General features: G+C 64.9%; 39 protein-coding genes, 3 pseudogenes and 1 riboswitch. Of the genes and pseudogenes, 16 read left to right on the forward strand and 26 right to left on the reverse strand.

Annotation, left to right across the window (positions count from 1 at the left end):
• The first annotated feature begins 344 nt into the window (after positions 1-344).
• Entirely contained in the window at positions 345-1,847 is a 1,503-nt protein-coding gene (locus tag F6X61_RS13440) for a diguanylate cyclase (protein WP_153787031.1), read from the forward strand.
• On the opposite strand, the gene F6X61_RS13445 is transcribed toward F6X61_RS13440, so the two are convergent.
• Positions 1,844-2,320: a PA2169 family four-helix-bundle protein gene (locus F6X61_RS13445; protein ID WP_153787032.1), complete on the reverse strand. Its 477-nt coding sequence runs from the start codon at positions 2,318-2,320 to the stop codon at positions 1,844-1,846. The two genes, F6X61_RS13440 and F6X61_RS13445, sit on opposite strands and share 4 nt — an antisense overlap.
• Before the next feature lie 204 nt (positions 2,321-2,524).
• Between F6X61_RS13445 and F6X61_RS13450 the strand changes: the two genes are divergently transcribed.
• Together F6X61_RS13450 and lepB are read left to right on the forward strand one after the other, a co-directional pair.
• On the forward strand, positions 2,525-2,749 hold the full coding sequence (locus F6X61_RS13450) for a DUF3820 family protein (protein ID WP_153787033.1): 225 nt from the start codon (positions 2,525-2,527) through the stop codon (positions 2,747-2,749).
• A gap of 66 nt (positions 2,750-2,815) precedes the next feature.
• Positions 2,816-3,589, forward strand: coding sequence for a signal peptidase I (lepB, locus tag F6X61_RS13455; RefSeq protein WP_153787034.1), 774 nt, complete (start codon positions 2,816-2,818; stop codon positions 3,587-3,589).
• 85 nt (positions 3,590-3,674) lie between these two features.
• Here lepB and F6X61_RS13460 read toward each other — a convergent pair whose 3' ends face one another.
• The 3 genes from F6X61_RS13460 to ptsP are packed head-to-tail and all read right to left on the reverse strand — an operon-like array spanning position 3,675 to position 9,200.
• Positions 3,675-5,402 carry a PTS fructose-like transporter subunit IIB gene (locus F6X61_RS13460; RefSeq protein WP_153787035.1) on the reverse strand — a complete coding sequence of 576 codons (1,728 nt, stop codon included), beginning with the start codon at positions 5,400-5,402 and terminating at the stop codon, positions 3,675-3,677.
• The gene (gene pfkB / locus F6X61_RS13465; protein WP_153787036.1) at positions 5,402-6,346 is read right to left on the reverse strand and encodes a 1-phosphofructokinase; all 945 of its coding nucleotides are present in this window, start codon (positions 6,344-6,346) and stop codon (positions 5,402-5,404) included. Before pfkB ends, F6X61_RS13460 begins: the two co-directional genes overlap by 1 nt.
• 1 nt (position 6,347) lies before the next feature.
• Positions 6,348-9,200 (reverse strand): phosphoenolpyruvate--protein phosphotransferase, encoded by a 2,853-nt coding sequence (gene ptsP / locus F6X61_RS13470; protein ID WP_153787037.1) that lies wholly within the window; start codon positions 9,198-9,200, stop codon positions 6,348-6,350.
• A gap of 296 nt (positions 9,201-9,496) precedes the next feature.
• Between ptsP and cra the strand changes: the two genes are divergently transcribed.
• Both cra and F6X61_RS13480 read left to right on the forward strand, forming a co-directional pair.
• Positions 9,497-10,492, forward strand: a complete 996-nt coding sequence (gene cra, locus F6X61_RS13475; RefSeq protein WP_153787038.1) for a catabolite repressor/activator — start codon at positions 9,497-9,499, stop codon at positions 10,490-10,492.
• A 1-nt stretch (position 10,493) separates the two neighbouring features.
• The gene (locus F6X61_RS13480) at positions 10,494-11,270 is read left to right on the forward strand and encodes a TatD family hydrolase (protein ID WP_153787039.1); all 777 of its coding nucleotides are present in this window, start codon (positions 10,494-10,496) and stop codon (positions 11,268-11,270) included.
• A 101-nt stretch (positions 11,271-11,371) separates the two neighbouring features.
• Here the strand turns inward: F6X61_RS13480 and F6X61_RS27605 are convergent, their stop codons facing one another.
• The 5 genes and pseudogenes from F6X61_RS27605 to F6X61_RS13500 all read right to left on the reverse strand — a co-directional run bounded on the left by F6X61_RS27605 (position 11,372) and on the right by F6X61_RS13500 (position 17,095).
• Positions 11,372-12,085 carry a methyl-accepting chemotaxis protein gene (locus tag F6X61_RS27605; RefSeq protein ID WP_371923702.1) on the reverse strand — a complete coding sequence of 238 codons (714 nt, stop codon included), beginning with the start codon at positions 12,083-12,085 and terminating at the stop codon, positions 11,372-11,374.
• Between the two features lie 144 nt (positions 12,086-12,229).
• Positions 12,230-13,351 (reverse strand): annotated as a pseudogene (locus F6X61_RS27610) (HAMP domain-containing protein); the annotation flags it as partial.
• Positions 13,352-13,515: 164 nt separating this feature from the next.
• Positions 13,516-14,346, reverse strand: coding sequence for a regulatory signaling modulator protein AmpE (gene ampE / locus F6X61_RS13490; protein ID WP_153787041.1), 831 nt, complete (start codon positions 14,344-14,346; stop codon positions 13,516-13,518).
• A complete protein-coding gene (gene ampD, locus F6X61_RS13495) occupies positions 14,343-14,909 on the reverse strand; it encodes a 1,6-anhydro-N-acetylmuramyl-L-alanine amidase AmpD (RefSeq protein WP_153787042.1) in 567 nt (188 codons plus the stop codon). The genes ampE and ampD overlap by 4 nt, the downstream gene beginning before the upstream one ends.
• Positions 14,910-14,986: 77 nt before the next feature.
• The gene (locus tag F6X61_RS13500) at positions 14,987-17,095 is read right to left on the reverse strand and encodes a DUF1631 domain-containing protein (protein ID WP_153787043.1); all 2,109 of its coding nucleotides are present in this window, start codon (positions 17,093-17,095) and stop codon (positions 14,987-14,989) included.
• Between the two features lie 243 nt (positions 17,096-17,338).
• Here F6X61_RS13500 and nadC point away from each other — a divergent pair, with 243 nt between their 5' ends.
• On the forward strand, positions 17,339-18,187 hold the full coding sequence (gene nadC / locus F6X61_RS13505; protein ID WP_153787044.1) for a carboxylating nicotinate-nucleotide diphosphorylase: 849 nt from the start codon (positions 17,339-17,341) through the stop codon (positions 18,185-18,187).
• Between the two features lie 113 nt (positions 18,188-18,300).
• On the opposite strand, the gene trxB is transcribed toward nadC, so the two are convergent.
• Positions 18,301-19,257, reverse strand: a complete 957-nt coding sequence (gene trxB, locus F6X61_RS13510; protein WP_125465494.1) for a thioredoxin-disulfide reductase — start codon at positions 19,255-19,257, stop codon at positions 18,301-18,303.
• A 327-nt stretch (positions 19,258-19,584) separates the two neighbouring features.
• Between trxB and cysZ the strand changes: the two genes are divergently transcribed.
• On the forward strand, positions 19,585-20,313 hold the full coding sequence (gene cysZ, locus F6X61_RS13515; protein WP_153787045.1) for a sulfate transporter CysZ: 729 nt from the start codon (positions 19,585-19,587) through the stop codon (positions 20,311-20,313).
• Between the two features lie 84 nt (positions 20,314-20,397).
• Here the strand turns inward: cysZ and F6X61_RS27615 are convergent, their stop codons facing one another.
• Positions 20,398-20,829, reverse strand: a complete 432-nt coding sequence (locus F6X61_RS27615; protein WP_371923703.1) for a methyl-accepting chemotaxis protein — start codon at positions 20,827-20,829, stop codon at positions 20,398-20,400.
• A gap of 114 nt (positions 20,830-20,943) precedes the next feature.
• Positions 20,944-21,834: pseudogene (locus F6X61_RS27620) on the reverse strand (PAS domain-containing protein); the annotation flags it as partial.
• Positions 21,835-21,890: 56 nt separating this feature from the next.
• Here F6X61_RS27620 and F6X61_RS13525 point away from each other — a divergent pair.
• Positions 21,891-23,108 carry a glycosyltransferase family 1 protein gene (locus F6X61_RS13525; protein ID WP_153787047.1) on the forward strand — a complete coding sequence of 406 codons (1,218 nt, stop codon included), beginning with the start codon at positions 21,891-21,893 and terminating at the stop codon, positions 23,106-23,108.
• Here the strand turns inward: F6X61_RS13525 and F6X61_RS13530 are convergent.
• The 3 genes from F6X61_RS13530 to F6X61_RS13540 form a co-directional block, all read right to left on the reverse strand.
• Positions 23,077-24,180, reverse strand: a complete 1,104-nt coding sequence (locus F6X61_RS13530) for an NADH:flavin oxidoreductase (protein ID WP_153787048.1) — start codon at positions 24,178-24,180, stop codon at positions 23,077-23,079. The two genes, F6X61_RS13525 and F6X61_RS13530, sit on opposite strands and share 32 nt — an antisense overlap.
• A 253-nt stretch (positions 24,181-24,433) precedes the next feature.
• Positions 24,434-24,916, reverse strand: coding sequence for a glutathione peroxidase (locus F6X61_RS13535; RefSeq protein WP_110994814.1), 483 nt, complete (start codon positions 24,914-24,916; stop codon positions 24,434-24,436).
• Positions 24,917-25,054: 138 nt separating this feature from the next.
• The gene (locus tag F6X61_RS13540) at positions 25,055-25,540 is read right to left on the reverse strand and encodes a peptidylprolyl isomerase (protein ID WP_125465500.1); all 486 of its coding nucleotides are present in this window, start codon (positions 25,538-25,540) and stop codon (positions 25,055-25,057) included.
• Here F6X61_RS13540 and F6X61_RS13545 point away from each other — a divergent pair.
• On the forward strand, positions 25,539-25,841 hold the full coding sequence (locus F6X61_RS13545) for a DUF3565 domain-containing protein (protein ID WP_153787049.1): 303 nt from the start codon (positions 25,539-25,541) through the stop codon (positions 25,839-25,841). The genes F6X61_RS13540 and F6X61_RS13545 overlap by 2 nt on opposite strands.
• A 32-nt stretch (positions 25,842-25,873) precedes the next feature.
• Positions 25,874-27,964 (forward strand): phosphate acetyltransferase, encoded by a 2,091-nt coding sequence (gene pta / locus F6X61_RS13550; RefSeq protein WP_153787050.1) that lies wholly within the window; start codon positions 25,874-25,876, stop codon positions 27,962-27,964.
• 83 nt (positions 27,965-28,047) lie between these two features.
• Here pta and F6X61_RS13555 read toward each other — a convergent pair whose 3' ends face one another.
• From F6X61_RS13555 to F6X61_RS13585, 7 genes are all read right to left on the reverse strand, one after another.
• Entirely contained in the window at positions 28,048-28,767 is a 720-nt protein-coding gene (locus F6X61_RS13555) for an OmpA family protein (RefSeq protein WP_153787051.1), read from the reverse strand.
• 95 nt (positions 28,768-28,862) lie between these two features.
• Positions 28,863-29,507, reverse strand: coding sequence for an MBL fold metallo-hydrolase (locus F6X61_RS13560; RefSeq protein ID WP_110994809.1), 645 nt, complete (start codon positions 29,505-29,507; stop codon positions 28,863-28,865).
• Positions 29,508-29,526: 19 nt separating this feature from the next.
• Entirely contained in the window at positions 29,527-29,874 is a 348-nt protein-coding gene (locus F6X61_RS13565) for a type II toxin-antitoxin system ChpB family toxin (protein WP_153787052.1), read from the reverse strand.
• A complete protein-coding gene (locus F6X61_RS13570; protein WP_153787053.1) occupies positions 29,871-30,149 on the reverse strand; it encodes an AbrB/MazE/SpoVT family DNA-binding domain-containing protein in 279 nt (92 codons plus the stop codon). Before F6X61_RS13570 ends, F6X61_RS13565 begins: the two co-directional genes overlap by 4 nt.
• A 146-nt stretch (positions 30,150-30,295) precedes the next feature.
• Complete coding sequence (locus F6X61_RS13575) at positions 30,296-30,988, reverse strand: sensor histidine kinase KdpD (protein WP_153787054.1); 693 nt, start codon at positions 30,986-30,988, stop codon at positions 30,296-30,298.
• Positions 30,985-32,592, reverse strand: a complete 1,608-nt coding sequence (locus tag F6X61_RS13580) for a tetratricopeptide repeat-containing response regulator (protein ID WP_125465506.1) — start codon at positions 32,590-32,592, stop codon at positions 30,985-30,987. The genes F6X61_RS13575 and F6X61_RS13580 overlap by 4 nt, the downstream gene beginning before the upstream one ends.
• Positions 32,593-32,753: 161 nt before the next feature.
• On the reverse strand, positions 32,754-35,471 hold the full coding sequence (locus F6X61_RS13585) for a LuxR C-terminal-related transcriptional regulator (protein WP_153787055.1): 2,718 nt from the start codon (positions 35,469-35,471) through the stop codon (positions 32,754-32,756).
• A 15-nt stretch (positions 35,472-35,486) separates the two neighbouring features.
• Here F6X61_RS13585 and F6X61_RS13590 point away from each other — a divergent pair, with 15 nt between their 5' ends.
• Positions 35,487-35,756: a hypothetical protein gene (locus tag F6X61_RS13590; RefSeq protein WP_153787056.1), complete on the forward strand. Its 270-nt coding sequence runs from the start codon at positions 35,487-35,489 to the stop codon at positions 35,754-35,756.
• Here the strand turns inward: F6X61_RS13590 and F6X61_RS13595 are convergent.
• From F6X61_RS13595 to F6X61_RS13605, 3 genes are all read right to left on the reverse strand, one after another.
• The gene (locus F6X61_RS13595; protein ID WP_110994805.1) at positions 35,738-37,102 is read right to left on the reverse strand and encodes a DUF1329 domain-containing protein; all 1,365 of its coding nucleotides are present in this window, start codon (positions 37,100-37,102) and stop codon (positions 35,738-35,740) included. The genes F6X61_RS13590 and F6X61_RS13595 overlap by 19 nt on opposite strands.
• A 26-nt stretch (positions 37,103-37,128) precedes the next feature.
• Complete coding sequence (locus tag F6X61_RS13600) at positions 37,129-39,054, reverse strand: DUF1302 domain-containing protein (protein ID WP_153787057.1); 1,926 nt, start codon at positions 39,052-39,054, stop codon at positions 37,129-37,131.
• A 335-nt stretch (positions 39,055-39,389) separates the two neighbouring features.
• Positions 39,390-41,072, reverse strand: a complete 1,683-nt coding sequence (locus F6X61_RS13605) for a fatty acid--CoA ligase (protein WP_153787058.1) — start codon at positions 41,070-41,072, stop codon at positions 39,390-39,392.
• 236 nt (positions 41,073-41,308) lie between these two features.
• Here F6X61_RS13605 and F6X61_RS13610 point away from each other — a divergent pair, with 236 nt between their 5' ends.
• The 3 genes from F6X61_RS13610 (at position 41,309) to F6X61_RS13620 (ending at position 44,159) form a co-directional block, all read left to right on the forward strand.
• Positions 41,309-42,274 carry a 2-hydroxyacid dehydrogenase gene (locus F6X61_RS13610; protein WP_153787059.1) on the forward strand — a complete coding sequence of 322 codons (966 nt, stop codon included), beginning with the start codon at positions 41,309-41,311 and terminating at the stop codon, positions 42,272-42,274.
• Positions 42,275-42,325: 51 nt separating this feature from the next.
• Complete coding sequence (locus F6X61_RS13615; protein WP_153787060.1) at positions 42,326-43,324, forward strand: class I SAM-dependent methyltransferase; 999 nt, start codon at positions 42,326-42,328, stop codon at positions 43,322-43,324.
• Between the two features lie 39 nt (positions 43,325-43,363).
• Positions 43,364-43,483, forward strand: a riboswitch (yybP-ykoY riboswitch).
• A 91-nt stretch (positions 43,484-43,574) separates the two neighbouring features.
• On the forward strand, positions 43,575-44,159 hold the full coding sequence (locus F6X61_RS13620) for a TMEM165/GDT1 family protein (RefSeq protein ID WP_178125815.1): 585 nt from the start codon (positions 43,575-43,577) through the stop codon (positions 44,157-44,159).
• Between the two features lie 160 nt (positions 44,160-44,319).
• On the opposite strand, the gene F6X61_RS13625 is transcribed toward F6X61_RS13620, so the two are convergent.
• Positions 44,320-45,135, reverse strand: a complete 816-nt coding sequence (locus F6X61_RS13625; RefSeq protein ID WP_153787061.1) for a M48 family metallopeptidase — start codon at positions 45,133-45,135, stop codon at positions 44,320-44,322.
• 1,232 nt (positions 45,136-46,367) lie between these two features.
• Here F6X61_RS13625 and F6X61_RS27625 point away from each other — a divergent pair.
• Both F6X61_RS27625 and F6X61_RS27630 read left to right on the forward strand, forming a co-directional pair.
• A pseudogene (locus F6X61_RS27625) lies at positions 46,368-46,568 on the forward strand (HAMP domain-containing protein); the annotation flags it as partial.
• Between the two features lie 114 nt (positions 46,569-46,682).
• Entirely contained in the window at positions 46,683-47,426 is a 744-nt protein-coding gene (locus tag F6X61_RS27630; protein WP_371923704.1) for a methyl-accepting chemotaxis protein, read from the forward strand.
• The last annotated feature ends 116 nt before the right edge of the window (positions 47,427-47,542 follow it).

Here is a 47,542-nt window from a genome sequence, read left to right on the forward strand (position 1 = left end):
TTACGCACTGATTTTGCCTCCAATTGGGCGCCATCATAGCGCCCGATGAAGGTGTCCAAAATCATTAGGCCAGTTCAGTTTACCCGCGAAGCGCCGCGCGGGCGGCGCTCGATCTCATAGGCGCTGCAAGGGTTGTGGCATGCACCTGTATGCCCTGATGCCATCAACAGCCAGACACCCGATAACCCTCATGCGATCGCAAGCCCGCCACAAAAGCCCCCACCCCCACAATTTCGTCGGACAAAACACCATAATTCTTGTCCGACAATCCTCCCTTCCTTAGAATACCGCCGCCGCGTAATGGCCCATCCCCCATGGATCAAGGGGCTTATGCAGTAGCGAGCATGACGTCAGTAACCCGATCACCACGTTCAGCCCTGTACAAGTCACACCCCGAACTGATCCTCAACCTGGGCAGTTGCCTTGCCGTGCTCGCCATAGTGGGCATCGTCAGCTACCTGCTGGCACGCGAGCGCGACAGCGTCGAGCAGTCGGCGATCCGCTCCTCCGGCAACATCGTGCAACTGATCGAAAGCGACATCCTGCGCAACGTCGAGCTCTACGACCAATCGCTCAAAGGCCTGATCTGGGCCGTCAAACACCCCGAATTACTCAATGTCCAGCCCAGCCTGCGCCAGCAGATCCTGTTCAGCCAGGCGATCTCGGCACCGGTGCGCGGCGACATTCTCTGGCTCGACGCCAGGGGCGATGTGGTCGGCGACTCCACCAGCGTGGTGCCTCGCCAGGCCAACTTCGCCGACACCATCCCCTTCCAGCGCCACCGCGACCACCCCGGCCTGGGCCTGCTGATCAGCCCGCCGTTCAAGGCCCGGCTGGGCGACCTGGACTGGTGCATCAGCTTCAGCCGGCGGATCTCCGGCAGCAACGGTGAGTTCATCGGCCTGGCCGCCGGGGCCCTGCGCCTGTCGTATTTCAGCCGGCTGTTCGAACGCCTGGACATCGGCGACGACAGCAGCATCAACCTGCTCAACACCGACGGCCAGTTGCTGGCGCGCCAGCCTTCTCGGCCCCAGGACCCGCTGATCGGCACCAGCTTCAGCGAGCGGCCCAACTTCAAACGCATCCTCAGCGAGCGCAGCGGCAGCTTCACGGCCAGGTCGAGCCTGCGGGAAGCCCAGCGCATGTACACCTTCGCCCGGGTCGCCGACCTGCCGCTGATCGTGCTGGTGGTGCACTCCACCGACGAGGTGTTCCAGTCCTGGCGGCGCACGGCGATCGTGGTCAGTGTGGCCACCGGCGTGCTGTGCATCGGCATCCTCTGGCTCACCTTGCTGCTGGGCCGCGAATTACGCCGGCGCCACGATGCCGAGCAGGGCCTGGCGACCCTGGCCGCCACCGACAGCCTCACCGGGCTGGCCAACCGCCGCCGGCTCGACCAGGTGCTGCGCCTGGAATGGGCACGCGCCCAGCGCAACCGCAAGTCGCTGGCGGTGCTGATGGTGGATGTGGATCATTTCAAGGCATTCAACCAGCGCCATGGCCATGCCGGCGGCGACCATGTGCTGCGCGAGGTCGCCAAGACCATCGAGCGTTGCATACGCCGCCCGGCGGACCTGGCAGCGCGTTATGGCGGGGAAGAGTTCCAGGTGGTGCTGCCCGAGACCGAACTGGCCGGCGCACTGCTGCTGGCCGAGCGCATACGCGCCAGCGTCGAGTCGATGCCGCCGTTCGGCGCGGACGAACGCTCGGTAACGGTGAGCGTCGGCATCGGCCTGCACATCCCCGGCACCCAGCACGACCTGACCCGGCTGCTGGGTGACGCGGACGAGGCGCTCTACCGGGCCAAGGCGAATGGCCGCAACCGGGTAGAGGGCCCTCAGGCTTAAGAAGCGGCGCGGGCTGCGTTGCGCAGTGCCTTCACCTGGTCGTGGTTGCGCTGTACACCCTGCAACTGGTTTTCCACCAGCATGTAGGTCTGGTCACTGGTGGTACGGCCCAGCTTGACCAGTTTCTCGCGGGCGTCCTTGTAGGCTTTGAGGGCGTGATCCTCGCCCCGCTCAACTTCATTGAGCACCGCCGTTTCATCCTTGCCGGTGACCAGCGACTTGAGGTTGACCCAGCCACGGTGCAGGTCGCCGCTTATGCTGGTACTGGTTTCCGGGTCGCCACCCAGACGGCGGACTTCGCTTTGCAGCTGGGCCGCGGCATTGGCGCACTCACCGGCACGCTGGACGAAGAACGCCTTGAGTTGTGGATTCTTCACATCCTCGGCGGAGGTCTTGAAGCCCTTCTCGCCGTCCTTGCTGTACTCGATCAGGTCGTTGAGCACATCGATGACGTCTTTGTTGGGATTACTCATGGCAACAACTCCTTGGCAGGTGATAGTCACCTTTACCGGAGCAGGCTTCATGCCAGGCTTATTGGCTAAAAATAATCTATAAAAATCAGTTGCTTATAATTATTCAGAAATCGCCGCGCCGGTGCGTTCTGCATGATCGCCGCTTGGGTCGTCGTGCAGATTGCAGTATCGTCCGCGCTTCACCCGCCACAGGCCGCCGCCCCGATGAAACCTGAAGCCCTGCAACTGCTGGTCACCCGCACCATGCCTTTTGGCAAGTACCAGGGGCGGCTCATCGCCGACCTGCCGGGCGACTACCTGGCGTGGTTTGCGCGCAAGGGTTTCCCCCATGGCGAGCTGGGCGCGTTGCTGGCCTTGATGCATGAGATCGACCACAACGGCCTGGCCGACCTGCTGGTGCCGCTGCGGGCAAAAACCTGGCAGGGCTGAACGCTCAAGACCTCGCTGTACCTGCCGAAAACCCAAAGAGCTCTTTTCAAGGACGACTGACCTTCCATGCCTTCGCGTCAATCCGCTTCATCGGCGTTTGTCATCTCCCTGCTGGTCGCAGGTTCGGGGCTCTACTACGTAGGCCGCCTGCGTTGGGCGCTGATACTGCTGGCGCTGTTCTTCATCGACTTCTTCCTGATCGGCCTGTTTGCCACACCTATGGCGGTGATCGTCGGCCTGTGGGTCGCATTGGCCCTGAAGCTCGGCTCGGCCTGCCTGGCCGCCTGGATCGCCTGGCGCGGTCACCCGGGCAGCGAACCACCCGGGGCACGCCTGGTGGGATACGCCGCTGCGGTGGTGGTGCTGGCCGGCGTGCTGGTGCTGCTGCGCGGCCCGTTGTTCGGTTACCGGCTCGACCAGATTCCTTCGGGCTCGATGGAGCCGGCGCTGCAGATCGGCGATCACATCGTCAGCGACTCGCGCTTGCTGGGCGACCTCAAGGTGGGGGATGTGGTGCTGTACCGCCAGGGCAATATTGAAGGGTTCAAGCGTGTGGCGGGGGTGGCCGGCGACCGGCTGGAAATCGTTGCGGGCGAACTGTTGGTCAATGGCCGCAACCTGGGCTTGTTCCATGCACCCGCCGAGATGGTGCGCAGCCCTTATTCACTGAGCCTGGCGCCCCTGGTGGTGGAGCCCGGCCATGTCTACCTGCTCGGCGACCGGCGCGACAACAGCACCGACAGCCGTTACTTCGGCCAGGTCGCAGTGGCGGATGTAACGGCGAAGATTACCGGGGTCTGGTACGCGAAGAATCGCCAACGGATCGGCACCACCTTCTAATAGCCATCGCGGGGCAAGCCCGCTCCCACGCTGTAGCCGGCGTGGGAGCGGCGGTGCGCCGATGCGACTTGCCCCGCGATGGGCGTCAGCCCTTGGCCGGCGCCACCACCATCTCCACCTGCTCGCCCTTCTTGATCACCGCATACACCACCGCCGTCACCAGGCTCCCTGCCAGGATCGCCAGCAGGTACAGCAGCGCATGGTTGATCGCATTGGGGATCAGCAGCACGAACAGCCCGCCGTGCGGGGCCATCAGCTTGCAGCCGAAGTACATCGACAGCGCCCCGGTCAAGGCGCCGCCGGCGATGCTCGCGGGGATCACCCGCAGCGGGTCCTTGGCGGCGAACGGGATGGCGCCTTCGGAGATGAAGCACAGCCCCAGCGCCAACGCCGCCTTGCCGGCCTCGCGCTCGCTCTGGGCGAACTTGCGCCGGGCGAGGAAGGTGGCGATGCCCAGGCCGATCGGCGGCACCATGCCAGCCGCCATGGTCGCCGCCATCGGTGCGTAGCTGGATGACGCCAGCAAGCCCACCGAAAACGCATAGGCAGCCTTGTTGATCGGCCCACCGAGGTCGACGCACATCATGCCGCCGAGCAGCAGCCCGAGCAGGATGGCGTTGGTGGTGCCCATGCTGTCGAGAAAGTGCGTGAGCCCTGCGAGCATGGCCGCCACCGGCTGGCCGACCACGTAGATCATCACAAGCCCAGTGAACAGGCTGGCCAGCAGCGGGATGATCAGGATCGGCTTGAGCGCTTCGAGGCTGCTGGGCAGACTCACCCAGCGGGCGATGGCCTTGGCGCTGTAACCGGCGAGAAAACCGGCGACGATGCCGCCGATGAAGCCTGCGCCGAGGGTGCCGGCCAGCAGGCCGCCGATCATCCCTGGCGCCAGGCCCGGGCGGTCGGCGATGGACCAGGCGATGTAACCGGCCAGCAACGGCACCATCAGTTTGAACGCCGCTTCGCCGCCGATCTGCATCAAGGCCGCCGGCAGCGTGCCGGGCTGCTTGTAGGCCTCGATGCCGAACACGAACGACAGGGCGATCAACAAACCGCCGGCCACCACCATCGGCAGCATGAACGACACGCCGGTGAGCAGGTGTTTGTAAACGCCGGTCTTCTCGGTTTTTTGCGGCGCGCTGGCGGCATCAGCGGCGCTTTCCACCTTGCCTTCGGCCAGTGCCTTGTCCAGGGTGGCGCGGGCCTGCTTGAGGGCGATGCCGGTGCCGCAGCGGTAGATGCGCTTGCCGGCGAAGCGTGCGGTGGGCACTTCGATGTCGGCGGCCAGCAGCACCACGTCGGCGGCGGCGATGGCCTCGGCCGGCAAGGGATTGCGGGCACCTACCGAGCCTTGGGTTTCCACGGTCAGCGTGTAGCCCAGGGCCTGGGCGGCCTGCTGCAGCGCCTCGGCGGCCATGAAGGTATGGGCGACACCTGTGGGGCAAGCCGTTACCGCAACGATCTTCGGCGTGCTGGCGGTCGCGCTGGGGCCGATTTGCTGCGCGTGCACCTGGGCCTTGGCGGCGGCTTCGTCAAGAAATCCCTCGCGGTCGGCCAGGGCCTGGGCCGGGGTGCTCTGGTACAGGCGCTTGCCGGCGAAACGCGCCAGATCGACCGGCCCGGTGTTGACCACCAGCACCCAGTCGGCCTCGGCGATCTGCGCGGGCGACAGGCGCCGCTCGGGGTGTTCGGCCTCCTGCACTTCGACGCTGGTGCTCCAGCCTCGACGCTGGGCAGCGGCGGCCAGCAGGCGCGCACTGAGCACGCTGGACACCTGGCCGTTGGGGCAGGCGGTGACAATGGCAATGTTCATCAGCAGCCCTCTTGTTGTTCTGTCAGGTGCACGGCGGCTTCAAGGTGCGCCAGCTGCTCGCGGTCGTGGATGCCGAAACCGACCTGGGTGACCGCCTGGGCGGCGATCGCGGTGGCGCGGCGCAGGGTCGCTGCTGGCGCCTCGCCCTGCAGCAGGCCATGGACCATGCCCGCCACCAGCGAATCACCGGCGCCCACGGTGCTGGCGATGCGCACCTGGGGTGGCTGGGCATGCAGCGCCAGCCCTGCGGCAAACCAGGTGACGCCGTGTTCGCCCTGGGACACCACCACATGCTCGACGCCACTGGCCAGCAACTGGTCGGCGGCGGCGTGTTGCCGTGCCGCGTCATCCACCGGCAGCCCAAGTACTTCACCCAGTTCGTCAGTGTTCGGCTTGACCAGCCAGGGCGCGGCCTGCAGGCCGGCGCGCAGGGCTTCGCCGCTGCTGTCGAGGGCCACTTTCAGGCCTTGAGCCTTGAGCATCTGCAGCAACTCGCGCAACCAGCCTGGGCTGATCCCCCGTGGCAGGCTGCCGGCCACCACCGCCGCATCATGCCCCGGCGCTACCTGCGCCAGGCGGTGCAGCAGGTCGTTCCTGGCGGCCTCATCGACTTGCGGGCCCTGGCCATTGATGTCGGTGACCCGGCCGTCGGCCTCGACCAGCTTGATGTTGCTACGGGTCTCGCCGGGGACACGCACGAAGCAATCGGCAAAGCCGCGCTGGGCGATCAGCGCCTCGAAAGGTTGCAGGTTGTCCTGGCCGAGAAAACCACCGACGGTGACGCTGTGGCCCAGGTCGGCCAGGACCTGGGCGACGTTCAGGCCCTTGCCGGCGGCATGGCTGTGCTGGGCCTGGCTGCGGTTGACTGCGCCGGCTTGCAGGCGGTCGAGGCTGACGGTGATGTCCAGCGCCGGGTTGAGGGTAAGGGTGAGGATCTTGGCCATTTCAGTAACGCTCCACCAGCGCCCGGACCGCTTCGGCGCTGTCTTGTTGCAGGGCCTCGCGCGCCAGGGCGCGGGCCGTCGATAGGGTGGCCTGGCGCACCAGTGCCTTGACTTCGGGGATGCTGCGGGCGGCGACACTCAACTCATCCACCTCCAGCCCCAGCAGCACCGCGACCGCCTGCGGGTCGGCCGCCAGCTCACCGCAAATGCCCACCCACTTGCCTTCGGCGTGGGCGGCGCGCACGGTCATGTCGATCAATTGGAGCACTGCCGGGTGCAGGCCGTCGGCCTGGGCCGAAAGGCTCGGGTGGCCGCGGTCGATGGCCAGGGTGTACTGGGTAAGGTCGTTGGTGCCGATGCTGAAGAAGTCCACTTCGCGCGCCAACTGCGGGGCCAGCAGCGCGGCGGACGGCACCTCGACCATGATCCCGACCTGCAGGTCGCTGACCGGGATTTCCAGGCGCAAGCGCTCGACCATGGCCTTGGCGGCACGCCACTCGTGCACCTGCCCGACCATCGGGAACATGATGCGCAGGGGGCGGTTGTCAGCCGCGCGCAGCAGGGCGCGCAGCTGCTCTTCCATCACCTGCGGGCGCTGCAGGGTCAGGCGTACGCCGCGCACGCCAAGGAAGGGGTTTTCTTCCGCCGCAATCGGCCAGTAGGGCAAGGGTTTGTCGCCACCCACGTCGAGGGTGCGCACCACCAGTGGCCGCCCGGCCAGGCCGTCGAGCACGCGGCGGTATTCGGCTTCCTGGGTGGCCACGTCGGGGGCCTGTGGGTGGGCCATGAAGATCAGCTCGGTGCGCAGCAGGCCGACGCCTTCGGCGCCCTGCTCCACCACCTTGTCGATGCCGCTGCTTTCACCGATGTTGGCGCACACTTCGAGGCGATGGCCGTCGCGGGTCTCCGCCGGTTCATGGCGGTTGGCCCAGGCAATCTGCAAGCGCCGCTCGCGGGCGTCGCGTTCGGCCAGGGCGCGTTGCAGTTCATCGGCGGGCGGGGCGATGGCGACACGCCCGCGCTGGCCGTCGAGCAGCAGCGGCGTGCCGCTGTCGAGCAGCAGGATCGCCGCGCCGGCGCCGACCACCGCCGGGATGCCCAGGGCGCGGGCAACGATGGCACTGTGGGCGGTGGCACCGCCTTGGGCGGTGACGATGCCGGCGACCCGAGCCGGGTCCAGGCGCGCCACGTCCGAGGGGCCTACTTCGGCCATCACCAGCACGTAGGGTTGTGCGGGCTCGGCAGCCTGCTGCACGCCACACAGCTGTGCCAGCACCCGCCGGCCAATGTCGCGCAGGTCGGCAGCGCGCTCGGCCAGCAGGGTGTCGTGCAGGGCCTCCTGCTGGCGCGCGGCGGCGTCGATCACGGCCATCCAGGCGGCGGCGGCGCTTTCGCCCTGGGCCAGGCGCAGCTCGACCTCGTCCATCAGGGCCGGGTCGCTGAGCATCTCTTGATGGGTGACGAAGATTTCGCCGATGGCCTTGTCGCTGCGCTGCACCAGGGCCTGCAGGTCGGCGTGCACCGCCGCCACGGCGCTGCGCAATTTCAGGCGTTCCTGGGCAGGGGATTCGCCGCGCAGGGGGTAGTCGATGTCGCGCTCGACCCGCACAAAGGCCGGGCCGCTGGCGATGCCGGGGGCTGCCGCGACGCCCTGGATGGTGGTGCCGGGCAGCGGTGCCTCAAGCACCGGCGCGGCTGCCTCGGCAGCAGGCTGGGTAACGGCTGGCAGTGGCTCCACGTCCTCGCCGAGGCCTTGCTCGATGGCAGCCAGCAACACCGGCAGCGCGTCATTGGCGATGCCCGGCTCGGCGATCAGCTCCAGTACCTGGCCACGCCGGGCGCCCAGGCTGAGCAGCTTGCTCAGGCTCTTGACCGATACCGCAGGCTGGGCGCTGTCGAGTACGCGCACGCGGATCTCGCCTTCGAAACCTTTGGCCAGTTGCGCCAGTTCCTTGGCCGGGCGGGCATGCAAACCATGGGGGTTGGCCAGCACCACCCGGGCGCTGGGCCAGTCGGCAGGTGCTTCGCCGCCGAGCACTTCGAGCACGGCGCGGCTGCTGGTGGCCTGGTAGAGCATCTGCCCACGGCCTTCGATCAGCACTTCGCACAGGCGTTCGAGCAGGGCCTGGTGCGCGGCACCGAGGCTGGCCAGGCAGAACAGGCCATTGAGCGGCTGGTCGCGGTAACGCAGGGGTTGTTGCGGGGTGATGAAGGCCAGGCCCGGCTGGCGCACCTGGCGCTCACTGTGCAGCCACCACAGGCCTTCGCCCAGGGGCAGCGGCTCGGCCTGTTGCAGCACCGCAGCGAAACCGCTGTCGACACAACCGGCGCGCTGCAGCAGGCGTGCACCGCGCCAGGCCAGTTCGTCGAAGTCTTCGGCGGCCAGGTTGAGGCCGACCAGCTGCGCATCCAAGGCCAGTTCCTGGGGCGCGCCTTGCAGCAGCTTGAGCAGGGCTTCGGCACTGCTGGCACGGCGCAAGGCCTCGGCCAGGTCGGTCTCGCCGAGGGCACGGGTAAGCAGTTGCAGCAGGCGCAGGTGTTCGTCGGAACGGGCGGCGATGCCGATGGCCAGGTACACCATCTGCCCGTCGCCCCAGTCCACCCCTTCGGGGAACTGCAGCAGGCGCACGCCGGTGGCGAACACCAGGTCGCGGGTCTGCGGCGTGCCATGGGGAATGGCGATGCCCTGGCCGAGGAAGGTCGAGCCCTGCGCCTCGCGGGCGCGCAAGCCGTCGACATAGCCCTCGGCAACCAGCCCGTCGGCCACCAGCCGCGCGGCCAGCAAGGCCAACGCCTCGCCTTTGTCGGCGGCCTTCTGGCCCATGGCAATCTGCTCCACGGCAAGCTCGAGCATGACCTTCTCCTTTCCGGCGCCCAGGTGGGGTACCGAGGTATTGTTGTGGATTTTTCCGGCAAAAGCCGTTCAATTGATCAGTGCAAGTGGCCAGGCTGGATGTGGCAAGCAGGAAAAATCAGCCAAGCTGAAACGTTTAATCTGACCAAGCGGCCACGTTACTCGATAATCTGCCGACGAAAAAGCCCCATCCTGTCGGACAATTGCGACAATGGTCGTCTGCGCGCGGGCCTGCGCTTGGGTGAAACTACCCGGTCAGGCAAGCAGTCAGCCCCGGAAATAACAAGGAAAATTCGGTGAAACTCAGCGATATCGCCCGTCTGGCCGGTGTGTCCGTGACCACGGCCAGCTACGTCATCAATGGCAAGGCCGAGCAGCAGCGCATCAGCAACAGTACCGTCGAGCGCGTGCGCGCGGTGGTCGAGGCCCATGGCTTCACCCCCAACCCGCAGGCCGCCGGCCTGCGCAGCCGGCACACCCGCACCCTGGGCTTCATTCTCCCCGACCTCGAGAACCCCAGCTACGCCCGCATCGCCAAGCAGCTGGAACAGGGCGCCCGCGCCCGTGGCTACCAGTTGCTGATCGCCAGCAGCGACGACCAGCCCGACAGCGAGCACCAGTTGCAGCAACTGTTCCGCGCCCGCCGTTGCGATGCACTGTTCGTCGCCAGTTGCCTGCCGCCCGAGGACGACAGCTACCGTGAGCTGCAGGACAAGGGCCTGCCGGTGATCGCCATCGACCGGCGCCTGGACCCGGCGCACTTCTGCTCGGTCATCAGCGACGACCGCGACGCCAGCCGCCAGCTCGCCGAGAGCCTGTTGAAGACCCGCCCACAAAGCATCGCACTGATCGGCGCCCGCCCCGAGCTGTCGGTGAGCCAGGCCCGTGCCGGTGGCTTCGACGAGGCCATGCAGGCCTATGCCGGTGAAGTGCGTCGCTACCAGGGCGATGCGTTCAGCCGCGAGTGCGGCCAACGCCTGATGCAGCAACTGATCGCCGAACACGGCGGCCTGCCGGATGCCCTGGTGACCACCTCCTATGTGCTGCTGCAAGGGGTGTTCGACATCCTGCAGGCGCGTTCGGCCGATTCGCGCCAGTTGCAACTGGGCACCTTCGGTGACAACCAGTTGCTCGATTTCCTGCCACTGCCGGTCAACGCCATGGCCCAGCAGCACGGCCTGATTGCCGCCACCGCGCTGGAGCTGGCGCTGGCCGCCATCGAAGAGAAGCGCTACGAGCCCGGCGTGCATGCCATCGGTCGCACCTTCAAGCAACGTATTCCAGGCGCCTGACATGCGCCTGATCGACACCCACACCCACCTCGACTTCCCCGACTTCGACGCCGACCGCCCGCAGCTGCTGGCCAACGCGGCGGCGCGTGGGGTGGAACGGATGGTGGTGCTGGGGGTGTACCAGGACAACTTCCAGCGCGTGTGGGACCTGGCCTGCAGTGACTCGCGCCTGTACGCCGCACTCGGCCTGCACCCGGTCTACCTGGACCAGCATCGCCCGGAGCACCTGGTGCAACTGCGCGACTGGCTGGAGCGCCTGCGAGGCGACCCGCGCCTGTGTGCGGTGGGCGAGTTCGGCCTGGATTACTACCTGCCGGAACTTGACCCGCAGCGCCAGCAAGCGCTGTTCGAAGCCCAGCTGCAACTGGCCTGCGACTTCGAACTGCCGGCCCTGCTGCATGTGCGCCGCAGTCATGCCCAGGTGATCGCCACGCTCAAGCGCTACAAACCGAAGCGGGCGGGGATCGTCCACGCCTTTGCCGGCAGTTATGAAGAGGCGCGGGAGTACATCAAGCTGGGGTTCAAGTTGGGCCTGGGCGGCGCGGCGACCTGGCCGCAGGCCCTGCGGCTGCGCAAGACCCTGGCGCGGCTGCCGCTGGAATGCGTGGTGCTGGAGACGGATTCACCGGACATGGCGCCGGTGATGTACCCGGGGGTGCGCAACAGCCCGGAGCACCTGCCGGAGATCGCCGGGGCGCTGGCCGAGGTGATGGGGGTTGAGGTCGGGGTGCTGGCCGAGGCCAGTAGCTGCAATGCCGACGAGCTGTTTGGCTGGTAGTTGTGTGGTGCTCCTACCGGCCTCATCGCCGGCAAGCCGGCCCCCACATGTTCGGCCTGCGGGAGCCGGCTTGCCGGCGATGAGGCCGGTACAGGCAGAAACTAAACCCTGAACGCCCCGATCAGTCGCTTCAACTCCACCACCTGCACCGACAACGCCCGGCTGGCATCCTCGGTCTGGCAGGCGCCTTCGGTGGTGTCCTGGGCCGCCCGATTTATCGCCACGATGTTCTGGTCGATGTCGTGGGCCACGGCGGTCTGCTGCTCCACCGCTGCAGCAATCTGCTGGTTCTGCTCGACGATGCCACTCACCGCGCCAAGGATGTTGCCCAGCGCCTGCTGCACCTGGCGCGCCTCGTCCACCGTACCGGCGGCCATCTGGTGGCTGCTGCCCATCACCCGCACCGCGGCACCGACACCTTCGCGCAAGCGCTCGATCATCTGAGCGATCTCCTCGGTGGAGTCCTGGGTACGCCGGGCCAATGTACGTACTTCATCGGCCACTACCGCAAAGCCACGACCCTGCTCGCCGGCCCGGGCCGCTTCGATGGCGGCGTTGAGGGCCAGCAGGTTGGTCTGCTCGGCAATGCTGCGGATCACCTCCAGTACCCGGCCGATGGCCTGGCTGTCGGCGGCCAGCTGGTTGACCGCCACCACGCTCTGGTCGATCTCCCCCGCCAGGCGGGCGATGCTGCCCTGCTGGCTTTCGACCAGGTCGCGGCCCGAGGCGCTTTCGTGGTTGACCCGCTGGGCGCCCTCGGCCGCCAGCGCCGCGCTGCGCGCCACTTCCAGCGCAGTGGCGGTCATCTGGTTCATGGCCGTGGCCACCTGCTCGATCTGCTCGCGCTGGCCGCCCACCGCCTGGTTGCTGCGCGCCGACACCGACAACACCTGGCCAGCCTGCTCCTCGACCGTGGCCACCGTATGGCCGACCTGCTCGATCAACCCGCGGATGCGCCGCACGGTCTCACTGAAACCACGGCCCAGCTCGCCCAGTTCGTCCTGGCTGCTGGCCTGGAAACTGACCGTCATGTCGCCGGCGGCCACTTTGTCCATGGCGCTGCCGAGCTTGCCCAGGGTTTCGCGGGTAGACACGTAGAAGCCGCTGTAGAGGTAGATGATCAGCACGAATACCGTGGCCAGCGCGGCAACCATGGCGATCATGCGCAGGCGGTGCTGGGCGAGGCGGTCTTCCAGTTGCCCGTTCAATTGCGCCAGCACGGCGTCGTTGAGACGGTAGGTCTGGGCCATCAGCTCGGTGGTCTGCTGGTAGAAGCCGGCCCAGGGCGCGTCCAGGGTCTCGGCTACCACCACCTGGTCCTCGAACAGGCTGGCGGCCTGCTTGACCGTGGCCTGGCTGGCCTGGGCACTGGCTGCCAGCGCCGCCTTGGCCTGATTGTCAGCAGCCAGGGCGTCATCAAGGCGAATGGCGTAGTCGGCGGACAGCCGCTCCAGGCGCTGCAGCAGGTCTTCGAAACGGGCGCTGCCGGCGGAGTCCATGAACCCGCGGCCCAGGGCCACCGAGCCCATCGCCCGCCCCTCGCCGATAGCCTGGGTAACCTGCGCCGTGGCGCTGCCGATCAGCTCGCCGAGCTGGCGTACCGAGGCCTGGCTGTCCTGATTGAGGCCCGACTGGCTGGCCACCAGCTTGCCCAGCACCTGGGCCTGGGCCAGCAGTTTTTCAAACAACGCGGCCTTGTTCTGCAACGAGGTTTCGCCACGGGCACGGGTGAAGGCGTCGGCCAGCTCGGCGCGCTTGGCTTCGAGGGCCGGGTCGCTGCCCTTGAGCGCGTCGAGCCGGGCCTGGACCTTGTCCTGCAAGCTGGCGATACGGCCTTCCACATCCCCGGCCTGGCCCGACTGGCCGAGCACGGCGTTGATCTGCAGCAGGTTGCCGAGGGTTTCCAGATCGCCCCGCAACGCCAGGCTCTCGCCCAACGGGGCCAGGCCCTGCAGCTCGACGCGGGTGGCGTGGAACTGGTTATAGGCGTCGCGTACCAGATAGAAGCTGGTGACCAGCATGGGCAGGAAGAACAGGACGCTGATCAGGCTGAACTTCATGCCGAAGCTCAGCCGATTCATCAGCGCGATGGCCGGATAGAGCAGACGCTTCACAGGTCACCTCCTTGAATTCTTGTTGTTCTGCGGGGTAGCACTCGGCCATCAAGGGCCAAACACTTTGTATAACGCAGAATGAATTCAAGGTTTGTAACTTAAGGTTAAGCGACCTGCGCTCAACTGCTGCGTCAGACCAGCACCGTCCACAAAGCGAAACAGGCATACCACAGCACCGCGCTGCGCAGCAGCAGTTCCCACAGGCTGTCCAGCCGCTCCAGCCCGCGCTGGCGGTCTTCTTCCTCGGGGATGTCGTCGGCCACCCGGCCCACCTTGGCCACCAGATGGCCGGCGCTGATATGCCAGTCGAGCAGCTCATGCAGTATCACCCGGGTGACCGCGACGAAGTTGCCGACCAGGGCAAAGCTCACCGCCAGTACCCGTACCGGCAACCAGTCCAGTGCATGGCGCAGTTGCTCGGCGAGGGTCTTGAGCGCCGGCTGCCGGCTGTTTTCGCCGGTCAAGGCCAGCAAGCGGTAGGCCAGCGCCGCCGCCGGGCCGAGCAGGAAGTACCAGAAGATCACCGCGAAGAAACTCTGGTAGGCCTGCCACAGCAAGTGGCCCTGGGCCCGCTTGATCAGGCTCATGGCATCGTCGGCGGCCAGCCCCAGGTCGCGCTCGGCCACGTGTAGCGCGGCCTGGTCGTCGCCGCGGCGCCAGGCGTCGCGGAACGGCCCAAAAGCGGCTTTGACGTCACCGCGGCCCAGGCTGTAGATCAGCACCATCAGATGCACCGGCAGCGCCAGCAGGCCATAGGCTACCGGCTCCAGTACATGCAGCAGCAAAACCAGCAGCGCCACCGGGGCGAGGATCAGGATGGCCAGGGTCCACCAGGGGTGCACCTTGCCGCTGCGCTCGAGGCGCACCAGTTCGCCGAGGTAGAAGCCGTCGCGCTGCAACCGTTGGCGCAGCGACGAAAACTTCTCGAACCACAGCGCCAGCACCAACACCAGAAAGCTCATGCCTTGTCCTCAATGCGTTGCACAGCGTCGCGGTAGCGCGGCCAGTCGAAGGCCGGGCCTGGGTCGGTCTTGCGTTGCGGGGCGATATCGCTATGGCCGCAAATTCGCTGCAGGTCGATCACCGGCCAGGCTGCGCGGATCGCTTGGGTCAGCTGTTGCAGGGCGCTGTACTGGGCATCGGTGTAGGGCAAGTCGTCGGTGCCTTCCAGCTCGATACCGATGGAAAAGTCGTTGCAGCCTTCACGGTCCTCGAAGCGCGACACACCGGCGTGCCAGGCGCGGTCGAGCAGCGAGACGAACTGGGTCACCGCACCGTCGCGCTCGACGAACAGGTGCGCCGATACGGTCAAGTGGCTGATGCTGGCGAAATAGGGGTGCTCGTTCGGGTCGAGGCGGTTCTGGAAGAACTGCTGGACCTTGCCGGTGCCGAAGCAGGCCGGTGGCAGGCTGATGTTGTGGATCACCAGCAGCGAGATCGCCTCGCCGTCAGGGCGGGCATTGCAGTTCGGTGAAGGGCAGTGGCTTACGCCGGTGAACCAGCCGGTCGCATGGTCCAATTGCATGGGGCAAATCCTGAATGACGCCGGGGGCAGGCGCTCAGTATGCCGCGCACGTGCGGCGCTTGCATGTAAATGATTGTTCAGCCAATGCCCTGCTCGGCACGCAGTTGCGCCAGCACGGCCTCCAGTGCGCGCTCGAACAACTGCCCGTCATCGAGCGTGCGCACCTGGCCCAGGCACAGCGCCTGGGCCAGGCCCGCGTGGCTCCATTCGCGCACCTTCATGCCGGTACGGTTGGCGAACACCAGCCGGTCGCTGCCGTCGATACGGGCCACCAGCTTGCAGCGCAGGGGTTCTTCGTCGTCCAGCACCTCGACCCAGGCGCCGATGCGCAAGTGTTCCACCAGGCGCTGCGCGGGCGCCTGTTCATCGACGTCCAGGCAAGGGCCACGGGGCGTTTCGTCGGCAGTGGCGAGGACGATACCGGCCTGTACGCACACCTCCTGCAACGCCTCGTCAGGCACCCATGGGCCGCCACAGGCGCGCTGGTGCAACTGCTCCAGGTGCTGGAAGAAATCACGGGTGGCGGCTGCGTCCAGCGCCACGCCAGCCAGCCCTTCGCGCAACGCTTTGAGCAAGCCGGGCAGCTGCTCCAGCAACTGCCCAGGTTCGCGCTGCGGGGCAATGCTGGCCAGCAATTGGTCGACCGTCGCCAAGCCATCGCGCCAGGCCGCAGACGCCTCGCCCTGCTTAAGCCAGGCCAGCAGCAGCACCTGGCTCCAGGCCTGCTCCAGCATCTGCACCACCACCTGCGGCAACACCCGGCCGCGCAGGCGCAGGTTGAGTACCTGCTGTACCCGCAGGTTGGCCTGCAACGCCCGTACGCGCCCTTCCTCGGCGTCGCGGGTGCGTTGCTCGAGCAGTTCGTTGCGCCGCCGTTCGTCCTGGCTAAAGGCAAGAAACTCGTCGAGCAGCTCGTCGAACAGCTGACAGTCTTCGGCGAAATCCTTGAGCAGCCGCTGGACGATGCGCTCAACGCGCCGCTGCAGACCCTCGCCGTCGGCCTCCCAGCCGATTGCCACGGCGGCGATCTCGTTGAGCAAGCGGCGTGCCGGGTGGCTGGCGCGGCTGAACAGGCCTTTGTCGATCAGGGCAACCTTGAGCAGCGGGATATGCAGGCGGCCGACCAGCGCGCGCACATTCGCTGGCAGGTTATGGTCGGCATCGATGAAGCTGAACAGCAGGCCGAACAAGTTGATCATGTCTACGTCGCTGGTAGCGATACAGCGGCGTGTGCCGCTGCGCACGCTGACCCGCAGCACCAGCTGTTCGAGCTGCTGGCCCAGGTCGAAGTCGTCGGCCTCGCCGGGGCCCGGTACATAGTGCTGCAGGTGGGTCAGCAGGCGCAGCAGGTCGCCGGTGCCGATCGGCTGTGCGTCGCTGGCCGCCTGCAGGCGCGGCGCGAAACGCCCGCGAACAGGGGCCAGCAGGGCTTGCACAGAGGCGAAGAACGCCTGGCCGGCAAGGTCGACCCCGGCGTCCCTCACCTGCGCGGGGCCTGCCGCCACCCGGCGGGGAATACTGCGCCGATCGTCGGCGCGACGGCGTGGCGCGGGCGCCAGGTCAGGCAGCACGCCCGCGGCGACGAGCAACTGGTTGGCCTCGCCATAGAGCAGGTCGAGGTCGCGCAACACATAGCGCTCGAACAGTTTGAGCAGGACCTGCTTGACCTCAGGCCCCACGCCCAGGTTGCGCCCCGCCGTGAGGAAGTAGCCACATAGGCTGCCAGGCCCCAGCGGGTTGCATGCCGGCTCCAGGTCCTGTTCGAGCAAGGCTGCGCAGCGCAGGTTCAGTTGCCGCAGGTCGAAACCGTCGCGCGACAGCACACGGTCGACCATCGCCTGTACCACGGCGGAATGCGCCGGTGCGGCCATGGCATCGGCCTGACCGATCAGGGCGAAGGCCTGGTAGAAGGTGTCGAGGAAGCCGCGCTCGATGCTCTTGCGCTTGAGGCGCAAGTCACGCATGGCCTCGAAGTGCAGATTCTGATCCAGGCGGTCGCAGGCTTTGTCGGCCATCTCGAACAGGGTGTCGTCGGCGTTGTCGAACAAGGCCTGAAGGCCTTGGCGCAGCTGTAGCGCAGCCTTGTCGCGCACTTGCAGGAGCAACGACGGAAGGCTGGGCGAGGGCGTTTGCGCACCTCGATCGATGGCGGCCGCCAGGGGCACCACCTTGCCTTCTTCTTGCATCCCGGACTCCTTGATGGATGTTGCGTACTCGACTGCGCAAAAATCGTCAAAGCTATGACGCCAAATACAAGGCGCCATTATCTGTGAAAATCATTACAGCTGCCAGCGTGCCTTTCGCACGACTCAACAGACCGTGCCTTACAGCGATTACTCACAGAGCCCGACCAACGGTCATAGTCGGCGCTGCTGTACACACCGCCCCCCTGCCCTATAATCGCCGCCATCTAGCTTGTGGAGCCGACCATGCCGAACCTACGCCTCGCCGACCTGACCGCCGAAATCGAAGCCAACGTGCGCCGCGCGCTGCTCGAAGACATCGGCAGCGGCGACATCACCGCCCAGCTGATCCCGGCCGAGCGCCTGGCCAAGGCGACCATCATCACCCGCGAAGAGTGCGTGGTGGCCGGCACGGCCTGGGTGGATGCGGTGTTCCGCCAGCTCGACCCACGGGTGGCGGTGCATTGGCAGGTGGCGGACGGCGAGCGGGCCGGCGCCAACCAGGTGCTGTTCCACCTCGAAGGCCCGGCCCGCTCGCTGCTCAGTGGTGAGCGCTCGGCGCTGAATTTTTTGCAGATGCTTTCGGGCGTGGCCACCCGCGCACGCTCGCTCGCCGACCTGGTCGAGGGTACCCAGGTGCGCCTGCTCGACACCCGCAAGACCCTGCCGGGCCTGCGCCTGGCGCAGAAGTACGCGGTTACCTGTGGTGGCTGCCACAACCACCGCATCGGCCTGTACGACGCCTTCCTGATCAAGGAAAACCATATCGCTGCCAGTGGTGGCGTGGCCCAGGCAGTGGCTGCGGCGCACCGCATCGCCCCGGGCAAGCCGGTGGAAATCGAAGTGGAAAGCCTGGACGAGCTGCGCCAGGCACTGGCTGCCGGGGCCGATATCGTCATGCTCGACGAACTGACCCTCGATGAAATGCGCGAGGCGGTGCGCATCAACGCCGGCAAGGCCAAGCTCGAGGCCAGCGGCGGGGTTAACGAGACTACCCTGCGGGTGATCGCCGAGACTGGCGTGGACTACATCTCGATTGGTGCCATGACCAAGGATGTGAAGGCGGTGGATCTGTCGATGCGTCTGAGCCTGTAAGGTTATCCACAGGCACAAAAAAACCGGCCAGATGGCCGGTTTTTTTATCGCGGGGCAAGCCCGCTCCCACGGGATTGTGGGAGCGGGCTTGCCCCGCGATGGCTGGATCAGGATCAGGCGTTGGCCAGGCCGTCCAGGTAACGCTCGACGTCCAGTGCGGCCATGCAGCCGGCGCCGGCCGAGGTGATGGCCTGGCGGTAGACGTGGTCGGCCACGTCGCCGGCGGCGAACACGCCTTCGACGTTGGTGGCGGTGGCGTTGCCTTCACGGCCGCCGTGCACCACCAGGTAGCCGTCCTTCAGGGTCAGCTGGCCTTCGAACAGCGAAGTGTTCGGGGTGTGGCCAATGGCGATGAACACGCCGTCGACCTTGATCTCGTCAAAGCTGCCGTCGTTGTTCTTCAGGCGCGCACCGGTCACGCCCATGTTGTCGCCCAGCACTTCGTCGAGGGTGGCGTTGAGCTTGAGCTCGATCTTGCCTTCGGCCACGCGGGCGTGCAGCTTGTCGATCAGGATCTTCTCGGCGCGGAAGGTATCGCGGCGGTGCACCAGGGTGACCTTGCTGGCGATGTTGGCCAGGTACAGGGCCTCTTCCACGGCAGTGTTGCCACCACCGACCACGGCAACCGGCTTGTTGCGGTAGAAGAAGCCGTCGCAGGTAGCGCAGGCCGAAACACCTTTGCCCATGAAGGTTTCTTCCGACGGCAGGCCCAGGTAGCGGGCGCTGGCACCGGTAGCGACGATCAGCGCGTCGCAGGTGTAGGTGCCGCTGTCGCCACGCAGGGTGAACGGCTTGTTGGCCAGGTCGACGGCATTGATGTGGTCGAAGACGATCTCGGTCTCGAAGCGCTCGGCGTGTTCCTGCATGCGCTGCATCAGGGCCGGGCCGGTCAGGCCGTGGGGGTCGCCCGGCCAGTTGTCGACTTCGGTGGTGGTGGTCAGCTGGCCGCCGGCCTGCATGCCGGTGATCAGCAGCGGCTTGAGGTTGGCGCGCGCGGCATACACCGCGGCGCTGTAACCGGCAGGGCCGGAACCCAGAATGATGACGCGCGAATGACGTACTTCAGACATGTCGAACTCCTGTCGAGCGGGCCGCAGCGGGCCGGCATCGGGATGCCGGCTGTGCCAGCTGGAATTAAAAGGGACCCACGCAGCACTTGGGGAAGTGCTACAACGCGTCGGTCCGAAAACGAAAAGTTGAGCGCACTGTAGCGAGGCCGCAGAGATTAAGGAAATATCCTTCGACAATCCACCTTATAGAGAGTCTCTATCCAAGGAGAAAACCGATAGGGATTGTCCATACGCTTTGTTACAGACCGTTTCGCAGGCTGCGGGCGCCTTTCGTCGAAACGGCAAACTCGGTAAGGTCAGCGCGTTTTCCTTCTGCGGAGCGTTCCGATGCAAGCCCCCGTCCTTTCTGGCCCGCAATACCTGCGCGAAGGCCTGAAACTGATCCTCAGCCCAAGCCTGCGGCTGTTCGTGCTGTTGCCCCTGGCGGTCAACCTGCTGCTGTTCGGCGGGCTGATCTGGTTCGCCGGCCACGAATTCAGCCTGTGGGTCGATGCGCTGATGCCCAGCCTGCCCGACTGGCTGAGCTTTCTTTCCTACATTCTCTGGCCGCTGTTCGTTGCCCTGGTGTTGTTGATGGTGTTCTTCACCTTCACCATGCTGGCCAACGTCATCGCCGCGCCGTTCAATGGCTTCCTTGCCGAGAAAGTCGAAGTGGTGGTGCGCGGCCAGGACAACTTCCCGGCGTTCAGCTGGGGCGAGCTGGTGGCGATGGTACCACGCACCTTTGGCCGTGAAATGCGCAAGCTCGGTTACTTCCTGCCGCGCGCCATCGGCCTGTTCATCCTGTCGTTCATCCCGGTGGTCAACGTGGTCGCCGCGCCGCTGTGGCTGGTGTTCGGCGTGTGGATGATGGCGATCCAGTACATCGACTACCCGGCGGACAACAACAAGATGAGCTGGCAGGACATGCTGGCCTGGCTGCGCCAGAAGCGCTGGCAGTCGCTGGGCTTTGGCGGCATCACCTACCTGGCGCTGATGATCCCTGGGGTCAACGTGCTGATGATGCCGGCGGCGGTGGCCGGGGCTACGTTGTTCTGGGTGCGTGAGCGCAACTGAACAAACCATCGCGGGGCAAGCCCGCTCCCACGTGGGGCAGTCCATGGCGTGGGAGCGGGCTTGCCCCGCGATGCGATCGCCCGGTCAGTGACTCAGCTGGCTGGAGAACTGCCCCACCGCATCCACCACTTTCTTCGCCCCTTCCTGAATCTCCACGATCACCCCGCCGGTATCGGCTGCCAGGGCCAGGCCCTGTTCGGCCTGGCGCTTGCTGGTGTCGATGATGTCCACCGCCGCCTGGGCCAGTTGCTCGTTCTGCTGCACCACCTTGGCGATTTCTTCGGTGGCGCTGCTGGTACGCGAAGCCAGCTGGCGCACTTCGTCGGCGACCACGGCAAAACCACGGCCCTGCTCGCCGGCGCGGGCGGCCTCGATGGCCGCGTTGAGCGCCAGCAGGTTGGTCTGGCCGGCGATGTCGCTGATGGTCTTGATGATCGCGCCGATCACCTTGGACTGCTTGTCCAGCGCCTGGATGCCGTCGGCGGCGTCCTGCATCGAGCCTTCCAGCCCGCGCATCACATCCACGGTCTGGGTCACCACGTCGGTGGCCTTGCGCGCACAGTTGTCGGTTTCCAGCGAGGTGTTGTAGGCGATGTCCGCCGCCTGGGCCACCGCCAGCTCCTGGTTGACCTGGTCGGTGATCACCGTGGCGAACTTGACCACTTTGTAGAGCACGTCGTGGGCGTCGATGATCGGGTTGTACGAAGCTTCCAGCCACACCGTGCGGCCATGGGCGTCGACGCGCTTGAAGCGGTCGGCAACGAACTCGCCGCGGCGCAGCTTTTCCCAGAATGCCTTGTACTCCGGCGAGTTTGCCTCTTCCGGATCGCAGAATATGCGGTGATGCTTGCCACGCACCTGCTCCAGGCTGTAACCCATGCCCTGCAGGAAGCGGTCGTTGGCGGTCAGCACCTGGCCGTCGAGGTTGAATTCGATCACGGCGGTGGAGCGCATCAACGCCTTGATCAGGCTTTCATGTTCACGGGACGTTTCGATGGTGCGGGTCAGGTCGCTGGAGTGCAGGGTGAAGTACTTGATCTGTCCGCCGCTGTTCTTCACCGGCTGCAAAATCGAGCGCAGCCAGGCTTCTTCACCGTTGCCGCGCAGCAGGCGGAATGCGCCGTTCAGATGCTCGCCACGGGTGATGGCGGTTTTCATGCGCTGGTAGAAATCGAGCTTCTTGACGTGGGCCGGCACGATGTCTTCGATGTTGCGCCCGATCAGTTGCTCGGCGCGGTAGAACATCTCGGTCTCGAAGTTGCCGTTGACCGTCTCGATGCGCCCCTGGGGATCGAGCTGGAGTACCAGCATCTCGCTGTCGAGGCTGTTCTTGACCTGTTCGATGGACATCAGCTCTTCGCGCAGCTGCTGGATTTCTTGCTTCAGTTTGCTGTTGAACATCACCGCTCTCCCGGAGCGCACACCATAGTCGAATGCATCTTCATCGGCCGCGCCCCAAGGATTCTTGAGCGGTTGACGGGAATAATTCATCTGCGCGAGACGCCGAAAATCAGACGTCATACAGACGTCACAAAGCCGTCACATACCCGCAACGGGTGCGGCGGACACTTTTGCTCATGAATACACCGCCCCTGCGCATCACCCTGGTCAGCGAAACCTTCCCACCGGAGATCAACGGTGTGGCCAATACCCTTGGCCGCCTCGATGCCGGGCTGCGCCAGCGGGGCCATCAGGTAGAGGTGATCCGCCCGCGCCAGGCGAGCGACGACGAGCCCGGTACGGAGGGTGAGCTCTTGCTGTGCCGTGGCTGGCCATTGCCGGGTTACCCCGGGCTGCAGTGGGGCGAAGTGTCGATGCACAAGTTGCTGCGGCGCTGGCGCCGCCAGCGCCCGGATGTGCTGTACGTCGCCACCGAGGGCCCGCTGGGCCTGAGCGCCCTGCGCGCGGCGCGGCGCCTGGGCATTTCGGTGGTCAGTGGTTTTCATACCAATTTCCCGCAGTACTCGGGCCAGTATGGCCTGGGCCTGCTGACGCGGTTGCTCACCCATTACCTGCGCTGGTTCCACCGGCGCACCGCCATCACCCTGGTACCCAGCGCCAGCCAGCGCCTGGCACTGGAGCGACGTGGCTTCGAAAACCTGGGCCTGATGGCGCGGGGTGTCGATGCCTGCCTGTTCAACCCGGCGCGGCGCAGCCAGGCCCTGCGCGAACAGTGGGGGTTGGCGGCCGATGACATTGCCGTGGTGCATGTCGGGCGCCTGGCTGCGGAAAAGAATCTCGCCCTGCTGCGCCCTGCCCTGGACACCCTGCAAGCACGTTATCCACAGCGTCGACTGCGCCTGATCATGGTGGGTGACGGGCCGCAGCGCGCCACCCTGGAGCAGCAGTTGCCGGATGCCCTGTTCTGCGGTGCGCAACGCGGCGAACTACTGGCCGAACATTACGCCAGTGGCGACCTGTTCCTGTTCCCGAGCCTGACCGAGACCTTTGGCAACGTGGTGCTCGAGGCGATGGCCTCCGGGTTGGCGGTGGTTGCCTACGATGAGGCCGCCGCCGCCCAGCACATCCGCCATGGCCACAGCGGCGCCCTGGCCATGCCGGGTGACCAGGCAGCGTTCATCGATGCCGCCTGCTGGCTGCTGGAAGAAAACGAAACCTTGCGCAGGGTGCGCCTCAACGCCCGCCAGCATGCCAGCCGCCAGGGCTGGCCGGCGATCGTCGAGCAGTTCGAAGGGTACCTGCGCGACGCCTGCCGTGCCGGCGCGCTCGTGAGCGAGCAGGCGCCAGCCCATGCCGTGGCGATCAAGCCAGGGTCGTCAGCGCCTCGCGGCTGAACGGCAGCACATCCGCCTCGCGCCCTTCACGCACTTTCTGCGCCCACTGGGCATCTACCAGCAGGGCGCGGCCCACGGCCACCAGGTCGAATTCCTCGGCCTGCAACCTGCGCAGCAGCCCTTCCAGGCTGGCCGGTTTGGCCACCTTGTCGGTATCGACCATGAACTGCAGGAACTCGCCGTCCAGGCCGACACTGCCCACGGTGATGGTCGGTTTGCCGGTGAGTTGGCGGGTCCAGCCGGCCAGGTTCAGCTCGCTGCCGTCGAACTCCGGCTCCCAGAAACGCCGGGTGGAGCAATGGAAGATATCCACACCCGCCTCGGACAGCGGCTCGAGGAACGCCGCCAGGGCCTCTGGGGTTTGCACCAGGCGCGCGCTGTAGTCCTGCTGCTTCCACTGGGAGAAACGGAAGATGATCGGGAAGTCCGGCCCCACCGCAGCACGCACGGCCTGGATCAATTCGATGGCAAAGCGTGAACGCCCGGCCAGGTCACCGCCATATTCGTCATCGCGGCGGTTGCTGGCTTCCCAGAAGAACTGATCGATCAGGTAGCCATGGGCGCCGTGGATCTCGACACCGTCCATGCCGATGGCCTGGGCATCACGGGCAGCCTGGGCGAAGGCGGCAATCACCTCGCGGATGTCGTCATGGCTCATGCCATGGACCACGACCTTGCCGTCCTTGTCCTTGCCGCTCGGGCCGTGGCCCGGCACGCTGGCATCCGGCTCGGTGCCCAGCCGGCGCACGCTGCCCACGTGCCACAGCTGCGGCACGATCCGCCCGCCTTCGGCATGCACGGCTTCGACCACGCGCTTCCAGCCGGCCAGCGCATCTTCGCCATGAAAACGTGGAACGTTGGGGTAGCCGTTGGCGGCTTTATGGCCAACCGTGGTGCCTTCGGTGATGATCAGGCCGACACCGGCAGCGGCACGGCGACGGTAGTACTCGACCACGCCGTCATGGGGTACGCCGCCGGGGCAGAAGGTACGGGTCATCGGGGCCATGACCACACGGGTCGGCAGGTCGAGGGTGCCAAGGGTGAAAGGCTGGAACAAAGGGTTGCTGGACATGCGGCGCTCCCGACGGGTGAGGAAATGCGCCTGAGCTTAGGGGTAGCGGGTGGGTGGGCACAGCATTATTGATCGGGGTGATTGGCAGGTATCCCAGATGAGCGCGGGGCAGGCTGAGATCTCACCGAACTGCACAGCGCTTGCTGATTCGCGCGAACCTGTGGGAGCGGCTTTAGCCGCGAACACCGGCATGGCCGGTGCCATGCACCGCGTTGCCTGCTTCTCGGTCAAAGCCGCTCCCACAGGGTGCAAATCAGGCCAAGGCCTTCTCGATCGCCTGCACGACGGTTGGATCGTCCGGCGCGGTACGCGGCGCGAAACGCGCCAGCACGCGACCATCTTTGCCCACCAGGAACTTCTCGAAGTTCCAGGTGATATCGCCAGGAAACTCGGCGCCCTCGCCGGCCAGCAACCGATACAGGGCATGACGCTCCGAGCCGTTGACGTCGAGCTTTTCGCTCAGCGGGAAGCTCACGCCATAGTTGCGGCTGCAGAACGCCTGGATCTCGTCCGCGCTGCCTGGCTCCTGGCCGGCAAACTGGTTGCACGGCAGCCCCAGCACGTTGAAACCCTTGCCCTTGAACTGCTGCTGGAGTTTCTCAAGCGACGCGTATTGCGGCGTAAGCCCACACTTGGAGGCGACATTGACCACCAGCACCACCTGGCCCTTGAACGGGGCAAGGGGCAGGTCTTCGCCGTTCAGCGCCTTCAACGTCAGGTCGTGAAATACACTCATGTTGATCCCCTCTCAGGTTCCCGGTTGTCGCTGGGGCGAATTGCGCCCACTAAAAAGGCGCGCAGCCAAACCGTCCACTCCCTGAGGATGTCCGGCTTGCCCGAGCGCCTGGCGACTCTCTGAGCTTAGCGCAGAAAATCAGTGGTGATGGCCACCTTCACCGTGGATATGACGGTGAGCGATTTCTTCTTCGCTGGCGTCACGCACGTCAACAACCTTGACCTGGAAGTTCAGGCGCTGGCCGGCCAGCGGGTGGTTGCCGTCGACGGTCACGTCGTCGCCGTCGATGTCGCGGATGGTGACGATCTGCATCTGGCCGTCCGGCGCCGAAGCGTGGAACTGCATGCCGACTTCCAGTTGGTCCACGCCTTCGAAGAGGCTGCTGCTCAGGGTGCTGACCAGTTCAGCCGAGTATTCGCCGTAGGCTTCTTCGGGTTCGATGGCAACGGTCAGCTCGTCGCCGGCCTGCTTGCCTTCCAGGGCTTTTTCCAGGCCTGGGATGATGTTGCCGGCACCGTGCAGGTAAACCAGCGGCGCACCGCCGGCAGAGCTGTCGATGGTCTCACCGGCGTCGTTGGTCAGGGTATAGTCGATGGAGACAGCCTTGTTGGCGGCGATCAGCATGGGGCAGGACCTTTTGCAAAAGAATGTAGAGCGGGGAAGTGTAACCAAGGCACCGTCCGATTGCGAACCGACCATGGACGAAGGGAGGCCCGTCAGTCTGATCACTGGCTTCCATCAGGACGAGGAAGGCCACTGGGTGGTCGAGCTTTCCTGCGGCCACACCCAGCACTTGCGTCACCAGCCGCCCTGGCAGGCGCGGCCCTGGGTGCTCGAGCCCGGCGAGCGCGAACGCCGCATCGGCCAGGTATTCCACTGTGGCTGGTGCGCCCAGGGTGCGGTTAGCGATACCCTTGGCCGTTGATTTCCTTGCACCGCTTATTTCGAGAAGCACGCATGCAGACATTTTTCATTGCGCCGACCGACTTCGGTGTCGGCCTCACCTCCATCAGCCTGGGCCTGATCCGCACCCTGGAGCGCGCCGGGCTCAAGGTCGGCTTCTTCAAGCCGATTGCCCAGCCGCACCCCGGCGACACCGGCCCGGAGCGCTCTACCGAGCTGGTTGCCCGCACCCATGGCATCAAGCCGCCCCTGCCACTGAGCCTTGGCCATGTGGAGCGCATGCTGGGGGACGGCCAACTGGACGAACTGCTCGAAGAAATCATCCGCCTTTACCAGCAAGCCTGTGTGGGCAAGGACGTGGTGGTGGTCGAAGGTATGGTGCCGACCCGCCACGCCAGCTACGCGGCCCGGGTCAACCTGCACCTGGCCAAGAGCCTGGATGCCGAGGTGATCCTGGTGTCGGCGCCCGAGAACGAGGTGCTCAGCGAGCTGTCCGGGCGTGTCGAACTGCAGGCCCAGTTGTACGGCGGCCCGCGGGACCCGAAAGTGCTCGGGGTGATCCTCAACAAGGTGCGCACCGACGAAAGCATGGCCGACTTCGCCACGCGGCTGCGCGAGCACTCACCGCTGTTGCGCGGCAACGATTTCCGCCTGCTCGGCTGCATTCCCTACCAGCCTGACCTGAATGCACCGCGCACCCGCGACGTCGCCGAGCTGCTCGGCGCTCAGGTGCTCAATGCCGGTGACTACGACCAGCGGCGCATGAACAAGATCATCATCTGCGCCCGCACCGTGGCCAACACCGTGCCGCTGCTCACTTCGGGCACCCTGGTGGTGACGCCGGGCGATCGCGACGACATCATCCTCGCGGTGAGCCTGGCGGCGATCAATGGCGTGCCCCTGGCCGGCCTGTTGCTGACCAGCGACAGCAAGCCCGACCCACGCATCCTGGAGCTGTGCCGCGGCGCACTGCAGGCCGGCCTGCCGATCCTTTCGGTCAGCACCGGTTCCTATGACACCGCCAATCAGCTCAACTCGCTGAACCGCGAGATCCCGGTGGACGACCGCGAGCGCGCCGAGTTCATCACCGACTTCGTCGCCAGCCAGCTCGATGCCGCCTGGCTGCACCAGCGCTGTGGCACGCCGCGCGAGCTGCGTCTGTCGCCGGCGGTGTTCCGCTACCAACTGATCCAGCGTGCCCAGCAGGCCAACAAGCGCATCGTCCTGCCCGAAGGCGCCGAGCCCTTGCTGGTGCAAGCCGCCGCCCTGTGCCAGGCACGCGGTATCGCCCGTTGCGTGCTGCTGGCCAAGCCCGAAGCGGTGCAAGCCGTGGCGCGTGCCCAGGGCATCAGCCTGCCGCCCGATCTGGAAGTGCTCGACCCCGACCTGATCCGTGCCCGCTACGTCGAACCTATGGTCGATTTGCGCAAGAGCAAGAACCTCAACGCGCCGATGGCCGAGCAGCAGCTGGAAGACCCGGTGGTGATCGCGACCATGATGCTGGCCCTGGGTGAGGTCGACGGACTGGTCTCTGGCCTGGTGCATTCGACCGCCAACACCATCCGCCCGGCCTTGCAGCTGATCAAGACCGCGCCGGGTGCAAGCCTGGTGTCGTCGGTGTTCTTCATGCTGTTCCCGGACCAGGTGCTGGTGTATGGCGACTGCGTGATGAACCCGCATCCCAGCGCCGCCGAACTGGCCGAAATTGCCCGGCAGAGCGCCGAGTCTGCCGAGTCGTTCGGTATCGCGCCACGGGTGGCGATGCTCAGCTACTCCAGCGACTCGGCCGCCAGTGACGAGGAAGTGGAAAAAGTACGCGAGGCCACGCGGCTGGCGCAGCAGGCCGAGCACGACCTGCTGATCGACGGCCCCTTGCAGTATGACGCTGCCGCCAACCCCGAGATCGCCCGCCAGCTGGCCCCCGCAAGCCCTGTGGCAGGGCGCGCCACGGTGTTCGTGTTCCCCGACCTGAACACCGGCAACACCACCCATAAAGCGGTGCAGCGCAGTGCCGACTGCGTGAGCCTCGGGCCGATGCTGCAAGGGTTGCGCAAGCCGGTCAACGACCTGCCGCGCGGGGCACAGGTGGATGACATCGTGCACACCATTGCGCTGACGGCGATCCAGGCCAGCACCGTGCGCTGATAAAAAGCATCGCGGGGCAAGCCCGCTCCCACGTTAAGTCGTGGGAGCGGGCTTGCCCCGCGATCTATTTCAGCTGTGGAGCGTTACGGGTACTGCTGCACGGTACCCTGCTGGTCATACTGCTGGCCCGGAATCGGCTTCAGGTTGACCTCAACCCGACGGTTCTGCGCACGGCCATTGGCATCGGCATTGCTGGCGATCGGCTGGTCAGGGCCCATGCCACGCACCGTCACCCGCGATGCATCGACACCTTGCGAGGTCAGGTAGCTGCTGACGGCCTGGGCGCGGCGCTGCGACAGGTCCATGTTGTGCTGACGGCTGCCGGTGCTGTCGGTGAAACCGACCACTTCGATGGTGTTCTGGTTGAACTGCTTGAACGAACCGGCGAGGTTGTTCAGCGGCGAGTAGAAACTTGGGGCGATGTTCGCCGAATCGGTGGCGAAGGTGATGTTGCCCGGCATGATCAGCTTGATCTGGTCACCCTGACGCTGCACTTCGACGCCCGTGTTGGCCATTTGCGCACGCAGCGCGGCCTCTTGCTTGTCGGCGTAGTAACCGTAGCCAGCGGCGGCGGCGCCCACTGCGGCGGCGCCGATCAGCGCACCCTTGCCGCGGTTGTTGTGATCGATGGCGGCACCGGCAATGGCGCCGGCCAGCGCGCCCAGGCCACCGTACTTGGCAGTTTTGCTCATCCCTGTTGAGCCTTGCGCCTGGCCTTGGTTGTCATACGGGTTGGGGCTGGCACAACCGGACATCAGGGCAGCGGCGGTAGCGACGATAATCAGACGACGCATGGTGAACATGGACAAGCTCCTACTGAAATTCAAAAGTGCAGCGGATCACTCGCGGATCTGTGCCAGCCTTGGATTGCAGCAAAGCGGAAAAATTCCATGCAACCTCAGGCACGCACGAACGGGTTTTCGCGCATTTCGTCGCCGAGTCGGGTTTCCGGGCCATGGCCAGTCACCACGATGGCATCTTCATCGAGGCGGTACAGTCGTTCCTTGATGGAACGAACGATAGTCCGCTGGTCACCACCCCACAAATCGGTGCGGCCGACACCACGGCGGAACAGGGTGTCGCCGGCAATCAGCAGTTTCTGCTCGGCGAACCAGAAGCTCATCGAGCCCGGGCTATGCCCTGGCGTGTGCAGGGCCACGCCACAACCACAGGCCAGTTCCTCGTCGTCGCTCAGCCAGCGGTCCGGTGCAGGCACGGGCGTGTAGGGCATGCCGAACATCTGGCATTGCATCTCGAGGTTGTCCCACAACGGCTGGTCATCCTTGTGCAGGTGCAAGGTGGCGCCGGTCAGTTCCTTGAGCCTGCCCGAGGCAAGGAAGTGATCGAAGTGGGCGTGGGTGTGGATGATGCTCACCAGGGTCAGGCCATGGTGCTGCAGACGGGCGAGGATCTTCTGCTCGTCACCGCCCGGGTCGACGACGATGGCCTTCTTGCTGAGCGGGTCGCCGATCAGCGTGCAGTTGCACTGCAAGGGGCCGACGGGGAAGGTTTCGCGGATGAGCGCTACGGATGGTTTTTCCATGACAGGACACTGCACACAATTAATCGAAGAGGGTTTGAACACGCGCCAGGGCGTCCAGGATCACGGCCTCGGGAACGGATTCGATGCGCTTGGCACCCCTCGCTTCGAGGTCTACCGTGCGTAGCTGATTGCACAGCATCACACCTTGCGTCTGGGTACCGGCGCCGCTCAGGGTAACTGCAAAACCTGCGTGCCGGGAGAAATCCCCACCTTGTGAAATCGGCACGATCACCGCGAGCCCTGAGGTATTGAACATGGCGGGCGTCAGCACCAGCGCAGGACGCGCAGCGCCTTGCTGTTCTATACCGACCGTGGGATCCAGGTTGATCCGGACGATATCACCCCTGTCGAACCTGGCCCGCCTCAAGCCTCACGCCCCACCGGACGCATTGCGTTCCAGTCGGCCATATCTGCGGGTTCCGGGGCTGTCAGGTCACATTGCGCCATCAACTCTTCGAGCCTGTACTCGGGCTTCGATCTGACGGGTTTGAGCACCAGAGTCTCACCGGAAGTATCCAGGCTCAGGGTCGAGCCCACGCTCAGGTGCATTTGCTTGAGAATCGTCGCAGGCAGACGAATCGCTGCGCTGTTGCCCCATTGCTGAATCTTGATCTGCATAAGTATCTCCCAAGGTAGATACATAGTAGAAACCCTCCCGACGATGGCAAGTGAAATGTAGAAACGGCGTATCTACATTGTCATCCGCTCGACGCCGATGAAAGCCCATGTGCTGCTTGAGAGACATCTCTCACATGACCTTGGGATGCAGCCTCAGCAATCAGCAATATTCAGGGCAGATACAACCTGAACAACCCGCCCCCCAGCGCCCCGCCGTTGGCGATCTCGATCCGCCCATGCACGCCATTGCGCTCATGCAGTGCGGCGATGCGCGCAGCGAAGTACAAGCCCAGCCCGGTGCTGCCGCTCTGCTGATCGATACCCTGCACGTAATCCTGCTGGCGCTCGAGCATGCGCTGTGGATAACCGGCGCCATCGTCGTTGACGCTGATCACCAGCTGCTCGCCCTCCTCCTCGATGCCGATCAGCAACGTGTGGCCGGCATAGCGGATGGCGTTGGTCAGCACGTTGGCCAGCACCGATGCCACCAGTTCACGGTCGAAGAAACCCAGCGGGCTCTCGGTGTCGATACGCCAGGTGGCGAGGATGTCGCGATGCTTGAGCACCTCCTCGTGCGCGGCCAGTTGCGACTCGATGAAGTCGTCCAGCTCGTGGTAGTCCGGGCACACCGGGAGCTGGTTCACCCCCAGTTTGTACAGGCCCAGCATCTGCACCAGCATGCCGTTGAGGTGACGAAACTCGTGCTCCATCACGCCCTGCTCGGCACCGCCCTGCAATGCCTCGGGCAAGCGCGCCAGCCACTGGTTGTGCGCCTGGATCAACGCCGACAGCGAGTTCTTCAGATCGTGCACGGTGGAGGCGATCACCGTGGAGAAATCCAGCCCCTGGTTGTCGTGGTTCATGCGCCAAAGACCCGGATGTGCAGTTTGCGGTAGCGGTCGTAGCGGCTGTCGCTGGCAGGGATGCCGGCCACGCTGGTGAGGCAGCTGCGACACTCCTCCATCAATGCCGGTGGCGGTGTCTCGCCACCGATGCGCAGCAGTGCCTGGGCGGTGTTGAGGGCGATGCTGATGTTCTTCGGCTGCAGCGACAGCGCCTTGCGGAACATGCCCAGCGCCTCGCTGAGCTGCCCGCCCTGGTAGCTGCGCACGCCTTGACGGTTAAGGTCGACCGCTTCGGTCACAGCGCCGAGCACCACCGGGTCATCGGTAAGCTTGGCCACGCTCTGCATCACCTTGGGGTCGTCGCCGTAGGTTTCCACGCAGCCTTTGAGAATCGAAGTACCCGCCGCGTCCTGGCCCAGCTGCTGCAGTTGCTTGGCCACGGTCAGTGCCGCCTCGACCGAGAAGAACTGCTCCATCTTCTCCAGCCGTTGCATGGCCTGTTCGGTGAGCTTGGCGGCTGTTTCCGCATCGCCCGCCTGCTGCAGGCTCGCCGCCTTCATCAACCGCGCCCGCACTTGCAGGCCCTGGTCCTCGACGTTTTCCTTGGCCACTTCACTGAGCACGCTGTTGATCTCGACCCGGGTTCGCGCGTCGAGACCGTTGCCGGCATTCTTGTTCATCAATGCCTGGGCCAGCCCCAGGTTGGTTTCGGCGCTCTTGTAGCGCGAACTCTGGCCTTGGCTGACTGCATGTCGAAACGCTTTCGAAGCGCCCTCGAAGTCGGCATTGTCCAGCGCCAGCTTGCCCAGCGCCGCTTGCCGGCGCACCGCCAGTGGCGACAGGCGTACCGCTTCCTCGAGCATGTGCTGGGCACGCCGGCTCTCGCCCTGGGCCACCAGCACCTCGGCCATGCCGTCATACAAGCTGGGCATGATCGGGAAGGCTTTGAGCGCCTGCTCGTATACACCCTGTGCCTGGGCATGCTGGCCGCGCTTGTGCAGCAAGCTGCCCAGCGCCGCGTAGACCCAGGGTTGCGGGCGGCTGGCGAGAATGCCTTTGAGGAACTTTTCCAGTTCGTCGAAGCGGTTGAGATCGCGCAGCGCATCGGCGCGATAGCGCAGGCACAGCGGCGCAAAGCGTGGGTCCTGCTTGCACAGCTCGGCACAGGCCGTTAGCACTTCAGCCGGACGACCACGGTCAAGGGCCTGGAGAATCGGTTTGAGCAGGGTCTTGCGCTGAACCAGCTTTTCAAGGCGCTGGGCCAAACCTACGCGGTTGAATGGCTTGGTCAGGTAAGCGTCAGGTTCGTGCTCGATGGCGCTCAGAACGATGGCCTGGCTGCTTTCAGCGGTGACCATGATGAACACGCACTCATGGCTGATCAGCTTGTCGAGAATCAGGTCTTCAAGCACCTGCTGGCCGTTCTTCTTGCCATCGCCCAGGTGAAAGTCCTGCAACACGAAGTCATAGCGCTTTTGCCCACACATGCGCAGCGCCTGCTCGCCACTGTCGGCGGTGTCCACGTCGCGTGCACCCAGTTCGCGCAACATGGAGCGTGTCGACGTGCGAAAGTCGGTGAAGTCGTCGACGATCAGAAAGCTTTTTTGCCCGTACTGCAGCATCAACACGACCCGTAAAAGGAAGAAGGGAAATTGGCGCGTGGCAATGCAAGACGCCGAAGTGTGTATCGGCAGCTTCTGCACAAAGATGAGTGGGGAAAAACAGTGCGCCAGGGTAGCCAGTGGCCACCATTTTAACGGCCGGCGTGCATCTGGGCCAGCCTTCAGGCCAGCATGCCCAGAGACTTGGCCCTGGCGACGGCTTGCGTGCGCCGCTCTACCCCAAGCTTGCTGTTGATATGGCTGGCGTGGGTCTTGACCGTATGCAGCGAAATGAACAGCCGCTCGCTGATCTGCTGGTTCGAGCAGCCCTGGGCAATCAGCTCCAGCACCGCGAGTTCGCGCGCACTCAAGGCTTCAGAGGCCCCATTGGCGGTGCTCAGCGCCTCGGGCAAGCGCGCAAGCAGCTCCGCCTGGGCCGGGCAGGCAGCCCTGAGCTCTAGTTGATCGCGCAACCACTGCGGATGCTCCTCGACAAGCCGCGCGAAGGCCTGCAGCGCGCCCCCTTGGGCAGCCTCCATGGCATGCGCCAGGCGCTTGCAGGCTTCGGGCTCACGGCCTTCGGCCAGCAACAGCTCGATCAGCTGGCACAACGCACTGACCACCAGTGTCATGCCGCCATTGGCCTGGCCACGCTCGACCAGTGCCTGCAAGCGCGACTCGGCCTCTCGCGGGCGCTGCAGCACACGATCGAGCAGCGCCTGTTGCAGCTCGATGTGCAAGGGTAGCAACGGGTGAAACTCTGGCGCTGCGGCGGGCTGCTTGCCGCCGTAGGTCTGGCCCAGGCGCAGCAGCCAGGATTCGGCAAGGTCGGTGCGCCCCTGGGCGATCCAGAGCTCGCACTTCACCAGCGTAATCATGGCCAGGTAGAAGATCGGCGGAACATCCCAGATGTGCATCAGCCGCTCCGCCTCGGCCAGCTCCGAGAACGCCTCGGTGAAACGCCCTTCACGCCCCTCGAGCGAAGCGATCACGCAGTGGCCGATCAGCACGCTGATATCACGGCAGGTGCGCGCTTCGCTGAGCCCCGCACGCAAGCGTGCGCGCCCCTGGCCAGGCTGCAGGCTGGCCGCAAGCAGATAGCCTTCGTACAAGGTGAGCCGGGCCCGCACGGCATACAGCCGCTGCCCCGACAACCCTTGCAGCCGCTGCAAGCCCTGACGCACTTCATCCAGCGCACGCCGCACTTCGCCACGGGCATGCAGCACACGTGCACGGTCGTAATGCGCCAACGCCTCGAACAACGGGTTGCCGACACGCTGGGCCAACTCGAGCGCCTCGCGATTCCAGCCTCGCGCCCGCCAGAAATCACCATCGGCGATGGCCAGGTTGGACAGCGTGGACAGACACACCAGGCGTTGCCCGTAACGCTTGCGAGGCAAGCTGCGCAGTGCTTGCGTACAGTAAGCCAGGGTGCGCTCGCGATCGCCGCGGCCGCGGGCGATCACCCCGCTGAGCGCCAGCCACTGGGCCAGCATCGACTTCTGCGCCGTGGCCGACGGTGCCGGCAGGAAGCGGCTCAGATACCCTGCGAGCTCTTCGGCCGCGTCCAGCTGGCAAGCCAGCCCCAAGGCCCAGCTGTACAGCACGATCAGCCGGGGCGTGCTGATCAGCAGGCTGTCAGGCAGGTCCATTTTCCAGCGCAGCAGCATGCCGACGTTCTGCTCGGCCAGCAGTTGCTCCTCCGACAAGCTCTGCACCAGGTCCGCCGCCACGTCGAGATGCCCGGCACGCAATGCCTGCTCTACCGCCTCATCCAGCAGCCCCTGGCCCTCGAACCAACGACAGGCACGCAAGTGCAGGCTCGCCAGCGGCTCGCTGGCCTGCCGACTGCGCAGCAGGTCGGAGAACAGGTGGTGGTAACGGAACCAGCGCCCATGCTCGTCGAGCGGTACCAGAAACACCTGATGGGCCTGCAGATAGCTCAGCACCTGCGCACCGTCCTCACGCTCGCGCAACGCGTCGCACAGCTCGGCGCAAAAGCGCTCCTGGCAAGCGGTGTCGTAGAGAAATGCCTGCACCGGCGCGGGCAGCATATCGATGACTTCCTCGAGCAGGTAGTCACGGATCAAGCCTTCGCCACCGTGCAACGCCTGCGGCAAGGCATGCTCATCACCCGACTCGCTGGCCGCCAGTTGCCAGAAACGCAGCCCGGCCACCCAACCGTCGCTGCGCTGGATCAGGTTGTCGAGCGCCTGGCCACGCAAGCCGGTGGGTTGGCGGCCTATCACCGCCAAGGCTTCATCGGGGGTCAGGCGCAAGTCCTGCTCGTTGAGTTCGACCAGTTGGCGCGACAGCCGCAGGCGCGCCAGGTGCCAGTCAGGCCGCTGCCGGCTGGTGACCAGCAGCACCAACCCGGCAGGCAGATGATTGAGGAAAAACTGCAGGCAGCGATCGAGTACTGCCCCTTGGGCGAGGTGGTAGTCGTCCAGCACCAGCAGCAGGGGGGTATCGGGCTGCAGATAGAGCGCAAGCTCGTCGAGCAGGCCATCGAGCCATTCTTCAAAGGCAAAGGGTTGGTGGCGCTGGCGCATTTTCAGCAGCCCCAGGGCTTGGCCCCCCAACGCCGGGCAGAACTGCTGCAGCCCTTCAAGCAAGCGCTCGAGGAAGCGACCAGGGTCGGCGTCGCGCTGACTCAGGCCCAGCCAGAGGCTGCGCCAATGGCCAGGCAGCTCCTGGCAGAACTCGATGGCAAGCGAACTCTTGCCGAAGCCGGCTGGCGCGTTGACCAACAGCAAGCGCCCATCCAGCCCCGCCTGCAGGCGCTGGCACAGGCGGGCTCTCGGTACGTGGGCGTCGGGCAGGGGTGGCCTGAAGAAACGCCCGTCCAGCAGGCCCAAGGCCTGGCTGGCGACTCCATGCATACGGGACAGGTCTGTCATGGCCGGCTCGTTCTGTTGGAAGACTACGGCGATATGGAATTTTGCGAGACTAGCGGCAAATGCTATGCATTTGAAGATGATGGCGGCGATTTAGCCAAAAAAGACTACGACAAAAAGAAACACTGGCGATGGCTATCATCTCGGCTGATGACACCCCATCAATCAAATCGCCTCGAAGGTGCTCGGCATCAATTACCCGTTAAAACAGAAACGCCCCGGCAAGCCGGGGCGTTCTGGGAGTTCACAAGAAGTATTTGGCAGTCAGTTCATCGCACCCCCGCCTGACGCAAGGCAGCTGGCTGGAACTCGGCCTTGCTGGCACTGAAGCCGAAGTTGTAGGCACTCTTCTCTTCGTTTTTCATGCCCAGGGCCAGGTAACGGCCAGACTGCAGGTCGTAGATGGCTTCCAGGGTGTACCACGGCACCTGCACGTTGTAGTACGGCTGGGCGTGGGCTTCGGAGATACGCCACAGTTGCCCGCGGCCGTCGTATTGGTCGATCACTGCAGCTTGCCAGGTATCCTCGTCGATGTAGAAGTCACGCTTGGCATAGATGTGGCGCTGGCCCGGCTTGAGCGTGGCGACCACATGCCATACACGGCGCAGCTCGTAGCGCGACAGGTCCTGGTTGATGTGCCCGGCCTTGATGATGTCGCCGTACTTGAGTTTCGGGTCATCGAGCTTGAAGGCGTTGGCCGCGATGTACATCTCCTTCTTGCCTTCGAGTTTCCAGTCGTAGCGGTCCGGGGCACCGTTGTACATGTCCAGGTTGTCGGAGGTGCGCAGGCCGTCCGCGGCGGTACCCGGGCCGTCATACGACACTTGCGGTGCCTGGCGTACCCGACGCTGGCCGGCGTTGTAGATCCACGCCTTGCGCGGTTCCTTGACCTGGTCGAGGGTTTCGTGAACCAGCAGTACGGTACCGGCCAGGCGGGCTGGCGCAGTCACTTCCTGCTTGAAATAAAACAGGATGTTGCCCGGGTTGGCGGGATCGAAGTCCTTCATCTTGTCGCGGAAGACGAACTGGTCCTGGAAGTACACCAGGCTATAGGAGCCATTCTGCTGCGGGGTGGCTTGAGTGACCAGGCGGGTCACGCTACCACCACGGTAGCGGGTGATGTGGTTCCAGATCACCTCAAGACCATCCTTGGGAATCGGGAAAGGTACGGCGGTCTGGAAGTTCTCCAGACCGTTACCGCCCGCCACCAGGGTGGTCTTGGTGGCGTTTTGCTTGATCGCCGCAAAGACGTCGTCCGGCACTGTGGAACCGCGATGAGTCTTGTACACCGGGATCTTGTAGGTGTCCGGGTAGCGCTGGAACATCGCCAGCTGGCCAGGCGAAAGCTTGGCCTTGTACTGGTCGACGTTTTGCGCGGTGATGGTGAACAGGGGCTTTTCACTGCCGTAAGGGTCGGAGAGGAAGCCCTTGCTGTCGGCGCTGCCAGCGCTCTTCGACAGAGGTTCCCACGGGCCGATCGAGCCATCGGCGTTGCCGGCTTTCTCCGCCCCCATGGGGGTCAGCGATGCGCCCAGCTTGGCCGCCTCGTCGGCGGAAACCGCAGCCATGACGCTGGTAGCCAACAGGGACAGGCCCAGTACACCGGCTTGCAGCAGACGTGTGGTCGTTTTCATTCTGTTGTCGTCCTGGATCAATGTGCTTAGAAGTTCACGCCGAAGCTGAGAGCGACGAAGTCGCGGTCATCCACGGTGGTGTACTTGCCGTCGAAGAAGTTGGTGTACGACAGGCTCGCGGTGTAGGTGTTCTGGTACTCGGCGTCCAGGCCCAGGCTGACCGCCTTGCGGCCTTCCTCGAAGGCGCCGCCAGGGCCAGGGGAGTAGCCATCGACGTCGTGGGACCAGGCCACGCTGGGGCGCAGGTTCACGCCGGCGAAGACGTTGTTGTAGTCCCAGATGGCGCGTACGCGATAACCCCAGGAGTCGGCGGTGGTATAGCCCTCGTTTTCGCAGTAGCGCGACAGGTTGTTCTTCTCGGCGCCCGCCAGGGTGCTGGCGTTCAGGCTTTGGCAACGACCGTTGGGCAGCGGCCCCGGGCCGTACACCGGGTCACGGCCATAGCGTGCCTTGGAGGTGCTTTCCAGGCCGCCCACGTGGGTCCAGCCCACCTCACCAACCATGGTCAGACGCTCTGCCCCCATCACCTGGTCGAAGAAGTGGGTGAAGGTGGTTTGCAGCTGGGTGATTTCTTTACGGCGATAACCTGGCTGATCGGTGTTGGCCGTGCCCCTCAGGACCGATGCGTTAGGGTCAAGCGGCGTCAGGCCCGAATACAGGATATCGGTGGTGTTCAACTGCACCGGCGCATTCGGCCGGTAGCTGATTTCACCGCTCCAGGCCGTGCCAGTAGGCAAGGTCGTGGAGAAGCTCAAACCGTACAGGCGAATATCCTCGGGGTACTCCACGTAGTAGCTGGAGTTGCCCGCTACATAGAGCGGCATGAGCTGCTGGAGCAAGGCCGGGTTGGTTGCAGCAGCAGGTGGAACCCCAGCGCCGATCAGAGCGCCTGCCAGGTTGGCCGGGTTATAGAAACGGGCCGCAGCGCCACGACCACTGAAGATCGGTGCACGGCTGTGATAGTTCATGAAGTAGCCGCCGAACTCGGTATTCAGCGGTTCGTACATATAGCGCAGGGCCAGACCGAACTGACCGCTGTCACGAGCATCACGGTCGGGACCGCGACGTACGATCACGCCCTCGTCAGGCGAGCCCCAGCTCACCCCTTGCGCGGTCAGCGCACGCAGTGCCGGCCCCGAGAGTGCCCCAAGGCCCCGCGCTACGTTGGAGCGTGTGGCCAGCACGGCCAGGTTGTTGTCACAACCATCGGCAATGACGTCAGGCTGAGAGAAGAACGTGCCGCAGTTGTCGACGACCGTCTGGTCCCACTCGATCTGGTAGAAGCCTTCTGCCGTCAGGTTGTCGGTCAGGCTCTGCGACACATAGAACATGTTGACGGGGATCAGGCCTTCCTTGATCTCCGCGCCTGGTCGGCGAAACGCCGAGACGTCGATGGGGTTGATGGAGTTGATACCGCCACCGATGAAGGTGCTCTCACCCCAGCTCACCACCTGCTTGCCCAGGCGTACGGTGCCCGGCAGGTCGGCGATGTTGTAGTTGTGGTAGACGAAGGCATCGAGCAGTTCCGCACCCGAGGACTTGGCGCCCTCCTTGCGGTTGGAGTCGCTGATGTCCTTGAACTCGCGGTTTTCGTCCTTGAGCTCGAAGTCGTACCAGTACTTGCCACGGACGAACACGCCGGTGTCACCGTACTTGAGTTCGAGGTCGTGGATACCCTTGAAGATCTTCGAGAAGGTCTCGCCCTTCTTGAAGTTCAGGTGACCATCGTCGGAGGTCTGCGACAACCCTCTGCCGCCGTTGTTGGCACCGATGAGGTTCTTGTTCGGATTGGCCGTAGACCAGCTGGCGCCCACGGAGAGCGACGAGTCGAACTGGCCTTCGATTTCCCCAATGTTGAAGCTGACAGCGAAAGCAGGACTTGCGAGCGTAGAAGCGAGGCTGACTGCCAGTGGCAGTTTTGCCCGGCGCCAGAACGGGTTTGCAGATGTCATCGACGCTACTCCATGTACTTTATTGTTATGGCAGTGAGTCCTTTCAAGAACGGCTCGAGCGCCTGGTAAAGCCGGCTCCTGCCCGTGGCGTCGCACATCGATGATGCGCGGCGCCCTCCCCCATTCCTGAAAAATCCCCTGGCCCGACTATAGCCAGCGGTCACAGGTGCTTGATCCCTCTAAAGTGTGATTTGCGCGCCCTGCTTGCGGCCGGCCTCGAAACAGCGGCCCCATGCGCTGACAGTGCTCAAGCATGGCCCAATTTTTCTGTTTAGCAAGACTGCAGCCGCTCTAGAATGCGGCCCGCGCCTTTAAAGACACGGACCGCCACAGGGTCAGAGCGTGGAAAGGAAAGTGCTGTTGCTGGCCTGCCACTGAGTGATGTCCAGGCGGATGCGCTTCTTGTCGAGCTTGCCGACACTGGTCTTGGGAATTTCAGTAACAATGGCGATCTGGCTGGGGATCGCCCACTTGTTGATATGCCCTTGCTCGACGAACGGCTTGAGGTGTTCCTTGAGGGAACGCGCGTCGATGCTTTGCCCTTCGCGCACCACCAACAGTGCGAACGGGCGCTCGCCCCATTGCGGATCGGCCACGCCGACCACCGCCACCTCGCGCACCGCAGGATGCCGGCTGACCAGGTCCTCGAGGTCGAGCGACGAGATCCATTCGCCACCGGTCTTGATCACGTCCTTGATGCGATCGCGGATATCGATGTAACCCATGCCATCGAGGGTCGCGACGTCACCGGTATGCAGCCAGCCGCCCTGCCACAGTTCCTCGCTTTTTTCCGGCTCTTTGAAGTAGCCCATGGTCAGCCACGGCGCACGTAGCACCAGCTCGCCCTGGGACTCGCCATCGGCAGGAAGGAAGTTGCCGTCGCCATCGACAATCGCCGCCTCCACCAGCGGCACCGGTACCCCGGCCTTGATGCGGTAGGTGACCCGCTCATCCTCGCTGCCAGCTTGCAGCTCATCGTTCAGGTGCGCGGCGCTGATCAGCGGGCACGTCTCCGACATGCCATACGCCGCCGTGAGCTGGATGCCCCGGGCCAGGGCCGCCTCATACAGCGCCCGGTTGAGCGCGCTACCGCCGATGATGATCTTCCAGCCGCCGAAGTCCTCACCCTGGGAGGACGGACAGTTGAGCAGCATCTGCAGGATGGTCGGCACGCAGTGGGAGAAGGTGACCTTTTCCTCGCGCCACAGCTTGACCAGCATGTCCGGCTCATAGCGCCCGGGGTAGACCTGCTTCATGCCAAGCATGGTGGCCGCATAGGGAATACCCCATGCGTGCACATGGAACATCGGGGTGATCGGCATGTACACATCGTTGCTGCCCAGCAGCCGCACGCTGTCGATGCTGCCGGTCACCGCGGCCTCGGCCAGGGTATGCAGCACCAGTTGGCGGTGGGTGAAGTACACGCCCTTGGGGTTACCGGTGGTGCCAGTGGTATAGAACGTGGTGGCCACCGAGTTTTCGTCGAAATCGGGGAAGTCGTAGTGCGGGCTGGCAGCCGCCAGCAGTTGCTCGTATTCGCCGTGAAGGCCGGGCAGGTCGGCGCTCTTGTCCGCCCCGTCGGTCAGCAGTACGGTGCCTTCCACGGTGGTCAACTGGCTGGCGATGCCCTGGTAAAGGCCGACGAAATCGCTGTTGACCAGCACGAAGCGGTCTTCGGCGTGGTTCATGGTGTAGAGAATCTGCTCGGGGGACAGGCGCACGTTGATGGTGTGCACCACCGCACCGATCATCGGGATGGCGAACATGCATTCCAGATAGCGATGGCTGTCCCAATCCATGACCGCCACGGTATCACCCGCCTTCACGCCAGCGGCACTCAGTACATTGGCCAGGCGCGCGATGCGCTCGCTCAGTTGCGGATAGGTGAGGCGCAGCTGATCGCGATAGACGATTTCACGGGTCTTTTCGTAGCGCACGCCCGACATCAGCAGACGCTTGATCAGCAGTGGGTATTGGTAAGCGCCCTCGGCGGGCTTGATGATGCGTGTCTGCAGCATGGGTATCCCTTTTCTGGAAAGCGGGCCGGACAATTCAGGCACTTACTGTAGAACGGTGACGCACCGGTCAAATCAGCCGAAGGAATGATTTGGCTGGCACAGGTATGAGTGGGGCCGTCGTCGTTGACGAGCGGCGCCTGCGGAACAGACACTGCGCCCAGCATCCTGAGGCCCCTTCGCGAGGCAAGCCCGCGCCCACGGATAGCCGAACACCTTTGCCCTGACCGGAGCCCCACATGCCCAGCCTACGTCGCGCCGTGTTTCTCGATCACCACTCCCTCGACCTCGGCGACCTCGACCTTTCGCCCCTGCACACCCAGTTCGACGAACTGCAACTGCATGCCGCGACCCGTCCGGACCAGGTTGCCGAACGCCTGCAGGGCGCCACCGCGGTCATCAGCAACAAGGTCATGCTCGATGCCGAGGCGCTCGCGGCCAACCCGCAGCTCAAGCTGATCATGGTTGCCGCCACCGGCACCAACAACGTCGACCTGGCCGCCGCTCGTGCCCAGGGCATCACCGTGTGCAACTGCCAGGGCTATGGCACCCCGTCGGTGGCGCAGCACACCCTGGCCCTGTTGCTGGCGCTGGCCACGCGCCTGTGCGATTACAATCAGGCCGTGGCGGCCGGCCAGTGGGCCAAGGCCAGCCAGTTCTGCCTGCTGGACTTCCCCATCGTCGAGCTGGAGGGCAAGACCCTCGGCCTGCTCGGCCATGGCGAACTGGGTGGCGCGGTGGCGCGGCTGGCAGAGGCATTCGGCATGCGCGTGCTGACCGGGCAGATACCCGGGCGCCCTCCCCGCGCCGATCGCCTGCCGCTGGAAGAGTTGCTGCCGCAAGTCGACGCCCTCACCCTGCATTGCCCGCTCAACGAACAGACCCGCCACATGCTCGGCGCCCGCGAACTGGCGCTGCTCAAACCGGGCGCCCTGGTGGTCAATACCGCCCGTGGCGGGCTGATCGACGAGCAGGCGCTGGCCGATACACTGCGCAGCGGCCATCTGGGCGGAGCGGCCACCGATGTGCTGAGCGTCGAGCCACCGGTCAATGGCAACCCACTGCTGGCTGGCGACATCCCGCGTCTGATCATCACCCCGCACAGCGCCTGGGGCGCGGTGGAATCGCGCCAGCGCATCGTCGGCCAGCTCGCCGAAAACGCCCTGGCCTACTTCGCCGGCCAGCCACGGCGAGTGGTCGGCTGATCGGCTGAAGCCTCTGCTACACTGCGCCACTTTTTTCAGGAGGCGTCGTCCATGGACCCGCGCAGTGAAGTGTTGCTCCGCCAGGCAGACCTGTTCCAGGGCCCGCTGTTGATCGCCGGCGCCCAGGCCGATGGCCTGCTTGGCCAACTGCCGGCGGCCCATGGCTGGACCTGGCATGCGGGCGATCAGGCGCTGCTCGAAAGCCGCTTCGCCGGGCGCAGCCACTATGGTGTCGAGGTGCCTGCGGTGGCCTTCGACAGCGCGGTGCTGTTCTTGCCCAAATCCCGCGAACTGGCCGCCTACCTGCTTAACGCGCTGGCATCACGCCTGGCCGGGCGTGTGCTCTACCTGGTGGGTGAAAAACGCGGCGGCATCGAAGGTGCGGCCAAGCAGCTGCAGGCCTTTGGCAAGCCGCGCAAGCTGGACAGCGCGCGGCACTGCCAGCTGTGGCAGGTGACCGTCGACAACGCCCCTGAAGCCAAACCACTGCATAGCCTGGCCGAACGTTTCGAACTGCCGCTCGCCGATGGCCCGCTGCAGGTCATCAGCCTGCCGGGCGTGTTCAGCCATGGCCGCCTGGACAAGGGCACGGCACTGTTGCTGGAGCACCTGGATGACCTGTCGGGCGGTCATGTTCTGGACTTCGGTTGCGGCGCCGGTGTGCTGGGGGCAACGGTCAAACGGCGTTACCCGCACAGCCGGGTCACCCTGCTGGATGTAGATGCGTTCGCTGTAGCCGCCAGTCACCTGACCCTTGCGGCCAACAACCTCGAAGGCGAGGTGATCAGTGGCGATGGCATCGATGCCGCCCCTGCCGACCTGGACCTCATCCTGAGCAACCCGCCCTTCCATACGGGGGTGCATACCGATTACCAGGCCTCGGAGAACCTGCTGAAAAAATCTGGCGAACATCTTCGAAAAGGCGGCGAAATGCGCCTGGTTGCCAACAGCTTCCTGCGCTACCAACCCTTGATCGAAGGCGCGCTCGGCAACTGCGAAATTCGCGCCGAAGCCCAGGGCTTTCGCATCTACCGGGCAACTCGTGGCTGAAAACAGCGCTTGCCGAATGTGCGCGGTGTAGGCAGAATCCGCTCCGTCCTAGGGGAGTAGTCTCCCGCGAGCGCCCTGCTCGCCCGGTACGCGTCAACACACTTGGCCCACAGGCCATGGCGCGTACGACCCGCGATCCGCGCAGACGGATCCAGGGTTTGACAAGACCTATGACACGCACACCTTACCCGGGGCGGGGAGGCTGTACGTGTCATAGCCGTGTCGACCCGCCCCCGTAGGAAACCTGATGCTGGAATCTCTGCTGGTCCCCACCGCCATCGTTGCGCTCGCCGAAATCGGCGACAAGACGCAACTGCTCGCACTCATCCTCGCGGCGCGTTTCCGCAAACCCTGGCCGATCATCGCCGGTATTGTCGCCGCGACCCTGGCCAACCATGCCGCCGCTGGCGCCGTGGGTGCCTGGGTAAGCAGCTTCTTCACCGAGTCGGTGCTGCACTGGATTCTTGCCGCAAGCTTCACCGCCACCGCGCTGTGGACGCTGGTGCCGGACAAGATGGACGATGACGAAAGCAGCAGCGCACGCCGTTTCGGGCCGTTCCTGACCACTCTGATCGCATTCTTCCTGGCGGAGATCGGCGACAAGACCCAGGTCGCCACGGTAATGCTGGCGGCGCAGTATCCGCACCTGATCATGGTGATCATCGGTACGACCCTGGGCATGCTGATTGCCAACGTGCCGGTGGTACTGGCGGGGAACTTCGCGGCCGAGAAACTGCCACTGACACTGATACGGCGCCTGGCGGCGGCGGCGTTCGTGGTGCTGGCGATCGTCGCGGTGTATTCGGCGATGAAGACCAGTGGCTGGATTGGCTGAAGGTGGCAAGAGGTGCAAGCAACCGTCTTGTGTTGCTTGCACTGACCTCATCGCCGGCAAGCCGGCTCCCACAGGTACTGCGCAAGTCTCGAGAATGGCGCGTTCAAGGTGGGAGCCGGCTTGCCGGCGATCGGGGCGCATCGCGCCCTTTCTGAATGGCTTACTTCTTGGCCGCTTGATACAGCGGCATCACCTTCGGAATCGCCGCCTGCAGCGAGGCGATCCGGCTGCTGGAGGCCGGGTGGGTGCTCATGAACTCAGGCGGCGCACCTTCGGAGGCCTTGCTCATCTTGTTCCACAGGGTGATCGCGGCGTTCGGGTCGTAACCGGCGCGGGCCGACAGTTCCAGGCCGATCAGGTCGGCCTCGTTCTCGTTGTTGCGGCTGTTGGGCAGGGTCATGGCGTAGTTCACCACGGTGTCGGCCAACGCCATGCTGTCCTGGCCAAGGCCGAGGAAGGCACCCGCGCCTTGACGGGCCATTTCCACGCCATAGGCCTTGGACATTGCTTCACGGCCGTGCTCACGCAGGGCGTGGGCAATTTCGTGGCCCATGACCGCGGCGATTTCGGCGTCGGTGAGCTTGAGCTGATCGATCAGCCCGGTGTAGACGATGATCTTGCCGCCCGGGCCGCAATTGGCATTGAGCTCGTCGCTCTTGATCACGTTGACTTCCCACTTCCACTGTGCGGCATCCGGCCGGAACACTGGAGCCTGGGCGATGAGGCGGTCGGCGATGGCCTGCACGCGCTTGGCGTCGGCACTGCCCTTGTCCAGCACGCCCTTGCTCGACGCTTCGCCGAGGGTCTGCTGGTACGACTGGGCATACATCTGGTTGACCTCATCGGTCGAGAGCATGCTGAACATGTACTGCTTGCGCTCGACGCCCACGGCGCCGCCGCTGGTGGTATTGACCGCCTGGCAGCCGCCCAGCAGGACGCTGGCGCTCAACATGCTGACAACGAATGACTTACGCATAAAACACTCCCTATTTACGTGCCGCGTATCCTAGGCCCAGATGCCCGCCTCGACCAGAGCCGCAGGGAAGATTTCTTACAGGCCCTCATGCTTTGGTATTAGCCCGCCGATAACCCAGGGATACGACCTCCTTGCGCGCGGAGCTTTTCATGAAGTTCAAGTCGATCCAGTTTTCCGTGGCCGCCCTGGCCGGTGCCATCGTGCTGAGCATTGTCGCGGCACTGGTGCTCTACGCCGTGTATTCCGGCCAACGCACCCAGGCGCTGGTGGAGCAGCGCACACAGAAGCAGTTCGAAAGCGTGATCGAGCAACGCCTGGCTGCCCTGGCCCGCACCCAGGTCAGCGAGATCCAGCGCGGCCTCGAGGCGCCCCTGTCGATTGCCCGTAGCCTGGCCACCAGCAACGCCATGCTCGGCATGCAGGCCGCCGATGGCAGCCCGCTGATGCGGGTCGACCGAGAACACCTGATCAACCAGCTCAAGCGCACCGTAGAGGTCAACCCAACGGTACTGGGCGCGTACCTGGGCTGGGAGCCCAACGCCCTCGACCATGACGATGCCCGCTACGTCGGCAGCAAGCTGGTCGGCATCGACGGCGCCAACGGCCGCTTCCTGCCCTGGTGGTTCCGCAACGGCGACGGCAGCCTCGGCCAGGACCAACTGGCCGACGTCAATGACCGCACCGTGCTGGCCACCGGCGTGCGCGCCAGCGAGTACTACCTGTGCCCGAAAGAGTCGAAAAAAGCCTGCGTGATCGACCCGGCCCCCTACAAGGTCGGCGACAAGATGGTCATGCTCGCCTCGTTCGTCGAACCGATCATGGTCAATGGCCAGTTCCAGGGCATGGCTGGTGCCGACCTATCGGTGAACTTCATCCAGGACCTGCTCAACGCCGCCGACCGCCAGCTCTACGACGGTGCCGGCGAACTGGCACTGGTGTCGAGCAACGGCCGCCTGGTGGCCTATACCCGCAACCCGGCGAAGTTCGGCGAAAAAGCCAGCGAAGTGCTCGCCAGCGAAGAGGCGGCCACCCTGAACAGCCTGAGCGGCGAAGCGCTGCATTATGAAGTGGACGCCGGCAAGGACCGCATCGAGCTGTACCTGCCGTTCAAGGTCGCCAACACCGATGCGCGCTGGACCTTGTTGCTGGAACTGCCGTTGAGCACGGTGATGGCCGACGTCAACCAGCTGCAGCAGGATCTGGCCGAACAACGCCGCACCGACATCGCCGGCATGACCGTGGTCGGCCTGGGCATCGCCGCGCTGGGCCTGCTGGTGATCTGGTTGCTGGCCCACGGCATCGCCCGCCCACTGCGCCAGATGGTGGCCATGCTCGACGACATCGCCCAGGGCGAAGGCGACCTGACCCGCCGCCTGCAAAGCGACCGCGCCGACGAACTGGGCGCCATCGCCAAGGGCTTCAACACCTTCCTGATCAAGCTGCAGGCCATGATCAGCCAGGTGGTCGGCTCGGTGCAGAAAGTCAGCGATTCGTCGGAGCACACCGCGGACATCGCCATCCGCACCAACCAGGGCGTGCACAAGCAGATGGTGGAGATCGACCAGGTGGCCACCGCCGTGCAGGAAATGACCGCCACCGCGCAGGACGTGGCGCGCAACGCCACCCAGGCGGCCCAGGCCGCCAGCGAGGCCGATCGTGCGGCCAACCAGGGGCTGGAGATCGTGCGTGACACCTCGCACTCGATCAGCGCACTGGCCGGCGAAATCGGCCGGGCCGTGACCGTGGTGCAGGACCTGGCCCGCGACAGCGAGAACATCAACGCCATCCTGGTGGCGATCCGCGCGATTGCCGAGCAAACCAACCTGCTGGCGCTCAACGCCGCCATCGAGGCCGCCCGCGCCGGCGAACAGGGCCGTGGCTTCGCCGTGGTCGCCGACGAAGTGCGCAACCTGGCACAGAAGACCCAGCAGGCCACCCAGGAGATCCAGCAGATGATCCAGCAGCTGCAGCAGGGCACCCGCGAGGTGGTCAAGGTGATGGAAGACAGCCAGGGCAAGACCGACGTCAGCGTGCAGCAGGCCAGCCGCGCGGCGCAATCGCTGGAGAGCATCACCCAGGCGGTGTCGGTGATCAACGACATGAACACCCAGATCGCCAGCGCCGCCGAGCAGCAGAGCGCGGTGGCCGAGGACATCAACCGCAACGTGATCAGCATCGGCCAGGTGGCCGGCGAAGTGGCCGGCGGCGCCGACGAGTCGAGCCAGGCCAGCGCCGAGCTGACCAAGCTGGCCGAGCAGCAGCGGCGCTTGATCAATCAGTTCAGGGTGTGATCCCAGGGCGCTCGGGGCTCCTTTAGGAGCTACTGTCCTGCATCAAATCTAAAATCTGGCGCAGTCCCTGTGGGAGCGGGCTTGCCCGCGAACACCGGCGCAGCCGGTGCCATCCA

The organism is Pseudomonas sp. EMN2 (genome assembly GCF_009650555.1).
GTDB lineage: Bacteria > Pseudomonadota > Gammaproteobacteria > Pseudomonadales > Pseudomonadaceae > Aquipseudomonas > Aquipseudomonas sichuanensis.

Coding starts and splice junctions, on each gene's coding strand:
- F6X61_RS13440 (WP_153787031.1), top strand. CDS start 345: ATGACGTCAGTAACCCGATCACCACGTTCAGCCCTGTACAAGTCACAC.
- F6X61_RS13445 (WP_153787032.1), bottom strand. CDS start 2,320: ATGAGTAATCCCAACAAAGACGTCATCGATGTGCTCAACGACCTGATC.
- F6X61_RS13450 (WP_153787033.1), top strand. CDS start 2,525: ATGAAACCTGAAGCCCTGCAACTGCTGGTCACCCGCACCATGCCTTTT.
- lepB (WP_153787034.1), top strand. CDS start 2,816: ATGCCTTCGCGTCAATCCGCTTCATCGGCGTTTGTCATCTCCCTGCTG.
- F6X61_RS13460 (WP_153787035.1), bottom strand. CDS start 5,402: ATGAACATTGCCATTGTCACCGCCTGCCCCAACGGCCAGGTGTCCAGC.
- pfkB (WP_153787036.1), bottom strand. CDS start 6,346: ATGGCCAAGATCCTCACCCTTACCCTCAACCCGGCGCTGGACATCACC.
- ptsP (WP_153787037.1), bottom strand. CDS start 9,200: ATGCTCGAGCTTGCCGTGGAGCAGATTGCCATGGGCCAGAAGGCCGCC.
- F6X61_RS13480 (WP_153787039.1), top strand. CDS start 10,494: ATGCGCCTGATCGACACCCACACCCACCTCGACTTCCCCGACTTCGAC.
- F6X61_RS27605 (WP_371923702.1), bottom strand. CDS start 12,085: ATGAACCAGATGACCGCCACTGCGCTGGAAGTGGCGCGCAGCGCGGCG.
- ampE (WP_153787041.1), bottom strand. CDS start 14,346: ATGAGCTTTCTGGTGTTGGTGCTGGCGCTGTGGTTCGAGAAGTTTTCG.
- ampD (WP_153787042.1), bottom strand. CDS start 14,909: ATGCAATTGGACCATGCGACCGGCTGGTTCACCGGCGTAAGCCACTGC.
- F6X61_RS13500 (WP_153787043.1), bottom strand. CDS start 17,095: ATGCAAGAAGAAGGCAAGGTGGTGCCCCTGGCGGCCGCCATCGATCGA.
- nadC (WP_153787044.1), top strand. CDS start 17,339: ATGCCGAACCTACGCCTCGCCGACCTGACCGCCGAAATCGAAGCCAAC.
- trxB (WP_125465494.1), bottom strand. CDS start 19,257: ATGTCTGAAGTACGTCATTCGCGCGTCATCATTCTGGGTTCCGGCCCT.
- cysZ (WP_153787045.1), top strand. CDS start 19,585: ATGCAAGCCCCCGTCCTTTCTGGCCCGCAATACCTGCGCGAAGGCCTG.
- F6X61_RS27615 (WP_371923703.1), bottom strand. CDS start 20,829: ATGCGCGGGCTGGAAGGCTCGATGCAGGACGCCGCCGACGGCATCCAG.
- F6X61_RS13525 (WP_153787047.1), top strand. CDS start 21,891: ATGAATACACCGCCCCTGCGCATCACCCTGGTCAGCGAAACCTTCCCA.
- F6X61_RS13530 (WP_153787048.1), bottom strand. CDS start 24,180: ATGTCCAGCAACCCTTTGTTCCAGCCTTTCACCCTTGGCACCCTCGAC.
- F6X61_RS13535 (WP_110994814.1), bottom strand. CDS start 24,916: ATGAGTGTATTTCACGACCTGACGTTGAAGGCGCTGAACGGCGAAGAC.
- F6X61_RS13545 (WP_153787049.1), top strand. CDS start 25,539: ATGGGGCAGGACCTTTTGCAAAAGAATGTAGAGCGGGGAAGTGTAACC.
- F6X61_RS13540 (WP_125465500.1), bottom strand. CDS start 25,540: ATGCTGATCGCCGCCAACAAGGCTGTCTCCATCGACTATACCCTGACC.
- pta (WP_153787050.1), top strand. CDS start 25,874: ATGCAGACATTTTTCATTGCGCCGACCGACTTCGGTGTCGGCCTCACC.
- F6X61_RS13555 (WP_153787051.1), bottom strand. CDS start 28,767: ATGTTCACCATGCGTCGTCTGATTATCGTCGCTACCGCCGCTGCCCTG.
- F6X61_RS13560 (WP_110994809.1), bottom strand. CDS start 29,507: ATGGAAAAACCATCCGTAGCGCTCATCCGCGAAACCTTCCCCGTCGGC.
- F6X61_RS13570 (WP_153787053.1), bottom strand. CDS start 30,149: ATGTATCTACCTTGGGAGATACTTATGCAGATCAAGATTCAGCAATGG.
- F6X61_RS13575 (WP_153787054.1), bottom strand. CDS start 30,988: ATGAACCACGACAACCAGGGGCTGGATTTCTCCACGGTGATCGCCTCC.
- F6X61_RS13580 (WP_125465506.1), bottom strand. CDS start 32,592: ATGCTGCAGTACGGGCAAAAAAGCTTTCTGATCGTCGACGACTTCACC.
- F6X61_RS13585 (WP_153787055.1), bottom strand. CDS start 35,471: ATGACAGACCTGTCCCGTATGCATGGAGTCGCCAGCCAGGCCTTGGGC.
- F6X61_RS13595 (WP_110994805.1), bottom strand. CDS start 37,102: ATGAAAACGACCACACGTCTGCTGCAAGCCGGTGTACTGGGCCTGTCC.
- F6X61_RS13600 (WP_153787057.1), bottom strand. CDS start 39,054: ATGACATCTGCAAACCCGTTCTGGCGCCGGGCAAAACTGCCACTGGCA.
- F6X61_RS13605 (WP_153787058.1), bottom strand. CDS start 41,072: ATGCTGCAGACACGCATCATCAAGCCCGCCGAGGGCGCTTACCAATAC.
- F6X61_RS13610 (WP_153787059.1), top strand. CDS start 41,309: ATGCCCAGCCTACGTCGCGCCGTGTTTCTCGATCACCACTCCCTCGAC.
- F6X61_RS13615 (WP_153787060.1), top strand. CDS start 42,326: ATGGACCCGCGCAGTGAAGTGTTGCTCCGCCAGGCAGACCTGTTCCAG.
- F6X61_RS13625 (WP_153787061.1), bottom strand. CDS start 45,135: ATGCGTAAGTCATTCGTTGTCAGCATGTTGAGCGCCAGCGTCCTGCTG.
- F6X61_RS27630 (WP_371923704.1), top strand. CDS start 46,683: ATGGTGGAGATCGACCAGGTGGCCACCGCCGTGCAGGAAATGACCGCC.